Here is a 40,766-nt window from a genome sequence, read left to right on the forward strand (position 1 = left end):
ATGTTGGCGACCGGGCCGAAGACCTCCTCGCGCGAGATGCGCATGGCGTTGGTGGTCTCGGTGAACAGCGCCGGCTGGAGGTAGAAGCCGGGGGTGTCGCGCTTCAGGAGCTCGCCGCCGAAGGCGAGCTTGCCGCCCTCGTCCTGGGCGATCTGGATGTATTTCAGGTYCTGGTCGAGCTGGCTCTGRTCGACSACCGGGCCGATATGGGTGCCGGCCTTCAGSGCRTCGTCGACACTGAGCCCCTTCAGCCGCTCGATGCAGGCCTCGACGAACCTGTCATGGATGCCGGCCTGGACGATCAGGCGCGAGGACGCGGTGCAGCGCTGGCCGGTGGAGAAGAAGGCGCCGTTCACGGCGACCTCGACGGCGACCTTCAGGTCGGCGTCGTCGAGCACGACGAGCGGGTTCTTGCCGCCCATCTCGAGCTGGACCTTCTTCATCGGGTTGCCCGCGATGCAGGCGGCCGCGACCTTGCGCCCGGTCGCGACCGAGCCGGTGAAGGAGATGGCGGTGACGTCCTTGTGCTCGAGCAGCGCCTGGCCGACGACCGAGCCGCGGCCCATGACGAGGTTGAGCACGCCCTTGGGCAGGCCGGCGCGCTGGATGATGTCGACCAGCGCCCAGGCCGAGCCCGGCACCAGATCGGCCGGCTTGATGACGACGCAATTGCCCCAGGCGAGCGCCGGCGCGATCTTCCAGGCCGGGATCGCGATCGGGAAGTTCCAGGGCGTGATCATGCCGACGATGCCGAGCGGGTCGCGGGTGATCTCGACGCCGACGCCGGGGCGCACCGACGGGACCATCTCGCCGGAGAGGCGCAGGCATTCACCGGCGAAGAAGGCGAAGACCTGGCCGGCACGGCCCGCCTCGCCGATGCCCTCGGCCAGCGTCTTGCCCTCCTCCCGCGAGAGCAGCCGGCCGAGCTCGTCCTTGCGGGCGAGGATCTCGTCGGAGGCCTTCTTCAGGATGTCGTAGCGCTCCTGCGGCGTGGTGCGGCTCCAGGCCGGGAAAGCAGCCTTGGCGGCGGCGACGGCGTTGTTCAGATCCTCGACCGAGCCTTGAGCGTACTCGCCGACGACGTCGTTGGTGTTCGAGGGGTTGATGTTGCGCGAGGCGTTGACGCCGCCAGCCCATTCGCCGGCGATCAGGTTCTTGAAGGGCGCGTTCATCTGCATCTCTCCCGGGGCAATGAATCCTCGCGGGCGGTGTTAGCGCCTTTGCCCCCGGAAGGCCAATGCCCCCGCGACTGCCTGCCACCCGCCTGCCGCAAGGCGATCGAAAACGGCGCGCCTGCCTACTTCTTCTCGATCGAGAGACCGTTCTTTCCGAGATTGATCTCGACCCCTTCGGGCCGCTTCTTTTCCTGGTAGAGCGAATAGCCGGTCACCGCGAGGGCAGCGACGAGAACGACGACGAGAATGGCGAGCAGATTGCGCGATGCGGGCATATGTTTTCCTGAAACGGGCGGCGGAGGCCGCGGCGCAGGGCAAACCCATATTGCGGCGCAAAGGTTCCCTCGCGATGGAACGTCGCCCTCCTCCAGGCGTTTCCATCGGCCGCGCAGCATGAGATAGTCGCGTGGTGCAGGAGCGAGCGATGCCGGACACGGAATTGCAGGAGCGGATCTGGGCGGCGCTCGACGCGCACCCGGTCTATATGGTGTCGCTGATCGCGGAGGACGGGCTGAGGACGCGGCCGATGTCGGGCCATCTCGACCGGGAGCATCACCGCCTGCTGTTCATCACGCATCGTCATACCGGGATCATCGGCGAGGCGCTGCGCTCGCCTTCGGTCTCGATCGCGATCAGCCATGAGGATCGCAACTTCTATGCGGCCATCGCCTGCACGGCCTCCGAGCTGCCGAGCCGCGATCTGCTGCGGCAGATCTGGACGCCGATGGCGAGCGCCTGGTTCCCGAACGGCCCGGACGATCCGGACGCCACGCTGCTGGCGCTGACGCCGATCTCGGCCGAAATCTGGGAGGGGCCGTCCAGCAGCGTGCTGGTGGCCTTCAAGCTCGCCACCGCCAAGATCCTGGGCCGGACGCCCGATCTCGGCGTCAACGCCACCATCGACATGCGCTGAACGGAGCTGCCGGACGATCCCGCCGGCGATAGTCAGCCCGGATCGGAGGCCGCCGCCCAGCGGCCGACCCAGGCCGTGGCGACGCTCGACCAGACGACGCCGAGAGACCAGCCGCCGAGCACGTCGGTCGGCCAGTGGACGCCGAGATAGATGCGGCTGAGGCCGATCAGCAGGATCATCACCCAGGCGAGGACAAGGCACAGCAGGGCGATGTCATCGCGCCGCGAGGCGATGCCGACACAACCGGCGATGCTCAGCATCGTCGCGGCCGAGAGGAAGGCGTGGCCGCTGGGGAAGCTCGCCGTGAAGGTCAGCGCGGTGTGGGCGACGATGTCGGGCCTCTCCCGGCCGATCGCGATCTTCAGGCCGTTGCTGACCAGGAGTGCCGTCAACACGCTCAGGACCAGCCCGGCCGCGAGGCGGCGATAACCGCAGAGCCACAGCGCCAGCGCCGCAGCCGTCGTGATGAAGAAGAGCCCGACGAAGCTGCCGAACGCCGTCATGTCCCGCACCGCCTCCTGGAACCAGGCCGGGCCGAGCGGCTGGGCTGGATTGCCCGGCTCGCGGAACAGCAGGATCAGGCTCCGGTCGAAGGCGAAGCTGTGGCCAGACGCGATGAAGCCGGCCAGCGCGACGAAGACTAGGCCGGCGAGGACGGGAACGACCAGCCGCGGACGTAGCGGAGAAGGAATCTGGCCGGGTACGGGGCGGGACATCGGGGCGTCGATTCTCATAAATTCAGGACCGTTGCCTCGTCGCATTGCCTTCACGCGAGCCGGTTGCCCGCCTCGCTCGACAAGGCTCTCGAGGAGCGAGCGGCAATGACGCGAAAGGCCCGCGGCAGCAAGCGGTATGTCAGGGAGCCGGACCGGCGCTCGACCTCGCCATCGAAGGTGACGTGGCCACGGCGCTTGTCGCGCCGCCGCAGCACCACCTCGTCCCCGGTGAAGGAGGTGAGGTTCCGTGAGGAGCGCCAACGACCGGAGACGACCGAGAGCGCCGCCTTGCTGCGGGAATAGAGACCGCCAGCATTCAGCACATGGACCTCGAAGATGCCAGCGTCGAGCCGCTCGCGGCGCCATTCCGCGCCGTCGAAGCGGTTGACGGTGACCAGTACCGCATCCGCATCGACGACGAGATGCTCGCTGCCGATGCGGATATCGACCGAGATCGGCCGGGTGAACAGGATCGAGCGCGTCGCCGCGACGCCGAAGGCAGCGACGCGGCTGAAGGGAAAGCGCCGGCGCGCATATTCGCGCTCGCGCGCCATCAGGCTGAAGAAGCCCAGGCCGGAGATCGAATGAAACAGCCTGTCATTGACCCGCCCGACATCCATCTCGACCGGCTCGCCCTCGCACAGCGCCGCGACCTGCTGCTCCAGCGGGCCCAGCAATCCGAGATCGCGCCCCAGCACATTGACCGTCCCCATCGGCAGGATGCCGACGGGGCAGGCCGCCTGGATCAGGACCGGCAGGACGCGGTTGATCGTGCCGTCGCCCCCGGCGATGACCGGGACGGCGTCGCTGGTTTGGACCGCGAGCGCCAGGGCGTCGTCCAATTCGCGCGGCGCGACGAGCTTGACCTCGGCGGTCGAGCCATGCGCCGCGAAGGCGGCTGTCAGCCGCTCGGAAAAAGCGTGGGCTCCGACTTCGAGGACGGTGCCCGCGCGGGCGTTGACAATCACCGTATGACGCATCGCCCGGTCGAGATGGGGCGCCCGGAGCCGTTCGCAAGGCGCCTCGGACGGGAGCGATGCCTCAGGCCGCGGCAGGGCGGGCATCGAACTGCGGCGGCATCGCCGGCGCGAGCGGCATGGGCAGTTCTTCGATTTCCTCGGTGACGACCTCGAAGCGCTGCACCGTATGCGTGCCGAAGGAGCTGATCATCGCCACATCCGTCGCGTCCCGGCCGCGCGCGATCACGAGGCGGCCGATGCGCGGCTCATTGTGACGGGCGTCGAAGGTGTGCCAGCGACCGCCGAGGAAGACCTCGAACCAGGCATTGAAATCCATCGGCGCCGGATTCGCCGGCACGCCGATATCGCCGAGATAGCCGTTGCAGTAGCGCGCCGGGATGTTCATGCAGCGGCACAGGGCGACCGCCAGATGGGCGAAGTCGCGGCAAACCCCGACCCGCTCCTCGAAAGCCTCGGCAGCGGTACGGGTGCTGCGCGCGAAATCGTAGCCGAAGGTCAGGTGGTTGTGGACGAAATCGGTGATCGCCTGCACACGAGCCCAGCCTGGAGGAACCTGGCCGAACAGGCGCCAGGCCTGATCGCAGAGCCTGTCGGTCTCGCAGTAGCGGCTGCCCAGCAGGTAGACGAGCGCCTCGTCCGGCAGCCGCGCCGGCGGCGTCTCCTGCACCGAGGGGCTCTGACGGTCGGGCTCGCCGGAATCATGGATGACGCCCTCCGATTCGAGCCGGATGCCACCGGCCGGCGCAACCAGCCGCCGGCAGATGTTTCCGAAGGCGTCCCGATGCTGGCTGACAGCGATCTCGACGGACGGATCGCGCAAGGCCGTCGCCCGCATCTCATCGGGTCGCATCAGGTCATGGCGGCGGGAAGGGTGGACATCGAGCAGCGTCATCAGTGGCATGTCGTGCTCGCAGACAAGTTCTATCCGATACCCGTAACGGATCTGCATATCGCTCTCCCGATTGAAGGGCGGCCTGTTGCGGGCCATGCACCGCTGCGGCTCTGCTGACTGAACCCTCTCTGATCAGACGCGGAGCGGGGGTGCCTGGTTCCGGGCCCCGCCGGAAAAATACGGTCCCCAAAAAAAGGAAGATGCGGGCCTTTCGGCCCGCATCCCGCCGCCACGGCGGTTCGGCTGGGGGGATAGCAACCGCCGCGACCTGCGCCTGGGCTGCCTCTACATCATCCGAAACATGGGTCATGGTCATTGTTCGCTCCATCCGGTTGGGCCGCACCGCCTGCATTGAAGCGGGGCACGGCTCTCAAGCTCGTTGGGTCAACTCGTCTCCGGGATGAAGGTTCCGCCGATTCCGGGCTCTCCGCGATCGCCTTGGGCGGCCGGCTCGCGGGCACGGGGGCGTTCCTGAAACGGTCTTATTTTGCGCGCCTTTCTCGTGCCGTCTCCCGGTCGATGCCACCAGCGCCGGAACATTTTCGATGCCGGGCCGTTGGGGCTGCGAGCGACAAGCGAACTCGACAATGGGACTCGAGAGGAGGGACTCGAATGAAAAAGCTGATACTGATCGTCGCAATGGGTGCGGCCATTGGAGCGGGCGCCTGCACGCCCCGTGAGCAGAATGCCGGCACGGGCGCGCTGATCGGCGCCGGGGCCGGCGCCATCATCGGCGGCGCGGCGACAGGTCGTGCGGGCGGTGCTCTGGCGGGCGCGGCGATCGGCGGCGCGAGCGGCGCCATCATCGGCGGCGCCGCGACTCCGCAACGCTGCTATGGCCGTGACGAGTGGGGCCGGCGCGTGGTCTACGACTGCTGATTTCGGTCCATCCCGGGACGGATACCCGTCTCATGAGACAAGGCCCGCCGGTCATGGCGGGCCTTTTTTATGACCGATGGCACCGACAAAGCCGCAGCGAATTCAACGCGTCCTAAACCTGGCCATAGGGGCCGAAACGCCCGACGAAGCGGTGCCTCGGCCCGGGATAGAGCAGGCGTACCGCTGTCACCGGCCGGTCCTGGTTCCAGGTCCGGCGCTCGACGAGCAGGCAGGGCTCTCCGATCGCGATCTCGAGCAGGACGGCCTCGTCGCCCTGCGYGCCGACGGCGCTGATCGCATGCTGGGCCTGCGACCAGAGGCTGTGCTTGAGCAGCCAGTCGCCCGGCGGCGTCTGCGCGAAATCCTCCTCCGCCAGCCCCGCCACGGAAGCCGCGTGGATGACGCGCTCCTCCAGCACATGCGGCTTGCCGCCGGCGCGATGCAGCACCACGAGATGGGTGACCTTGTCCGAGCGCTTCAAGCCGAAACGCTCGGCGACTTCGGGGGCGGGCCGGCCATCGCTGCGCGAAAGGACGTCATGGGCATAGGCCTGTCCAAGCTGCTCCACCTCCTCCGGGATCGAGAGGATGTCGAGCATGGCGTGGCTGGCGGGCGGGCTCGCGACGACGGTGCCCGAGCGGCGCCGGCGGATGATCAAACCCTCGCGGGCGAGCTGCACGAGCGCGCGGTGCACCGTCATCCGCGAGGCGCCGAGCTGTTCCATCAGGGCGTGCTCCGGCGGCACGCCGGTGCCCGGCGGCCATTCGCCACTGACCACCAGATCGCGGATCGCGCGCCGGATCTGATCGTAGACCGGCCCGGTGCCGTCCAGCTTCACCGCATCGAGCCGGGTCTCCGTCATCCTGTCCCCTATGCGGCTGCGAGCAGGCGCCGCATCACGCCGGCAAAGCGCACGCGCACCGAATCGCGGGCGGTGTGCCGCCCCTCGGCGACGACACTCCTGCCACCGACGACGACATCGCGCAAAGGCAGTGCGTTGGCCGCGAAGATCGCGCTGTCGWCCGCCTCCGCGCCTGCCCGGCCGACAAGCGCCGGATGATCGGTGTCGAGCGTGATGAAATCGGCGCGGTGTCCGGGCGCGATCCGCCCGATGGCCCGGCCGCAGGCCTGAGCCCCTCCGGCGCAGGCCGCCTGCCAGAGCGCAAGGCCCGTCGAAGCCTCCTCCTCCGCGAACAGCGCACGGCGGCGATCGCGCAGGCGCTGCGAATATTCGAGCTGGCGCAATTCGGCCCCGGCATCGATCTGGATGTTGGAATCGCTGCCGACGCCATAGGCGCCGCCGGCTTGCGCATAGCGGATGCCGTCGAAGATGCCGTCGCCGAGGCTGGATTCGGTGATCGGGCACAGGCCGGCCACCGCGCCGCTCAGGGCAATGCCGTCACGCTCGGCGTCGCTCAGATGCGTCGCATGGATCAGGCACCAGCGCTGGTCGAGCGGGACCGTGTCCATCAGCAATTCGACCGGGCGCCTGCCGGTGATCTTCAGGCTGGCCTCGACCTCGGGCACCTGCTCGGCGACATGGATATGGACGGGATCGTTCGGGCGCAGCGACGAGACCCAGCCGAGATCGTCGAGCGCGACCGCGCGCAATGAATGCGGGGCGACGCCGAGCCGCGCGTCCGGCAAATCACGGATCGCGGCAGCGCTGCCTTCCAGCAGGCGCTGATAGGCGTCGCGCTCGTTGACGAAGCGGCGCTGGCCATGGACCGAAGGCGCCTGCCCGAAATTGCCGAAGCGGTAGAGCACCGGGAGAAGCGTGAGGCCGAGACCGGTTTCCTGCGCGGCCGATGCGATCGCCTGCCCCATCGTCGCGATATTCGCGTAGGCGCGGCCGTCCTTGTCGTGATGGAGATAGTGAAACTCCGCGAGCGCGGTGAAACCGCCCTCCAGCATTTCGACGAAAGCCTGTGCGGCGATGGCCTGCACGTCGTCAGGGTCGAGCCGGTCGAGGAARCGATACATCACCTCGCGCCAGGTCCAGAASGAATCCKCCGKSGCGCCGCGCCGCTCRGASAGRCCSGCCATGCCGCGCTGGAASRSRTGGCTGTGSAGGTTCGGCATGCCMGGCAGCGCGATGCCGCGGAAATTCCGGTCGCCCGGCTCCGCCGCCGCCCCGGCCTCGACAGCCGTGATCACGCCCTGCTCCAGTGTCAATTTCACATGGCTGGCAAAGCCTTCAGGCAAAAGAGCCTCGGCCAGATGCAGGGTCTCGGTCACCGCTTCGCTCCATCGATCATTTGCATATGCAATTACACACTTGCCATTTGCATATGCAATTAGATAGCATACTCGCAGCCAAAGGATAGCGGGAGGACGCGACGTGGCGAAGGCGCCGGGCGAAACGCTGGCTTGCGACAAGCTCTGGACGAATGTGCGGCTGGCGACGATGTCGCTCAAGGTCGGCACACCCTACGGCGCCATCGAGGATGGCGTGATCGCCACGCGTGACGGCCGCATCGTCTTCGTCGGGCCGCGGAGCGAGGCACCGGTTTTCGATGCCGCCGTTTCCATCGATTGCGCGGGTCGCTGGATCACGCCGGGCCTGATCGATTGCCACACCCATCTCGTCTATGGCGGCGACCGGGCGCACGAATTCGAGCTTCGCCTGCAAGGCGCGACCTATGAGGAGATCGCGCGGGCCGGCGGCGGCATCCTCTCCACCGTCAAGGCGACGCGCGAAGCGAGCGAGGATACGCTCTTCGCCTCGGCCGACCGGCGCCTCGCCGCGCTGATGGCGGAGGGCGTCACCACCGTCGAGATCAAGTCCGGCTACGGGCTGGAGCATCAGGCGGAGCTGAAGCAACTGCGCGTCGCGCGCCGGATCGGCCGCGAGCGGCCGGTTACCGTGCGCACCACCTTCCTCGGGGCGCATGCCGTGCCGCCGGAATATAAGGGCCGCTCGGGCGATTACACCGCGCTCGTCGCCGGGCCGCTGCTCGACGCCGTTGCCGCCGAGGGGCTGGCAGACGCTGTCGACGTCTTCTGCGAGGGCATCGCCTTCTCGCCGGCTGAGACGAAAGCGGTTTTCGAAGCCGCCAAGGCCAAGGGCCTGGCGATCAAGATCCACGCCGAGCAACTCTCGAACCTGCATGGCGCGAAGCTTGCCGCCGAGATGGGGGCGCTCTCCGCCGACCATCTCGAATATCTCGACGAGGACGGCGTCATCGCCATGGCCAAGGCCGGCACGGTCGCCGTCGTGCTGCCCGGCGCCTTCTATTTCCTGCGCGAGACGCAGAAGCCGCCGATCGAACTGATGCGCAAGCATGGCGCCGCGATCGCGCTGGCGACCGATGCCAATCCCGGCTCTTCGCCGCTGACCTCGCCTTTGCTCGTGCTCAACATGGCCTGCACGCTCTTCCGGATGACGCCGGAGGAGGCGCTGGCCGGCCTCACCCGAAATGCCGCGACCGCGCTCGGGCTTCAGGACGAAATCGGCACGCTCGAAACCGGCAAACGCTGCGACCTCGCGATCTGGGACATCGAACGCCCGGCCGAGCTCGCCTATCGCATCGGCTTCAACCCGCTTCACACCCGCATCTGGAACGGACAATGACCACGGTTTCGCTGAACCCGGGCGCAGCCCGCCTCACCGACTGGCGCGCCGTCCTCGACGGCGCCACGGCCGGCCTCGCCGGCGACAGCGCCAGCTCCATCGCGTCGGGGCAGAAGATCGTCGAGGAGATCGTCGCCGCCGGCACGGTGACCTATGGCGTCAACACCGGCTTCGGCAAGCTCGCCAGCGTGCGCATCGCCGATGCCGACCTCGCCAAGCTGCAGAGCAACCTGATCCTCTCCCATGCGGTCGGCACCGGCCCTGCCCTGCCCGACGGCGTGGTGCGGTTGCTGCTGGCGATGAAGGCGGCAAGCCTGGCGCGCGGCGCCTCCGGCGTGCGGCCGGTGGTGATCGCGGCGCTGACCGGCGCGCTCAAGGCCGACGCCATGCCCATCATCCCGGCCAAGGGTTCGGTCGGCGCCTCAGGCGACCTCGCCCCGCTCGCCCATATGACCGCGGCCCTGATGGGCTTCGGCGAGATCCGCCTGAAGGGCGAGACCCTGCCGGCGGCCGAGGCGCTGAAGCGCATCGACCAGGCCCCGCTCGCGCTCGGCGCCAAGGAGGGCCTCGCGCTGATCAACGGCACGCAGGTCTCGACCACGCTCGCCATGACCGGCCTTGCGGCCATCGCCCGCGTCTTCGACGCCGCGCTCGTCGCCGGCGCGCTCTCGGTCGATGCGCTGAAGGGCTCCGACACGCCCTTCGACCCGCGCATCCAGACCCTGCGCGGGCAGCCCGGCCAGATCCGCGTCGCCAGAATCCTGCTCGAGCTGATCGCCGGCAGCGCGATCCGCGAGAGCCATCGCCATGGCGACAGCAAGGTGCAGGACCCGTATTCGCTGCGCTGCCAGCCGCAGGTGATGGGCGCGGTGCACGGCCTGCTCGGCAGCGTCGCGGCGACGCTCGGCATCGAGGCCAATGCCGTCACCGACAACCCGCTGGTGCTTGGGCCGGGCGAGATCGTCTCGGGCGGCAATTTCCACGCCGAGCCCGTCGCCTTCGCCGCCGACATGCTGGCCATGGGCGTCTGCGAGATCGGCAACCTCTCCGAGCGGCGCATGGCGCTGCTGGTCGACCCCGTCATGAGCGGGCTGCCGCCCTTCCTCGCCCGCGACGCCGGGCTGAACTCCGGTTTCATGATCGCGCAGGTCACCGCCGCGGCGCTCGCCTCCGAGAACAAGCAGAAGGCCTATCCCGCTTCGGTCGACACCATCCCCACCTCCGCCAACCAGGAAGACCATGTCTCGATGGCGACGCATGGCGCCTTCCGCCTGCTCGACATGGCCCGCAACGCCGCCAGCATCATCGGCGTCGAGTTGATGGCGGCGGCGGAAGCGATCGAGCATCATCGCCCGCTCAAGACCAGCGCGCGGCTGGAGCCGGTGCTCGCCCTGCTCCGCGACAAGATCGCGCCGTTGACCGAGGACCGTTACCTCGCCCCCGATCTCGCGGCAGCGACCGAGCTCGTGCTCTCCGGCGCCATCGRCAAGGCTGCCGGCCTCGACAGCTTTGCGGAGTTCGAGGCGTGACCACCGACATCGTCACCGTCACGCGGGGTTCCTCCCCGCTCATCCTCTCGATGCCGCATCCCGGTACGGCCCTGCCCCCGGAAGTCGCGGCGCAGCTCAACGAGCGCGGCAAGCTGGTCGAGGATACCGACTGGCATATGCGCCGGCTCTACGGCTTCGCCGCGCCCTTCCAGCCCACCATCGTCGAGGCGCAGCTTTCGCGCTTCGTCATCGACCTCAACCGCGACCCGGCCGGCGTCTCGCTCTATCCGGGTCAGGCGACGACCGAACTCGTGCCGAGCACGACCTTCGACGGCGCGCCGATCTGGCAGAATGCGCCGGACGCCACCGAGATCGAGCGGCGCAAGGTGGCCTATTTCCAGCCCTATCATCAGGCGCTGGCTGCCGAGATCGCGCGGGTGAAGGCCGAGCACGGCTATTGCGTGCTCTGGGACTGCCACTCGATCAAATCGGAGATCCCGCGCCTGTTCGAAGGCACGCTGCCGACGCTGAATCTCGGCACGAATTCCGGCGAAAGCTGCGCACCTGGGGTCGAGCGGGCCGCCGTCGCCGCCATGGCCGGCCAGCCCTTCACGCAAATCCTCAACGGCCGCTTCAAGGGCGGCTGGATCACCCGCCATTACGGGCGCCCCTTCGCGGGCGTCCATGCGCTGCAGATGGAGATCGCGCTCTCGGCCTATCTCACCGAGGAAGCCGCGCCCTGGGCCTTCGACGCGACGAAGGCCGCGAGCCTGCAGATTGCCTTGTCCGCCATCATCGAAGCCGCCCTCGGCGCGGCCGCTGCCCTCGAACGGAGCCGCTCATGACCCGCCTCGACAACACCCGCACCATCCGCGCCGCGACCGGCACCGAGCTCACTGCCAAGAGCTGGCTGACCGAGGCGCCTTTGCGCATGCTGATGAACAATCTCGACCCGGACGTCGCCGAAAACCCGCATGAGCTGGTCGTCTATGGCGGCATCGGCCGGGCCGCCCGCTCCTGGGAGGATTTCGACCGCATCGTCGCCGCGCTGCGCCAGCTCGAAGCCGACGAGACCCTGCTCGTCCAGTCCGGCAAGCCGGTCGGCGTGTTCCGCACGCACAAGGATGCGCCGCGCGTCCTGATCGCCAATTCCAACCTCGTGCCGCATTGGGCGAACTGGGACCATTTCAACGAGCTCGATAAGAAGGGGCTCGCGATGTACGGCCAGATGACGGCCGGCTCCTGGATCTATATCGGCACGCAAGGCATCGTGCAGGGCACCTACGAGACCTTCGTCGAGGCCGGGCGTCAGCACTATGGCGGCAACCTCAAGGGCAAATGGGTGCTGACCGGCGGCCTCGGCGGCATGGGCGGCGCGCAGCCGCTCGCCGCGGTGATGGCCGGCGCCTCCTGCCTTGCCGTCGAGTGCAACCCGGACTCGATCGATTTCCGCCTGCGCACCCGCTATCTCGACGAGAAGGCCGAGACGCTCGACGAGGCGCTGGAGATGATCACCCGCTGGACCAGGAACGGCGAGGCGAAGTCGGTCGGCCTGCTCGGCAACTGCGCCGAGATCCTGCCCGAGATGGTCCGCCGCGGCATCCGCCCGGACATGATCACCGACCAGACCTCGGCCCACGACCCGGTCAATGGCTACCTGCCGAAGGGCTGGACCATGGGCCAGTGGAAGCAGGCGCGCGAAGCCAATCCGAAATCCGTCGAGAAAGCGGCGCGCGCCTCGATGCGCGAGCATGTCGAGGCGATGATCGCCTTCCAGGAGATGGGCTTGCCCGTCTTCGACTACGGCAACAATATCCGCCAGGTCGCCAAGGATGAGGGGCTGGAGAACGCCTTCGCCTTCCCGGGCTTCGTGCCGGCCTATATCCGCCCGCTGTTCTGCCGTGGCATCGGCCCGTTCCGCTGGGCCGCCCTCTCGGGCGATCCGGAAGATATCTACAAGACCGACGCCAAGGTGAAGGAGCTGACGCCCGGCAACACGCATCTGCACAACTGGCTCGACATGGCGCGCGAGCGCATCGCCTTCCAGGGCGTGCCGGCGCGCATCTGCTGGGTCGGCCTCGGCGACCGCCACCGGCTCGGCCTCGCCTTCAACGAGATGGTTCGGAACGGCGAGCTCAAGGCGCCGGTCGTGATCGGCCGCGACCATCTCGATTCCGGCTCGGTCGCCTCGCCGAACCGCGAGACCGAGGCGATGAAGGACGGCTCGGACGCSGTYTCCGAYTGGCCRCTGCTSAACGCSCTGCTCAACACKGCCKSCGGCGCGACCTGGGTCTCGCTKCACCATGGYGGCGGCGTCGGCATAGGCTTCTCGCAGCATGCGGGCGTCGTGATCTGCGCCGACGGCACGGACGACGCAGCCGCCCGCCTCTCGCGCGTGCTCTGGAACGACCCGGCGACCGGCGTAATGCGCCATGCCGATGCCGGCTACGACACCGCGCTGGACTGCGCCCGCGAGAAGGGGCTCAATCTGCCGGGCATTCTGGGCTGAGCCCACCCGTCATTGCGAGCGCAGCGAAGCAATCCAAGGGCGGCAGCGCTCTACGTCCCCCTGGATTGCTTCGTCGCTTCGCTCCTCGCAATGACGGCGGTTGCGACGCGCTCACCTGTCAAGGATCACATCATGCGCATCATCCGCGCCGCCGATTGCAAGGTCATGCCGTGGAAGAACGGCGGCGGGACCACGACCGAGATCGCGGTGGCGCCGGAAGGCGCCTCGCTTGGCGATTTCGACTGGCGGATATCGATGGCCCATGTGGGCGCAGACGGGCCGTTCTCGTCCTTCCCCGGCATCGATCGGACCTTGTGCGTGCTGAGCGGCAACGGCATTCGCCTCGCTTTCAGTGACGGCGAAGTGGTGATGCTCGAACGCGCCTCCGGGCCGCATTTCTTCGCGGCCGACCGCGCCGTCGACGGACAGTTGATCGATGACGCGATCGACGACCTCAACGTCATGACCCGGCGGGGGCGCTGGCGGCACCGGGTCGAGCGCTTGTCGGGTGAAGGTTCGCTCCCCGCGAGCGAAGGCCTGCTGGTGCTGGTCGCCCGCAAGGGCGACTGGCTGGTGAACGGCGTGAGCTTAGCAGCCGGCGACAGCGCGATCCTCGACGCGCCGGGGCATGTCGAACTTGAGGTGAGCGGCAGTGAGGCAGAACTCTACGCCGTGTGGCTGACCGCGTCATAGATAAGCGCGGGATCCCCTCTCCCGGATGGGAGAGGGGTAGGGGTGAGGGACCGCCGCTCACTATTGGAAGGCAACGGCACCGCTGCGGCTTTATCCGCAAGGGCAGGCCCTCATCCCTGCCCTTCTCCCACACGGGAGAAGGGTTCCCCGCGCCCTACCTAAACCTACGCCGCCTGACGCGGCTGCGGGCCGACATAGACCGATTGCGGACGGATCAGCCGGCCGCCGGCGATCTGCTCCTTGGCATGGGCGAGCCAGCCCGTCGTCCGTCCCAGCGCGAAGACGCAGGTGAAGGAATCCGGCGTGAAGCCGAGCGCCTCCAACAGGAGCGCGGTGTAGAACTCGACATTGGTCTCCAGCGTGCGGTTGGGCTTGCGCTCGCGCAGGATGGCGAGCGCCGCCTGCTCCACCGCCTCGGCCAATGCGAGGCGCCCGCTATCGGCGCCGAGCCGGCGGATCGCGCCCTTCAGCGCGTCGGCGCGCGGATCGCGGACGCGATAGATGCGGTGGCCGAAGCCCATCAATCGGTCGCCGCGATCGAGCGCCGATTCCAGCCAGGCTCGGGCATTGCCGGGCGCGCCGATCGCATCGAGCATCTCGATGACCGGACCCGGCGCGCCGCCATGGAGCGGGCCTTTCAGGGCGCCGATGCCGGCCAGCACGGCCGAGACCAGCCCGGCGCGGGTCGAGGCGACGACGCGCGACGCGAAGGTCGAGGCGTTGAGGCCGTGATCGGCGACCGTGACGAGGTAGGTGTCGAGCGCGGCCGCCTGCTGCTTGGTCGGCGTCTTGCCGGTCAGCATGCGCAGTGTGTCCGCGGCCTGCGACAGCGCCGGATCGGGTGCGACCGGCGCGAGCCCTTGCCGCAGACGCAGCGAGGCGGCCGTGAACACGGCCGGCGCCGCCAGCAGCCGCAGCACCGTGCCGACATCCTCGCCATCCGGAATCAGCGCCGTCATCGCCCGGATCATCTCGACCGGACCGAGCGTGACGGGCACGACAGCTTTCCGGACCACCGTCTCGAACAGCTCCTTTCGCGCCGCGCCGAGCGCCGCCGGCAGATCCTTCATCGCCGGCAGGTCCGGCACGAAGCCGTCAAGCATCAGCGCGGCCATTTCCTCGAAGGAGGTATGGCCGGCGAGTTCATCGAGGCTGTGGCCGCGCATCACCAGCCGGCCCGCCGCTCCATCGACTTCCGAGAGCACGGTATGGGCGGCAACGACATCTTCAAGGCCATCGGACATGGCAGTTCTCCTCAACATCTGAGGCCTTGAAGATTGATAGCTTCACCAGTAGAATCAATCTTGAACAATATAATCAATGTATTTTTCGATGACCGACTGGCTGACGGCGCAACAGGTGATGCAGCGGCTCGGGCTGAAGCCGCAGACGCTCTATGCCTATGTCAGCCGCGGGCTGATCGAGGCGCGCGGTGATGCGGGCGATTCGCGTCGGCGGCTCTACCGAGCCGAGGATGTGGCACGGCTGGAGCACCGCAAGGCGCGGGGGCGGAAACCGGCGGCCATCGCAGAGGATGCGATCGCCTTCGGCGAGCCGATCCTGGCCTCGGGCATCGCCACGATCCAGCGCGGCAAGCTCTGGTATCGCGGGCAGGATGCGGAAAAGCTGGCCGAGATGGCGAAGCTGGAGGATGTCGCGCGGCTGCTCTGGGATTGCGGCTCGCAGCGCTTTCCGCCGCTGTTCACGATCGTGCCGGAGGCGCCGGCCCGGCAGCGCATGTTCGCGGTGATCGCCGCCCGCGCCGCCAGCGACCCGGCCATGGCCGGCCGGACGAAGAAGGCGCTTTATCTCGAGGCTGCCTCCGTCATCGACTCGCTCGTCGACGCCATCGCCGGGCGGCCGGGACAGGGGCCGATCCATCACCGGCTGGCGCTGGCCTGGGGCTGCGACGAACGCGGCGCCGATCTGATCCGCCGCGCACTCGTGCTGCTGGCCGACCACGAGCTCAACGCCTCGACCTTCTCCGTCCGGGTCGCGGCCTCGACGCGCGCTTCGCTGGCCGCCTGCATCTTGGCGGGGCTCGCGACGCTGTCCGGGCCGCTGCATGGCGGGATGACGCCGCGCGTCCTCGGACTGATGCGCGAGATCGCAAGCGAAGGCGTGGAAATGGCGGTCTCGGCGCGGCTGGCGACCGGCATGCCCCTGCCCGGCTTCGGCCATCCTCTTTACCCCGATGGCGATGCGCGGGCGCGGGCGCTGCTCACGGCCTTCTCGCTACCACCGGCCTATGAGGAGACGCGCCGGGCCGTCACGGCGCTGACCGGCGAGGAGCCGAATATCGATTTCGTACTGACGGCGATTGCGAGCGAACTCGGACTCGCCCCGGATGTATCCTTCCAGATCTTCGCCGCCGCGCGCTGCGCCGGCTGGATCGCGCATGCGCTGGAACAGGGCGAGACCGGACGATTGATCCGGCCTCGCGCCCGCTATGTCGGGCCGGAGCCGGGCTAGGCCGGCTCGGCAACCTTCGCCTGCGCAGGCTTGCGCCCAAGCTCGCCCTCGCGCTCTTCGATATAGCCGCGCGTGATCGGCAGGCCGTCGAGCTTTTTCGCGAGCTGGAACTGGAACACCACCAGATCGTCGTGCCGGAAGCTCGCTTCGGAGGCGGCGAGATAGAACTCCCACATCCGGGCGAAGCGCTCGTCATACATCGCCACCGCCTCGTCGCGCCGGGCGAGGAAGTTCTCGCGCCACACCTTCAGCGTCTCGGCATAATGCAGGCGCAGCACCTCGACATCGGTGATGACGAGCCCTTCCTTCTCGACTGCGGCCGAAACCTCCGACATGGCGGGGATATAGCCGCCCGGAAAGATGTATTTGGCGATGAAGGGGTTGGTCGCGCCCGGCGGCGAGCTGCGGCCGATCGTGTGGATCAGCGCGACACCATCATCGGTCAGCAATTCGCGGACCTTGCGGAAATAGTCGCGGTAATAGCCGACGCCGACATGCTCGAACATGCCGACCGAAACGATGCGGTCGAAGCTCTCGGTCAGGTGACGATAGTCCTGCAAGCGGAACTCGACCGGCAGGCCGGATTCTGCGCCGCGATGCTTCGCAATGGCGAGCTGCTCCTCCGAGAGCGTGATGCCGGTGACGGAGGCGCCGGTTTCGCCGGCGATCGAGAGCGCCATGCCGCCCCAGCCGCAGCCGATATCGAGTACGCGCTGGCCCGGCTGCAGATCGAGCTTGCCCATGATGTGGCGCTTCTTGGCGAGCTGCGCCTCGGCGAGCGTCATCTCCGGCCGCGCGAAATAGGCGCAGGAGTACTGCATGTCCGGATCGAGGAAGAGCTTGAAGAAATCGCTCTTCAGATCGTAGTGGTGCGCGACATTCCGCTTCGCCAATGTCGGCGTATTGTGCTGGTGGAAGCGGCGCACTGCCGTCCGCAGGCCGTCGAGCGTCTTGCCCCAGCCTTGCGGCCGCGCCTTGTGCACGGCCGCGACCAGCGCATCCAGCAGGTCATAGAGCGAGCCCTGCTCGACGACGACGCGCCCGTCCATCACCGCCTCGCCCAAAGCGAGCTCGGGATTGAGCGCGAGCTTGAGTTCCGTAGGCGTGTCAACAATCCGCATCCGCAATCGCGGTGCGCAACCTCGTCCGACGGATTGCAACGTTCCATCGGGGAAAACCACATCGATCCGCGGCTCGATCGCCAGCCGCGACAGCATTCTTGCAACCAGTGAACGCATTGGCCCCACCATTGGCAGTGCCCCCTTGTTGTTCAAAAGATGGCAAGGGAAATTGTCGCCGTAACTCCATTTGCGCGCAAGGCTGCCCCTCGCCTGCGTCATGACAGCGCAGGCAAAGCACACACATCACGCAAGGAAAGCATAGCCACCTCAACCGCTGGTAGTGCTCTCGCTCAGGGATCGGCCGCGATGACCTCGGCCCGGATCTCCTCGACGAGTCGTTCCTTCAGCGCGACGAATTCCGGCGTCGTCTTGATGGTGTAAGGCCGTGGATGCGGCAGATCGACCGCGATATCGGCCTTGATCCGCCCTGGCCGCGCGCTCATCACCACGACGCGCGAGCCGACGAAGATCGCCTCCTCGATGTCGTGGGTGACGAAGAGCACCGTCTTCCGCTCGCGCTCCCAGATGCCGAGCAGCATTTCCTGCATCAGGGCGCGGGTCTGGTTGTCGAGCGCGCCGAAGGGCTCGTCGAGCAGGAGGATTTTCGGATCGTTGGCGAGCGCGCGGGCAATCGCCGTGCGCTGCTGCATGCCGCCCGAGAGCTGCTTCGGGAAGTGGTCCACGAAACTGGAAAGCCCGACGCGCACCGCCCAGTCGCGCGCGATCTTCATGCGCTCCGCGACCGGCACGCCCTTCTCGCGCAGACCGAAGGCGATGTTCTGCTGCACCGTCAGCCAGGGGAAGAGCGTGTAGCTCTGGAAGACGAAGCCGCGATCGGCGCCCGGCCCCGCGACGGGCGCGCCATCGAGCAGGATGCGGCCCTCGCTCGCCGTCTCCAGCCCGCCGATGATGCGCAGCAAGGTCGACTTGCCGCAGCCGGAGGGGCCGAGGATGGTGATGAAGTCGTTGTCGGCGACGCTGAGCGAGGTGGGCATCAGCGCCCGCGTCGGCTCGCCCCCGCGCTGCGCGGGGAAGACCTTGCCGACCTTGTCGATGACGAGCTTGCTCACAGCTTGGCCCACGGAAACAGGCGCTGGTTGACCGCCTTGAACAGGAAATCCGAGATCAGSCCGATCAGSCCGATSACGATGATSCCGAAGATGATCTGCCCGGTGTTGAGCAGYGCCTGGCTGTCGGTGATCATGTGGCCGATGCCGGASGACGAGCCGATCARYTCGGCGACGATGACATAGGTCCAGGCCCAGCCGAGAACGAGGCGGAAGATCTCGGCGATCTGCGGCGCCGCGTTCGGCAGCAGCACGCGGCGCACCACCGAGCGGTCGCTGGCGCCGAGCGTATAGGCGGCATCGACCAGATCGCGCCGGACCCCGCCGACCGCCACCGCGATCATCAGGATGAGCTGGAAGACCGAGCCGAGGAAGATGACGAGGAGCTTCTGCGTCTCTCCGATGCCGGCCCAGAGGATGAGCAGCGGAATGAAGGCCGAGGCCGGCAGATAGCGCGCGAAGGAAACGAAGGGTTCGAGGAACGCCTCGATCGGCTTGTAGGCGCCCATCAGGATGCCGAGCGGCAGCGCCACCACCGCCGCGATGACGAAGCCACCGACGACGCGCCAGATCGTCATCATGATGTCGAAGCTGAAGCCGTAGCGCGTCATCAGGCTCCAGCCCTCGCCGACCATGGTCAGCGGATCGGCCAGGAAGAGGCGCTGGACATAGCCGCCGAAGGTCGCGACCGACCAGAGCGCGACGAAGAGCGCGAAGAAGGCGAGGCCGTAGCCGACGCGCGCGCCGCCTGAGACGGGTCTGAGCGGTTTCATGGGGTTTCGGTTCCGGTCATGGCGCGCGCCAGGTCTTTCCAGGGTTCGATCGACCAGAAACCGGCGGCCGCGCCGGAGGTCGAGGGCAGGATGAAAACGCCCGCGCCGGCGAAGGTGCCGGGCTGCAGGCCATAGGCAATTGAACCGGCAGCCACTCCCAGCGCCGCCTGCGCCGCACGCTTTCCGTTGAAGGCGACATAACGCGGGCGATGGGCGGCGATCCGCGCACGCAGCCCTTCTGCATCGAAATGGGCACCGCGCAAGGCCGAATCCGGCCCCGATGTCAGCTTGGCGACATCGGTGAGGCCGATGCCGTAGCGCGGCAGCTCCCGGAAACGCTCCGGGGCGAGCCGTTCCGGAATCAGCCCGATCTCGTGGATGACGCTCCAGAACTTGTTGCCCGGCCCGGCATAGTAGGCACCGCGCGCCGCCGAGACAGCGCCGGCCTGCGTGCCGCAGAAGACGACGCGCAGATCGGGTTCGAGCACGTCGGGCAACACCGGCGGCATTCGTTGTTCAGGGCGTGATGTCTTCCGCGATAACCGCGCCGTCATTCCGGGCTTGCCCCGGAATCCATCCTAGAGCGCCGAGCCCTCCGATGGATTCCGGATCTGCGCTGCTGCGCAGCTTGTCCGGAATGACGGTCGTGGTTCCGCTTCATCCTTCACTTGCCTTCGACGAACTTCGTATCGACCAGCGTGGCCAGATCGGGCTTGGCCTTGATCAGGCCGATCTCCAACAGCAGATCTGCGGCCTTGGCGTTGAAGGCCTGCCAGTCGCCGGACCCGGCTCCATGTTGACGACATTCACGTCCTTCACGGAGAGGCCGTTCTCCTTGAGCATCCAGGCCAGGGCGAAATAGGGCGAGGTACCCGGCGCCGAGGCCGCGACCGTCTTGCCCTTCAGATCCTTGATCGAGGCCGTGGTGTTGCGCGTCACCATGCCGTCGGCGCCGTAGCTCTTGTCGAGCTGGAAGATCTGCTTCGTCTTGATGCCGGCGGCGTCCCACACCAGCCAGGTCTCGACGGTGGTCGCGGCGCACTGGATGTCGCCGGAGGCGATGGCGAGGTGGCGGTCYTTCTGCGGGATCTTCTTGATGGTCACGTCGAGACCGTTCTTGGCGAAGATGCCGGCCTCCTTGGCGAGCACCAGCGGCGCGAAGCCGGTCCAACCGGAAATGCCGATCGCGACCTTCGTCTGCGCCTGGGCTGCGCCCGCCGCCAGGAGCGCCGCGAGGCCGAAGCCGAGGCCGGCACTGACGCGCTTGAAGACTGCCATGATGGAAACCCTTCCCCTGCTTTTTGACTGACCCGTCATCCACGACGCCAGAGCTCGCGGCCGGATGCAACCTTCGTTCCAAATCAGGTTAAATGCCTATGCAAAACCGTCAAGCCGCCGATCACAGCCGCTTGGGGAAGCCATGACATTCTCTCGTTTGACACAGGCTGCGCAATTTCCTCCCCTCACCGTCCGAGGCACATCGCCTCTGTTCTCTTCCAGCCTTCGAGGTTTCCGGGATGAATGGCGCCGACCGCCTTTGCGACACGCTGCTGGTCAACGATGTCGATGTCTGTTTCGCCAATCCCGGCACCTCGGAGATGCATTTCGTGGCGGCGCTCGACCGCAAGCCGCAGATGCGCTGCGTGCTCGGCCTGTTCGAGGGCGTGGTGACCGGCGCCGCCGATGGCTATGCCCGCATGGCCGACAAGCCGGCCGCCACCTTGCTGCATTGCGGGCCGGGCATGGCGAACGCGCTCGCCAACATGCACAATGCCAGGCGCGCCCGCACGCCGATGATCAACGTCGTCGGCGACCACGCCACCTACCACCTCGTCCATGATGCGCCGCTGACCAGCGACATCGAATCGCTGGCGCATCCGATGTCGCATTTCGTGCGCCGCATCGCTTCGGCCGAGGATGTCGGCCCGGCGATCGAGGAAGCCTATGTCGCCTCGCTGACGCTGCCGGGCGTCACCACCGTGATCCTGCCGGCCGATTGCGCCTGGAACAGCGTCGAGCCCGCCGCGCTGAAGCCGGTGAAGCTGCCGGCGCTGAAGAGCGTCGATGCCGCCACGATCCGCGAGGTCGCGGCCGGCCTGCGCAAGCGTGGCGCGCGCGCCGCGATCATGCTGACGGGCCTCGCCTTGCGCGAGAAGCCGATGGAAATGGCCGCACGCATCTGCGCCGCGACGGGCGCGCAGATATTCGCCCAGATGTCGAACGGGCGCATCCAGCGCGGCGCAGGCCGCGTCGCGATCCCCAAGATTCATTATCCCATCGACAAGGCGCTCGAGCAGCTCAAGGACGTCGACTATCTCGTACTGGTCGGCGCGCAGCCTCCCGTCGGCTTCTTCGCCTATCCGGGCAAGCCGGGCCGGCTCGTCCATGACGGTTGCGAGGTCACGGCGCTCGCCAAGCCCGGCGACGACCTGCCTGCCGCGATCACCGCTCTCGCGGAGGAGATGGGCGCGACGAAGACGGCGCCGGCCTTCATCGCGCCGCCGCGCAAGGAGCAGCCCGGCCTGCCGACCGGCCCGCTCGATGCCGACAAGGTCTGCAGCATCGTTTCGACGCTGTTGCCGGAGAACTGCATCATCTGCGACGAGTCGGTCTCCTCCGGCCGGATGTTCTATTTCGACTGCCACAGCGCGCCGCAGCACGACTATATCCAGCTCACCGGCGGGGCGATCGGCGAAGGCATTCCGCTCGCCGTCGGTGCCGCGGTGGCCTGCCCCGACCGCAAGGTCATCGGCATGCAGGCGGATGGCTCCGGCATGTACACGGTACAGGGGCTATGGACGCAGGCGCGCGAGAATCTCGACATCGTCACCGTCGTCTTCGCCAACCGGACCTACCAGATCCTGCATGGCGAGATGCGCGCCGTCGGCGTCAATGATTTCGGCCGCAACGCCACGCAGATGCTCAATATCGACGAGCCCGCGCTGGACTGGGTGTCGATGGCCAAGGGCATGGGCGTGGAAGCCGCCCGCGCCACCACGGCCGAGGAGTTCACCAGCCTGTTCAAGGCCGCGCTGGCCAARAAGGGGCCGTTCCTGATCGAGGCGGCGATCTGAGCGGCCGTTCGAGAAACACKCCCTTCACCCCCAACAACAGGTCTCGGGGTGGAGGGCCATCTTTGCGCGAGCCGTGAGGAGGGGCTTCCCGTTTCGCCCGGTCACCATCAATCTGTCGCAGTGCCCCTGCCAGAGTTGCGGCTGATTTCGAGAAGGAGCGACCAGCATGAACCGGGACGAGATCCTCAAAGCGCCGTCGATGCCGGTCTTCAGCCCGAGCTACCCGCATCCGCCGAACCGCTTCATCAAGCGCGAATACCTCATCATCACCTATGAAACCGACCCGGAGGTGATCCGCGCGGCGCTGCCCGAGCCGCTCGAGCCCGCGCCCGGCAACCTCGTCTTCTACGAGTGGATGAAAATGCCGGATTCGTCCGGTTTCGGCGATTACGAGGAAAGCGGCACCGGCATCCGCGCGCTCTACAAGGACGAGCCCTGCAACTTCTCCGTCCAGATGTATCTCGACGACGAGCCGCCCATCACCGGCGGACGCGAGATCTGGGGCTTTCCCAAGAAATACGGCGTGCCGCGGCTCAAGGTCATGAAGGACACGCTGACCGGCACGCTGCACTATGATGGCGAGCGCGTGGCCATGGGCACGATGACCTACAAGCACCGCAGCCTCGAGGACCGGCTCGACAAGGTTCGCGACGGCATCGCCGGCCTGAACGTCAACCTGAAACTGCTTCCCGATGTCGACGGCTCGCCGAAAATCGCGCAGCTCGTCGGCTATAACCTCACCGACATCACCGTGCATGGCGCCTGGGAGGGCGAGGCAAGGCTACACCTCATCCCTCACGTCAATTGCCGGGTCGCCGATTTTCCGGTGCGCCGGATCGTGAGCGCCCGCCACCAGGTCGTCGACTTCACCTTGCCCTATGGCCGGGTGCTGCACGACTACCTGGCGACGTGACGCCGGCGCTTGGTCCTCAGGCATCGGCTTTTCCCGAAAACCGCATGCCACTTTTCGGGCCGATGCTCTAGCGAGCGAACTCGCCCAGGAACGCGTCGAGGCAGTCGCCGATCGCCTCGATGGCGTAGCCGCCCTCCTGCACGACCAGCGTCGGCAGGCCGAAGCCCTTCACTTGCCGACCAATCGTGCCGAAATCGCTCGCTTCCAGCTTCAGCACGCCGATCGGGTCGTCCTTATGGGCGTCGTAGCCGAGCGCCACGACCAGCACCTCAGCCCCGAAATCGCGGATCGCCTTGCCGGCGCGGTCGACCGCCGCCTGCATCTCAGCCCCGCCCGCTCCATGCGCCAGCGGCAGGTTGAGGTTGAAGCCCTCGCCCGGGCCATTGCCGCGCTCGTCGTCATAGCCGGTGTAGAAGGGATAATAGTTCGCCGGGTCGGCATGGACCGAGATCGTCAGCACATCGTCGCGGCGATAGAAGATCTGCTGCGTGCCGTCGCCGTGATGGGCATCGACATCGAGGATCGCGACCTTGCCGAATGTCGAGCGCAGGCGCTGGGCGGCAATCGCCGTGTTGTTGACGTAGCAGAAGCCCGAGGCGCGATCGGCGCGGGCATGATGGCCGGACGGACGGCACAGCGAATAAACCGCGCGCTCGCCGGCAAGGATCGCGTCGGCGCCGGACACGGCGGTCTCGGACGAGCGCAGGGTCGAATGCCAGCAATGCTCGCCGATCGGCACCGAGAGATCGCCGAGATACCAGCCGAGTTGGCCGATGAAGCCGGTCGGGCGGCAAGGCGGGCGGACATCTTCGTCCGGACGCCCGCTCCAATAAGGGAAGGTGTTCGGCCAGACCTCCGGACCGCGCTCCGACGGAAGCTCCTGCCAGCGCCGCCAGGCACTCTGCAGGAAATCGACGAAGCCCTCGTCATGGATCTTCAGGATCGGCTCGACGCCATGCTCCGCCGGCCGCTCCGGCGTGATGCCATGCTTCGCCAATGCGCCGAGCAGCTTTTCCGTCCGTTCCGGCAGGTCCTTGGGCGCGACGACCTTGCCGAAGCGCATATATTGCTGGGGATCATGGAGCGCCTGGTCGGGGTGGTAGAAGGCACGCATCGGCTGGCAAATCCTCTAGGCTGAGCCGCCTCGACAGCGGCGGTCACGCCGCCATCGTAGCAAGCTGCCCGGGCATCGCCAGTCGTTCCGCGCCGGCCGCCCCTGCGTTGGGGACGAAACGCTCAAGCGCCCGCAGGCGAGATCAGTGCCGCGAATTCGCGCGCCAGCGTCGCGATGTCGTGGCGTTCCGGCCGGTACCAATCCGTCGAGCCGTTGAGGGCGCCGAGCAGGAAATTGCGCAGGACGTCGGGAGCGCGCTCCGCCGGCAAGGCGCCGGCCTGCTGCAGTTCGGCGATCAGGCGCCGCCAGACCTCCTCATAGGATCGGCGTACGGCGCGCACGCTCTCCGGCGCAGGCACAGCGCCGAAATTGAAGACCTTGATGCTGGCGGAGGTATAATCGCCATGGCCATGCAGCGCCGCGAGATGCCCGCGGATCGCCGCCTCCAGCCGCACGCTGGGAGCCGCGCTTTCCGTCTCAGCCAATGCGGCGACGACACCCTCATGCACAAAGCGAACGCCGTCATTCACCACCGCCTCGACGATCTCCTCCTTCGAGGCGAAGTGGTAGTAGAGGCTCGCCTTGCGGATGCCGACCGCCTCGGCGATCTCGCGCAAGGTCGTCTGGTGGTAGCCGCCATTGCGCAGCAGCCGCGCGGCGTGGTCGAGGATCTGGCGGCGCGAGCCGCCCTCGGCCCGGGTCGCGTCCTTGTCCGCCGCGACACTCACAGCCGCTTCGCGACCTCTTCGAGCATCACCTCGGTGGCGCCGCCGCCGATGGACTGGACGCGGGCGTCGCGGGTCATGCGCTCGATCGCGCTTTCGCGCATATAGCCCATCCCACCGTGGAACTGCAGGCAGTCATACATGACCTCGTTGACCAGCTCGCCGCAGTAGGCCTTGACCATCGAGACTTCACGGGTGGCGTCGAAGCCCTGCGCATCCAGCCAGGCGGCGTGGTAGACGAGCTGGCGCCCGGCCTCGACCTTGCCGGCGAGCTCGGCGAGGCGCTGGCGGATCGCCTGCTTCTCCCAAAGCGGCGCGCCAAACGCTTTTCGCGTCTTCACATAGTCCAGCGTCAGGTCGATCGCAGCCTGCGACTCGCCGATCGCCATGGCGCCGATGACCGTGCGCTCGTTCTGGAAGTTGCTCATGATCGCGTAGAAGCCGCGCCCCTCCTGCCCGAGCAGGTTTTCGGCCGGCACGCGGCAATCGACGAAGGAGAGCTCGGCGGTATCCGAGGAGCGCCAGCCATGCTTGTCGAGCGCACGCGAGACCGTGAAGCCGGGCGTGCCCTTCTCGACGAGGAAGATGGAGACCGATTGCGAGGGCTTAGCCGCCGGATCGGTCTTGGCTGCAACGCAGTAGAGATCGGCATGGACGCCGTTGGTGATGAACATCTTGGCGCCGTTGAGGATGTAATGATCGCCCTCGCGCCGCGCGGTGGTGCGGATGCCCTTCACATCCGAGCCTGCATCGGGCTCGGTGACGGCGACCGCGACGATCTTTTCGCCGGCGATGATGCCGGGCAGGTACTTGTCCTTCTGCGCCTGGTTGCCGGCATTGGCGATATGGACCGAGGCCATGTCGGTATGGACCAGCGCGGTGATGGCGACGCCGGAGAAGGTCGAGCGTCCCAGCTCCTCCGCCAGCACCACCGTCGCGAGCGTGTCCATCTCCGAGCCGCCATACTCCGCCGGGTAGCGGATGCCGAAGAAGCCGAGCGCGCCCATCTTTCTGAGCACCTCGCGCGGGACGAAGCCGTCCTCTTCCCATTTCAGGGCGTGCGGCTTGATCTCGGCCTCGACGAAGCGGCGGACCTGATCGCGCAGCGCCTCGTGCTCCTCGGTGAAATAGGGCGAACGACGGGCGCCTTCGCCTGCAAGTTTCTCGACGGCCGACATGGCTTCCTCCCTGCTTGACCGCAGCGCCGCGATCTGACTACCTACCGGACGGTAGGTGAATGCCGCAGCGAGATCAAGCCGCGGCATTCACCTTGGATCGACGGCCCCGTCATTCCGGACAAGCCGCGACAGCGGCGCCGATCCGGAATCCATCGTAGCGCACAATGCCCTTCGATGGATTCCGGGCCTCCGCTTCGCTGCGCCCGGAATGACGGCGACCTTGGAGGAGTGCGTCCGTGCCTGAAACAGCATCGCAAACCGCGACGCCCCCTCCCCCGCTCTCAGCCATGCTGGAGACGTTGCGCCAGCGGCACGGCCTCGTCGCGCAAGGCGGCGGCGAAAAGTTGCGCGCGCGGCACGAATCCCGCGGCAAGATCATGGTGCGCGAGCGCATCGACCTCTTGCTCGACCCGCAGACGCCCTTCCTCGAACTCTCGCCGCTCGCGGCCTACGGGCTCTATGGCAACGAAGTGCCGGGCGCCGGCATCGTCACCGGCATCGGCATCGTGCAGGGCCGCGCCTGCATGCTGATCGCCAATGACGCGACGGTGAAGGGCGGCTCCTTCTTCGCCGAGACGGTGCGGAAGCACCTCCGAGCACAGGAGATCGCCGGGGAGCATCGCCTGCCCTGCCTCTATCTGGTCGATTGCGGCGGCGCCTTCCTGCCGGAGCAGGATCGCGTTTTCCCGGATCGCGACCATTTCGGCGGCTCCTTCTACAACCAGTGCCGGATGTCGGCGGCGGGCATCCCGCAGATCTCGATCGTCTTCGGCGGCGCGACGGCCGGCGGCGCCTATATTCCGGCGCTGTCCGACCAGGTGATCATGGTCAAGGGCACCGGCCGCATCCATCTCGGCGGCCCGCCGATCGTGAAGGCGGCGATCCACGAGATCGTCGATGGCGAGACACTGGGCGGGGCGGAGATGCATACGCTGGTCTCCGGCGTCAGCGACCATCTCGTCCAGACCGAGATGGAGGGGTTGGCGAAGCTGCGCGAGATCGTCGGGGCGTTGGGTGAGATCGGCAAGGTCACACCGCCGCCGCAGGCTCCCGTCGCACCGAAACTCGACCCGGCTGAACTCACCGACATCGTGCCGACCGATCTGCGCCGGCCCTATGACGTCCGCGAGGTGATCGCGCGCATGGTCGACGACAGCGCCTTCAGCGCCTTCAAGCCGGATTACGGCGCAACCCTCGTCACCGGCTTCGCCCATATCCACGGCTATCCAGTCGGCATCCTCGCCAATAACGGCGTGCTGTTCTCGGAAAGCGCGATCAAGGGCGCCCACTTCATCGAACTCTGCGACCAGCGCCAGATCCCGCTCCTGTTCCTGCAGAACATCACCGGCTTCATGGTCGGCACCGAGGCCGAGCGCGGCGGCATCGCCAAGCATTCGGCCAAGCTGGTCTATGCCGTCTCGAATGCGCGGGTGTCGAAATACACCGTGCTGATCGGCGGTTCCTATGGCGCCGGCAATTACGGCATGTGCGGTCGCGGCTTCAGGCCCCGCTTCCTGTTCTCCTGGCCCAATGCCCGCATCGCGACGATGAGCCCGGAGGTGGCGGCGACCGTGGTGACGGAGCTGCGCCGGCAATCGCTCAAGGGCTCGGGCGACGAAGCGGCCATCGCCGATCTCGACAGGCGCACCCGCGCCCAGTTCGAGGAGCAGAGCGATCCCTATTACGCCACGGCCCGGCTCTGGGACGACGGCATCATCGAACCCCAGCAAACCCGCGACGTGCTCGGCCTGTGCCTCGCGCTCTCGGCTGGCGAGACGCGCGATACCGGCCCGCGGCCGGTCTACCGGATGTGAGCGGCGCCATGTTCGACACAATCCTCATCGCCAATCGCGGCGAGATCGCCTGCCGCATCATCCGCACCTGCCGCAAGCTCGGCATCCGCACCGTCGCGGTCTATTCCGAGGCCGACAGGGATGCGCTGCATGTCCGGCTCGCCGACACGGCTGTGCCGATCGGCCCGGCGCCAGCGCGCGAGTCCTATCTGCGRGCCGACCGSATCATCGASGCYGCRCTCRAGACRGGCGCGCAGGCGATCCATCCSGGCTAYGGCTTYCTSTCGGARCGGCTCGACCTGATYGCMGCCTGCGAGGCCAACGGCATCGCCTTCATCGGCCCTTCCGCCAGCGCCATCGAGGCGATGGGCGACAAGATCCGCTCCAAGCAGATCGCGCGCGACGCCGGCGTGCCGGGCGTGCCCGGCTATGACGGCGCCGAGCAATCGCCCGAGACATTGAAGCGCGAGGCGCTGCGCATCGGCCTGCCCGTCATGGTCAAGGCCTCGGCCGGCGGCGGCGGCAAGGGCATCCGCAAGGTCGAAGCGGAGGTCGATCTCGACGCTGCCATCGCGACCGCGAGCCGCGAAGCGGAGTCCGCCTTCGGCGATGGGCGGCTGCTGATCGAGAAATTCGTGACACGGCCGCGCCATGTCGAGGTGCAGGTCGCCGGCGACAAGCATGGCAACATCGTCCATCTCTTCGAGCGCGACTGCTCGGTGCAGCGCTCGAACCAGAAGCTTCTGGAAGAGGCGCCGGCGCCCAATCTCAAGCCGGAAGCCCGCGCGGCGCTGCACGGTCACGCCCTGAAGCTCGCCCGCGCCATTGCCTACGATAATCTCGGCACCGTGGAGTTTCTCGTCGATGCGGTGACGCAGGAGGTGTTCTTCCTCGAGATGAACACCCGGCTTCAGGTCGAGCATCCCGTGACCGAGGCGATCACCGGGCTCGATCTGGTCGAATGGCAGATCAGGATCGCCGCCGGCGAAACACTGCCCCGCCGGCAGGACGAGATCACCTGCACCGGCCACGCCATCGAGGCGCGGCTGACGGCAGAGCGGGCTGAGGAAGGCTTCCGCCCCGACACCGGGACGATCGCGCTGTGGCGGGAGCCCGAGGGCGAGCGCATCGACAGCGGCGTCGAGAGCGGCAGCACGGTCTCGCCCTTCTACGATTCGATGCTCGCCAAAATCATCGCCCACGGCCCGGATCGCGATGCGGCGCGGCGCCGCCTTGCCGACAGCCTCGACCATATGACGGTGCTCGGCCCGGCAACGATCCGCCCCTTCCTGGTCGATGCGCTGCGCCAGCCGGTCTTCGCGCGGGGCGAGGCGACGACATTGTTCATTGGCGAGTCTTGGCCGGGCGGCTGGCAGCCGGCGGCTGAAGACAGGCAGTCGCGCGACGCGCTGGCTGCCGCGATCTGGCTCGCCGGTTTCAAACCAACAATGGCAGGCCCCTGGGGAGCGCTGGCCGATTTCCGATTGCTCGGAACGGCCGGAAAGCCCGGCGCGAGCCATCTCGCGCTAACCCATGGCGAGCACAGCAAGCGGATCAAGATCGAGAGCCTGGGCGACGTCTTCCGCGTCGTCACGCAAGATGGGGCCACGGAGGTCTCGGTCGCGGTCGGCGCCGATCCGACCCGCTGGAGGGTGACGCTCGACGGCCAGCGCCTGACGGTCGATGCGGTCCGGGACGAGGCCGGCGTTTCCTTGCGCTGGGGGGCGTTCGAGGGGCGCATCGGCATCGCGCTCGCAGTCGCGGCGGAGGCGGCAGCGCGCGAGGCTTCCGGCGGCGCCGGCGACGCAGTGCGCGCGACCATGCCGGGAACCGTCGCCGCGATTCATGTCCGCGAGGGCGACAGCGTCGCGGCGGGGCAGGTCGTCGCCGTGCTCGAATCGATGAAGCTCTTCATGGATCTCAAGAGCCCGGCGGCAGGGATCGTGGCGCGGGTCGCGGCCAAGCCGGGCATGACGGCGGCGGCGGGCGAGCTGCTGATCGCGCTTACGCCGGGCTGACGCCGCGAATGGAGGAGGGACGGATCTCCCTCCTCCCGAAGCGCGGCTCAGTTGCAGCCGCAGCCATGGCCGAGCCCACCGAGCAGGCCGCCGACGATGCCGTTCTTGCTGACGATCGCCTTGACCGGCGCGACGATGCCGACCTTGTTGCCGCTGGCGATCGGGCTGCCGCTCAGCACGCTGACATTGTTCAGCGCATTGACCTGAATGCCGGAGACGGCCGCCGTCACGGGGGCGAGGACGCCACCCAGCAAGGAGCCTCCGCCGCGGCCGCCGGCCATGGCGGGCGAGATGCCGAAAGCTGCAACCGTAGCGAGTACAAGCGCGTATTTCATATCACTCTCCCAGTTGTCGCTCCGGGGATCGAAGCGATGGAGCACGTATAAGTTGCATTTTATCGGAGCGGCAACCTTATCCATTCATTAACCATACTTGCTAGCGTTAACATTGCGCCACGCAGCGATGTCATGAATACAATAAATACTTATTTCTTTCACCAAACCCACTTCATACGCCGATCAGTACGTATAAATTCACTAATATACAATTTATTAAACATAACCATCTATCTATACGTCGAAAATTGAGGGCGATATGAAAAATATTGCGCTGCTTTCGATGATAGTCCTGCATCTATCGGGCGCAGGAGCGGTCCTTAGCGCAGAGAACACTATCCAAAGCGCGGAGAACTCGGTCGCGATCGTCGGGCTGCGCGGCGGTTTCGACAGCAATCCCTCCGGCGTCGAAGGCGAGAAGGGCAGCCCCGTCGCCACCGTCTTTGCAACCTGGGATTATCTCAACGGCACGATCCAGGACGGCTACGGCCTCAACCTGGCGTTGGTGGAGACGCAGTACGACCCACGCAACCTCGCCGCGGCGCGCAGCCACTCCCTGACCCTGAAGCACGGCATCACCCTCGGCGAAGCGACGGTGATCCAGTCCTCGCTGGCCGCCAGCGCGGAGCAGAGCTGGTCGCGCCGCAAGAGCAGCCTCGCCTGGCGCGAGCGCATCGACCACGCACTCGGCCCCTTCCGCCTCTTCGCCAGCGGCGAGGCCCGCGTCACGGCGCTGAACGAGCGCAACGTGTTCAATCTCGGCGATTTCCTGCCCTCGGACGAGAACTTCACGACGCTGTCGGGGACGACCGGCATCGCCTGGAAAACCGGTCAGACTGAGATCGGCGTCTCGCTCAGCGCAGCGCAAGTGCGCTTCGTCAACGGCATGGATTATATCGGCTTCCGCCGCGACCATAACCGGCTGCAGCCGAACCTGTTCTTCTCGACCATGATCGGCGAGGCGTCACTGGAGGGGTCGGTGTCGCCGTTCCGCGCGAGCTTCCCGGACAAGGATTTCGAGACGGTCGACAGCCTGCTTTACACCGCCAAGCTCCGGCTGCCCTGGCAGCGCTTCACGCTCGAGCTCGGCTCCAGCCGCAGTGTCGAGGACACGACGCTGCCCTTCACGGTCATCGACCTGGTGACGGCGCATGAGGCGAAGCTGACCGCGAGGATCGACGAGCGCAATGCGGTGAGCCTGGTCGCCCGCCGCAAGACCGACGACTATGTCGGCCTCGACGCCCGCTCGGACCAGAAGGGCATCGGCCTCGAATATCAACGCGCCTTGGGCRAGGGGCTGATCGCGACCGCCTCCGGCGGCTGGCGCCGGACGAAGGAGACGGGGCTGACCCCGGTCGATTCCTTCAACCTGCTGCTCGGGCTGCAGAAGCAGATCGACCTGAGCCGGAGCACACCCCTCGCCAAGCCCGACCAGCCGACGAAGGCGGGAAGCTGACAGGCAATGGCGCCGCTTTTCCGCCGCCTTCCGATCAGCCCCTGTTCACCTCGACGCTGCTAGAACCGCCCACAGGACTTCGCCCACGCGTCTCGTGCGTGAAGCAGCGGAAAGGAAGCGCCATGTCGCGTCACAAGCTCGCCCTCTCGGTTTTGCTCGGTGCCGTGTTGCTCTCCGCCATTCCGGTCCGGGCACAGTATTACGAGCCCTACCGGCCGACGCCGCCATCCTATGACGATGAKGATGAGGCGCCGGTCCGGCCCTATGGCTACGGCTATGGCCGGCGCTATTACCGCCCGGCCTATGGCAATCTCTGCGTCACCGGCCGCGGCGAATGCCCGACGCCGCCGCTGCCTTACGGGTCGAGCTGCGGCTGCTATATCCCCGGCTTCGGCAACAAGCGCGGCATCGTCCAGTAAACGGCGCCGCCGCCGTCAGGCCTTGCGGCGGCTCTCGCTGCCAAGGTAGCAGATGCCCTCGCCCGGCTTCGCCTTCGGGTTCGGGAAGATGATGAAGCCGTCGCGCGGCATGGTGACGACGGTGCCGTCGGCGCGGCGTGCGATCGGCGTGCCCTGGGCCACGCGGTCGCCTGTCTTCCAGGTGCCCTCCACGCGGTCGCCCTCGGCCTCGCAGATGACGAGATCATCCATATGGACGACGGTGCGCCTCGCGGGGGCGGGCGCCGCCTCGTCGGTCAGCCCGAGATGGGCGAGCACGTTGCGGACCGCCCTGTAGCCGACCTCGACGGACGCCGGATCCTCGTGCCGGCCGCATTCCAGCGTCACGCCGTAGCCGCCCGCGAAACGCATGAACTCCGTCGTGCCGAAGCCTTCGGTCACGGCGAGGCGCGGCAGGTTCAATCGCTCGCGCGCCGCGATCAGCCGGACATAGATGTCGAGCCAGCCATGGATCATCAGATCGACGCCGAGGCTGGCGGCGAAAGCCATTTCGGCAGCCGCATGGCGGAAGGGTTCGAGCTCGCCGCGATTATCCTCCGGCCCGAAGAAGACGAAGGGCACGCCCTCGCCGCTGAAGGAATGCACGTCGAGCAGCATGTCGTGCTGGCGCAGGATGGCGGAGAGCCGGTTGCCGATCCGATCCTCGTTGTCGCCGGGCTGCGGCCGCTCGCGCAGGTCGCGGTTGAGGTTGCGGTCTCCTTCCCGCGTGTTCTGGCGATAGGCCTTGGGATTGGCGACGGGTAGGAAGGTGACCTCGCCGCGCTGGATCGCGACACGGCCGGCGCGGCAATCCTCGATCACCCGGGCRATGGCGTTCGGCCCGCAGGTCTCGTTGCCATGGACGGCGCCGAGGACGAGGAGCTTCGGCCCCGCCTTCAGGCCATGGAAGCGGATGGTCTCGAGCGGCGGGTCGATGAGGTCTTGAGCGGTCATAGGTCTATCGTCAGGCTTTGCGAAGTTGGGAGTGCGGATCGAGGATGTCGCGCAGGCCGTCGCCTAGCAGGTTGAGGCCAARCACGGTCAGAAAAATCGCCAGGCCCGGAAAGATCGAGATCCAGGGCGCCGTCGAGATCTGGTCGCGCGCGTCTGAGAGCATCGAGCCCCAGCTCGGGAAGGGCGGGCGGATGCCCAGGCCCAGGAAGGAGAGCGAGGCTTCCGCCAGCACCGCGCCGCCCATGCCGAGCGTGCCGATGACGATGATCGGCCCCGCCACGTTTGGCAGGATCTGCGTCAGCATGATCCGGAAGGTACCGTAGCCGAGGGAGCGCGCCGCCTCGATATAACCGAGCGACTTGACCGAGAGCGTCGCGGCGCGGGTCAATCGGCAGGTGAAGGACCAGTTGGTCAGGCCGAGCGCGATCAGCAGGCTGGTGAGGCCGGGGCTCAGGATCGCCATGATCGCCAGCGCGAAGACGAGCGAGGGGATGGCGAGCATCATATTGGTCAGGCCGTTGACGAAATCATCCCACCAGCCGCCCCAGTAGCCGGCCGTCAGCCCGAAGGCGACGCCGATCATGGTGTTGATGAGCTGCGAGACGATGCCGACGGTCAGCGAGATGCGGGCGCCGTAGAGCACGCGGCTGTAGATATCCCGGCCCTGCGCATCGGTGCCGAACCAGAACTCCGACCCCGGCGGGATTTCGGCGTTCATCAGATTGGCGTCCATCACCGGGTCGGTATGGGCGAACCAGGGGGCGAGGACGCCGCCGATGACCACGGCTGCGAAGCAGGCGCCGCCGATCCAGAGATTGGCACGGAACTTCATGCGGGCCGCCTAGCTGTATTTGATGCGTGGATCGACGACCGCGCAGAGCACGTCGACAGCGATGTTCACGACGAGGAAGAACAGGACGATGGTCAGGATGCAGCCCTGCACCACCGGGATATCGCGCMRSGWGACGCTGTCGACGAGSAGCGAGCCGAGGCCSGGCCAGGCGAAGAGCTTYTCGACCACGACGGCCTGCCCCAGGACGGAGCCGAATTGCAGGCCGAGCGTGGTGAGCACGATGACGAGCGCGTTGCGCGCGACGTGCCAGCGCAGGACGCGATAGGAGCCCGCGCCCTTGGCCCGTGCGGTACGGACGAAATCGGCATGCATCACCTCCAGCACCGCGGCGCGAGCCGTGCGCGCCAGCAGGGCCAGCGGCGCGACGCCGAGCGCGATCGCCGGCAGCACGATGTAGCGCGGATTGCCGTCGCCATAGCCGAAGCTCGGAAACCAGCCGAGCGTCAGCGCGAAGGCATACATCAGCAGCAGGCCGAGCCAGAACAGCGGCAACGACAGCCCGGAGACGGCAAAGACCATCGAGAGCGTGTCGAGCCAGCTTCCGGGCTTCAGCGCCGCCAGGAAGCCGAGCGGCACGCCGATCAGGACGGCGAAGAGCATGGCCGCAAGCGCGAGCTGCAGGCTCGGCCAGAGCCGCTCGCCGATGACGCCGGTCACGGGCTGGCGGGTGCGGAAGGAATCGCCGAGATCGAAGACCGCGAGCCCCCCGACATATTTCGCGAAGCGCAGCGGCAGCGGGTCGTTGAGCCCGAACTGCTCGTTCATGCGCGCGATGGTCTCGGCATCGACATTGCTGCGCCCGTCAGCCATCTGGCTGGTGGCGAAGTTGCCGGGAATGACGCTGAACAGCACGAAGATCAGCGCCGCGACCGCAAGCAGGATGGGGATGGCCTGCAGCAGCCGGCGGAAGACATAGGGCAACATGAGGGACTCCTGACCGCCGCAGCACGAAACCGGCCGAACCACTCCAACCGAAGCCGGTCGATGATCAAACCCGGCCAGTGTGCTGCCGACCGCGAAAACCAGATCGTCATTCCGGGCTTGACCCGGAATCCATCATCGAGCGGAGCGCCTTACGACGGATTCCGGATCGGCGCCGCTTCGCGGCTCGTCCGGGATGACGGAGGTATTCCGCCACCCGGCCCATAGACCGGGTGGCGAGGCTCGCTTACTTCGCCGCCGGCGAGGAGGCGTCGACCCAGAGATCCTCATAGCGCTGGAGCGCGAGCTCCGTCGCATTGGGCTGGAGCCCGTGCAGCCAAGGCTGATAGGCCAGCACCGCCTTGTTGTAGTTGAAGAACCAGACCGGCGCCTCATCCTGCAGCATGGCGTTCGCCTTCTTCAGGATATCGAGCTGCTTGGCCGCGTCGGTTTCGGCGGAAGCCTCATCGATCAGCTTGTCATAGGCCGGGTTCTTGAAGGCGGTGTAGTTACAGGAGGAGCGCGGCGTCGCCGAATAGAAGCATTTGAGCTGGGTCAGCGCGTCCGGGCCCGAGGTGTTCGACCAGATATAGGCCTGGAAGTCGCCCTTCGCGACCACGCCGCCGAGCGCCGAGGTCTCGACCGGCTTGACCTTCACCTTGATGCCGACCTTGGCAAGCATCGGGATCGTCGCCTCGACGATCGGAATGCCCCAGCTCTCGTTGGGCGTCGCGGTCCATTCGAACTCGAAGCCGTCGGGATAGCCGGCCTCGACGAGCAGCTTCTTGGCCTTTTCGGGATCGTAGGCGTAGGGCTTGGCGTCCTTGTCGAAGGCTGGCACCGAGAGCGGCAGCCAGCTCACGGCGCGATAGGCCTTGTCGCGGACCAGCCGCTTGATGATGAGATCGCTGTCGATCGCGTAGTTGATCGCCTGGCGCACCCGCTTGTCGGAGAAGGGCTTGAACTCGGGGTTCATGCCCATGTTGCGGGTGAAGACCTCGGCGACCTCGAGCAGCCCCTTGGACAGGTTGGCATCGGCCTTGTAGGCGACGTATTGCGACGAGCCGAGGATCGAGACGTCGATCTCCTTGTTGCGGAAGGCGAYGTCRCGSGCSGCCGCCTCRCCCATCGGCRMGATCACSASCTTGTCGGCATAGGGCCGGCCGGTCTTGTAGTACTTCTCCCACTTCTCGAAGGCCATGCGCGAGCCGGGAACGTGCTCGACGAATTTGAAGGGCCCGAGCCCGATCGGCTTGTTGAAGAAGTTCGGGTCCTGCGCCTCCTTGGCGGGCAGGATCGCGGTGTTGGCGCTGTAGAACAGAAAGCCCGGATCGGTCTTGTCCGTCAGCGTCATCTCCAGGGTGAAGTCGTCGATCTTCTTCAGCCCCGAGATTTCCTTGGCCTCGCCCTTCTGGACCGCGGTCGCGCCCTTGATGCGGGCGACATAGCGGGCGCCGGGGTAGTTCTTCGAGCCGTCCATGATCCGGTTGTAGGACCAGATGATGTCGTCCGCCGTCATCTTGCGGCCGTTGTGGAAGAGCGCGTCGTCACGCAGCTTGAAGGTGTAGACCAGCCCGTCCGGCGAGACCGAGACGCTCTTGGCGAGCTCCAGCGCCGGCTTGCCCGCGCTCGCATCCCAGCGATAGAGCATGCCGTGCAGGGCATAGCCGTAGATCTCGTCCTGGATCTGGTTCGAGACATGGCTGTCATTGCTGACGAAGGAGGCTCCGTAAGGCGCCGTGAAGCGGATCGTTCCGCCATGGCGCGGCTCCTGGGCCTGCGCGCGCAGCATCCATCACCGTGCCCTTCCAGGTCTGGCGGGTGAGCATGGTGTGGAAATTCGGGAAGGGGTTGGGATCGCAGACCGGCCCGTCGCTGCCCGTCGCCGGCTTCAGGCCGAGGTCGAACCAGGTGCGGAACGGGTAGCTCGGCAGCGCCCGCTCCGGCCCGAGCACCTTGATATAGGCGTCGCCGAAATCATGGATGAAGACCTGCTGCGGACAGGGATAGATGCCGGCCTTGACCATGCGCTCATGCTGGGCCGGGGTCGAGAAGCCGCAATGCTCGATGCGGTGGCGGCGGTCCGGATCGGGATGGGCCGCAAGCGCCTTCTCATAGGCCGTGATGAGCTGCTCGATCGCGGCATCGCCGATGGCGTGGCAGGCGAGCTGATAGCCCTTCACATGGGCGTCGAGCACCATGCGCTCCAGCTCGTCATCGCTCCACATCCAGACGCCGGTGGTYTTGTCCTCGCCGAGATAGGGCKCGYTCATCCAGGCGGTRCGSCCGCCGGCCGAGCCRTCGAGGAAGAGCTTGACSGCGCCGACCATCAGCATSTCGTCGCCGGTGCCGGAGATCAGCCCGGCGTCGTAGCATTGCGGCACGATCGAGCGGCCATCGTCGCCGAGCAGGGTCAACCAGGTCCGGACCGGCAGGCGCCCGTCGCGCTTGGCCCGGTGATAGGCCGCGATCTCGCCGAAGCCGCCCTTCTGGCCGACGGCGGCGTCCATGCAGCTGGTGATGCCGAGCGAGAGCAGATATTGCCCGCCGCGCTCGATCGCCGCGACCAGCTCCTCCTCGGTCGGCGCCGGGATCGCGGCCTGCACTGGGGCGCGGGCGTTCTCGGCCAGCAAGCCGGTGAGACGGCCGTTTTGCTGCTCGATCAGCCCGCCCTGCGGCGTCGGCGAGTTTTCGTCGATGCCGCCGAGCCTCAGCGCCTCTGAATTGCAGATCGCGATATGGCCGCAGGTGCGCACCAGCATGACCGGGTTGTTCGGCGCGGCCCGGTCGAGCTCCTCGCGCCAGGGATGGCGTCCGGTGTCGAGCTTGGTCTGGTCGTAGCCGCGCGACAGGATCCAKTCRCCGGGCTTCGCCGTCGCGGCGCGGGCCGCGATCGCACCGAGCAGGGCGTCCAGCGTCGGCGCGGCCTCGGGCTTGGAATTGACCCAGCCCATGGTCATGCCGAGCGAGATCAGGTGCAGATGGGAATCGTTGAGGCCCGGGGTCGCCAGCCGCCCTTTCAGGTCGATGACCTGCGTCTTCGGTCCCACCAGCGGCGCGATCTCGTCGTTGCGGCCCGCAGCCAGCACCCTGCCCTGCCAAATCGCCAGCGCCTCGACCACGCCCTCCTCGCGACCGCACCAGATCGGCCCGTTGCGCAATACGATATCGGCCTGAACAGCCATGATGTCCTCCTGTTGTCCCCCGGCTTTGCTGCCTTCGCGGCGCGCGCCGAGCATCAGATGTCGTCGAGCGGGAAGATCGGCCGGCATGCCGTGCGGGAGGGCCGCTCCTCGACATTGCGGATCGAGCGCGCGCTGGCGTCGCCTCCCGGCACTTCGCGGGTGATGGAAGCACCGAAGGTGCTCCTCTCATGCATGCCTTCGGCAATCAGCCCGCGCCGCGTCATCGGCCTTCCGCTCCCTGCTCAATTTTTTTGACAGTTTTGGCGAGTTGCCGCGTCATCGCCACTGATTTGCGCGCATGCACGCCCTTGGGCGCAGCCGCTTGTTCCCCAGCGGTGAATATGCTGAACTCGATGGAATTATCTCGGGTGCCGATCGCAACATCTCGCGGCGCCCCCCCGAGCTCACCCGACATTTCCCTGACGACGAACCGGCCGCCGACATGCGCTGCGGCAGGAAAAGGCTTGACAGCCTCGACGCCGGAAATCCGAACGGATTTCTTATAAGTAATTGAATATAATCATAAATTTATTTTTCGACTTTTGTGGAACCCATCTCCCTGATTCGACGTTCCCGCCTCTGAACCTTCACGGCGGAGAGGGAGTATGGACGAAGACAGAATCAAGCGGATCGCCCGCGCGATGTGCCGGGCGGCCCGGATCGACCCCGACAAGCCTGCCGGCAACAAGGGTCCTTTCACCATGTCGATGCAGGCGCCGGGGCATGAGAGCCCCCAGCCGGCCTGGATGCTGTTCCGACAGGAGGCGGCGCGCTTCGCGGCACGCAACCGCGATATCGCGCAGACGCTCTGACCCAACCATAGCGGCCACTCGCAGGCATGCGGCGGTGGTCATACGAAGGCCCGGCACTCCCGACGGAGGCCGGGCCTTCTCTTTTGGACGCGGCGCAGATGCGCCACACCGTTCACGGCGCAGGCCGTGCACCAACTGCAGGGCGGTCCGACCACCCCAATGCCAGGAGCGACCGCTCCAGCGTCTCATAGACGCGGGGCTCGCGCATCTGCGCGACGTTGAAGCGCATGAAATCGCCGGCCGTCTGCGCCACGCTGAAGACGTTGCCCGGCGCCAGCACCACGCCATCCGCCAGCGCCAGGCGCGACAGCTCGGCCGAATCCACCCCTTCCGGCAGCCGGCACCAGAGATAGAATCCGCCACGCGGCATGAGCCATGGCCGGATGCCCAGCGCCTCGAGCCGGGGCGCCACCGTCCGCCTCGCCTGCGCGAGCCGGCGCCTGATCTCCTCCATATGCTTGCGGTAGCCGCCACCGGCCAGGACATCGGCAATCAGGCCGCCGGCCAGTGGGCTCGGACCGCCGAAGCTCGTGGCGRTCTGCAGATCGACGAGCCCTTCGACCCAGTCAGGGCGCGCCGCGATATAGCCGCAGCGGACCGAGGCCGAGAGCGTCTTGGAAAAGCTGCCGATCCGGATGACCCGGTCGAGACCGTCGAGGACGGCGAGGCGTGGTGACGGATCGGGCTCGAAATCGGCGAAGATCTCGTCCTCGACGATCGCCATGTCCTGCGCGGCCGCGATGCTGAGAACGCGATAGGCAGTCTGCGGCGACAGGCTCGCGCCCGTCGGATTATGGAGCGCCGCGTTGGTGATGTAGAGGCGCGGGCGTTCGGCCGCCACGATCGCCTCGAAAGCCTGGATATCGGGGCCGGTCGGCGTGAAGGGAACGCTTAGAAGGCGCAGGCGATGCGCCCGCAGGAGCGCCCTGAAGTTGAAATAGCAGGGGTCGTCCACCAGCACGGTGTCGCCCGGCTGGAGCAGGAAGCGGCAGACGAGATCGACGGCCTGCGTCCCCGAACCGGTCAGCAGGAGTTGTTCCGGCGAGAGCTGCAGCCCCTCCTCCGCGAGGCGCCCGAGCAGCAGCCGGCGCAGGGGCAGCGATCCGCGCGTGCTGCCGTATTCCGCGAGCATCTCGTCGCCGCCCCGCGCTAAACTCCGCAGGCCGCGCCGCAGCGCCTCGTTCGGCATCCAGTCCGGCGGCAGCCAGCCACAGCCCGGCTTGAGCGTATCGGGCCCGGCATCGAGCGACTGGCGCGAGACCCAGAACGGATCGACCGCCCGCGGCGTCGCCGGCTGCGCCAGACTGAGCGGCGGCAGGCCGTGGCCGGTGAGATAGAAGCCGGAGCCGGGGCGGGCGCGGATCAGCCCTTCGGCGGCGAGCCGGTCATAGGCCTCGACCACGGTCGAAGGCGAAACCTTCATCGCCGCGGCGCAGCGGCGGATCGAGGGCAGCCGGTCGCCCGGCGCGAGTTGCCGCGCAGCAGCCCGGGCCTTGATCGCGGCCATGACCTCTTCCGTGCGCGTCTGCTGGCGATTGTCCATCCCGCTCTTTCCGTATGGGTTTTGATACCAATACAGTTTTCGCAAATCGTATTGAACCGTTTCTGTCACGGAGCCGGCGGATTGTCTAAGCCTGCTGCGAAAGCGAGGCGGGATGAGTTTTGCAGGCAAGGGCTGGGGCAGCGGGCTCCTGGGTGTGCTGATCTTCAGCGGTTCGCTGCCTGCGACGCGCGTCGCCGTGGC

The 40,766-nt window shown here is 67.1% G+C and carries 38 protein-coding genes and 2 pseudogenes; 16 read left to right on the forward strand and 24 right to left on the reverse strand.

Going from position 1 to position 40,766, the window contains the following annotated elements:
* Together AB4Y99_RS03720 and AB4Y99_RS03725 are read right to left on the reverse strand one after the other, a co-directional pair.
* Nucleotides 1–1,172 (reverse strand): aldehyde dehydrogenase family protein (locus tag AB4Y99_RS03720; protein WP_441522420.1); only part of this gene is annotated, 1,172 nt, incomplete at its 3' end.
* Nucleotides 1,173–1,297: 125 nt separating this feature from the next.
* On the reverse strand, nt 1,298–1,450 hold the full coding sequence (locus AB4Y99_RS03725) for a hypothetical protein (protein WP_166652960.1): 153 nt from the start codon (nt 1,448–1,450) through the stop codon (nt 1,298–1,300).
* A 149-nt stretch (nt 1,451–1,599) separates the two neighbouring features.
* On the opposite strand from AB4Y99_RS03725, the gene AB4Y99_RS03730 reads away from it, so the two are divergent.
* The gene (locus AB4Y99_RS03730) at nt 1,600–2,088 is read left to right on the forward strand and encodes a pyridoxamine 5'-phosphate oxidase family protein (RefSeq protein ID WP_441522421.1); all 489 of its coding nucleotides are present in this window, start codon (nt 1,600–1,602) and stop codon (nt 2,086–2,088) included.
* A gap of 32 nt (nt 2,089–2,120) precedes the next feature.
* Here the strand turns inward: AB4Y99_RS03730 and AB4Y99_RS03735 are convergent, their stop codons facing one another.
* The 3 genes from AB4Y99_RS03735 to AB4Y99_RS03745 form a co-directional block, all read right to left on the reverse strand.
* On the reverse strand, nt 2,121–2,804 hold the full coding sequence (locus AB4Y99_RS03735; RefSeq protein WP_441522422.1) for a phosphatase PAP2 family protein: 684 nt from the start codon (nt 2,802–2,804) through the stop codon (nt 2,121–2,123).
* Between the two features lie 50 nt (nt 2,805–2,854).
* Entirely contained in the window at nt 2,855–3,784 is a 930-nt protein-coding gene (locus tag AB4Y99_RS03740) for a diacylglycerol/lipid kinase family protein (RefSeq protein WP_162737907.1), read from the reverse strand.
* 61 nt (nt 3,785–3,845) lie between these two features.
* Entirely contained in the window at nt 3,846–4,733 is an 888-nt protein-coding gene (locus AB4Y99_RS03745) for a transglutaminase-like domain-containing protein (RefSeq protein WP_441522423.1), read from the reverse strand.
* A gap of 555 nt (nt 4,734–5,288) precedes the next feature.
* On the opposite strand from AB4Y99_RS03745, the gene AB4Y99_RS03750 reads away from it, so the two are divergent.
* Nucleotides 5,289–5,555 carry a glycine zipper domain-containing protein gene (locus tag AB4Y99_RS03750; protein ID WP_038360784.1) on the forward strand — a complete coding sequence of 89 codons (267 nt, stop codon included), beginning with the start codon at nt 5,289–5,291 and terminating at the stop codon, nt 5,553–5,555.
* A gap of 112 nt (nt 5,556–5,667) precedes the next feature.
* Here AB4Y99_RS03750 and AB4Y99_RS03755 read toward each other — a convergent pair whose 3' ends face one another.
* Both AB4Y99_RS03755 and AB4Y99_RS03760 read right to left on the reverse strand, forming a co-directional pair.
* The gene (locus AB4Y99_RS03755; RefSeq protein WP_441522424.1) at nt 5,668–6,417 is read right to left on the reverse strand and encodes a UTRA domain-containing protein; all 750 of its coding nucleotides are present in this window, start codon (nt 6,415–6,417) and stop codon (nt 5,668–5,670) included.
* A gap of 8 nt (nt 6,418–6,425) precedes the next feature.
* On the reverse strand, nt 6,426–7,793 hold the full coding sequence (locus tag AB4Y99_RS03760; protein WP_441522425.1) for a formimidoylglutamate deiminase: 1,368 nt from the start codon (nt 7,791–7,793) through the stop codon (nt 6,426–6,428).
* 169 nt (nt 7,794–7,962) lie between these two features.
* Here AB4Y99_RS03760 and hutI point away from each other — a divergent pair, with 169 nt between their 5' ends.
* From hutI to AB4Y99_RS03785, 5 genes are all read left to right on the forward strand, one after another.
* Nucleotides 7,963–9,129 (forward strand): imidazolonepropionase, encoded by a 1,167-nt coding sequence (hutI, locus tag AB4Y99_RS03765; RefSeq protein ID WP_441522447.1) that lies wholly within the window; start codon nt 7,963–7,965, stop codon nt 9,127–9,129.
* On the forward strand, nt 9,126–10,658 hold the full coding sequence (hutH, locus tag AB4Y99_RS03770) for a histidine ammonia-lyase (RefSeq protein WP_441522426.1): 1,533 nt from the start codon (nt 9,126–9,128) through the stop codon (nt 10,656–10,658). The genes hutI and hutH overlap by 4 nt, the downstream gene beginning before the upstream one ends.
* Entirely contained in the window at nt 10,655–11,464 is an 810-nt protein-coding gene (gene hutG / locus AB4Y99_RS03775) for an N-formylglutamate deformylase (RefSeq protein WP_441522427.1), read from the forward strand. The genes hutH and hutG overlap by 4 nt, the downstream gene beginning before the upstream one ends.
* Entirely contained in the window at nt 11,461–13,128 is a 1,668-nt protein-coding gene (hutU, locus tag AB4Y99_RS03780; RefSeq protein WP_441522428.1) for a urocanate hydratase, read from the forward strand. The genes hutG and hutU overlap by 4 nt, the downstream gene beginning before the upstream one ends.
* A gap of 132 nt (nt 13,129–13,260) precedes the next feature.
* The gene (locus AB4Y99_RS03785) at nt 13,261–13,821 is read left to right on the forward strand and encodes a HutD/Ves family protein (protein ID WP_441522429.1); all 561 of its coding nucleotides are present in this window, start codon (nt 13,261–13,263) and stop codon (nt 13,819–13,821) included.
* Between the two features lie 164 nt (nt 13,822–13,985).
* Here AB4Y99_RS03785 and AB4Y99_RS03790 read toward each other — a convergent pair whose 3' ends face one another.
* On the reverse strand, nt 13,986–15,065 hold the full coding sequence (locus tag AB4Y99_RS03790) for a citrate synthase/methylcitrate synthase (protein ID WP_441522430.1): 1,080 nt from the start codon (nt 15,063–15,065) through the stop codon (nt 13,986–13,988).
* Between the two features lie 88 nt (nt 15,066–15,153).
* On the opposite strand from AB4Y99_RS03790, the gene AB4Y99_RS03795 reads away from it, so the two are divergent.
* Nucleotides 15,154–16,293 carry a citrate synthase family protein gene (locus AB4Y99_RS03795; RefSeq protein ID WP_142020035.1) on the forward strand — a complete coding sequence of 380 codons (1,140 nt, stop codon included), beginning with the start codon at nt 15,154–15,156 and terminating at the stop codon, nt 16,291–16,293.
* Here the strand turns inward: AB4Y99_RS03795 and AB4Y99_RS03800 are convergent.
* From AB4Y99_RS03800 to AB4Y99_RS03820, 5 genes and pseudogenes are all read right to left on the reverse strand, one after another.
* Entirely contained in the window at nt 16,290–17,543 is a 1,254-nt protein-coding gene (locus AB4Y99_RS03800) for a class I SAM-dependent methyltransferase (protein ID WP_441522431.1), read from the reverse strand. The genes AB4Y99_RS03795 and AB4Y99_RS03800 overlap by 4 nt on opposite strands.
* 161 nt (nt 17,544–17,704) lie before the next feature.
* The gene (locus tag AB4Y99_RS03805) at nt 17,705–18,484 is read right to left on the reverse strand and encodes an ABC transporter ATP-binding protein (RefSeq protein WP_166652961.1); all 780 of its coding nucleotides are present in this window, start codon (nt 18,482–18,484) and stop codon (nt 17,705–17,707) included.
* Nucleotides 18,481–19,254, reverse strand: a complete 774-nt coding sequence (locus AB4Y99_RS03810) for an ABC transporter permease (RefSeq protein WP_038360769.1) — start codon at nt 19,252–19,254, stop codon at nt 18,481–18,483. Before AB4Y99_RS03810 ends, AB4Y99_RS03805 begins: the two co-directional genes overlap by 4 nt.
* Complete coding sequence (locus AB4Y99_RS03815) at nt 19,251–19,763, reverse strand: mismatch-specific DNA-glycosylase (protein WP_441522432.1); 513 nt, start codon at nt 19,761–19,763, stop codon at nt 19,251–19,253. Before AB4Y99_RS03815 ends, AB4Y99_RS03810 begins: the two co-directional genes overlap by 4 nt.
* Nucleotides 19,764–20,017: 254 nt before the next feature.
* A pseudogene (locus AB4Y99_RS03820) lies at nt 20,018–20,532 on the reverse strand (ABC transporter substrate-binding protein); the annotation flags it as partial.
* A 239-nt stretch (nt 20,533–20,771) separates the two neighbouring features.
* Here AB4Y99_RS03820 and AB4Y99_RS03825 point away from each other — a divergent pair.
* Together AB4Y99_RS03825 and AB4Y99_RS03830 are read left to right on the forward strand one after the other, a co-directional pair.
* Nucleotides 20,772–22,328 (forward strand): acetolactate synthase large subunit, encoded by a 1,557-nt coding sequence (locus tag AB4Y99_RS03825; protein WP_441522433.1) that lies wholly within the window; start codon nt 20,772–20,774, stop codon nt 22,326–22,328.
* Between the two features lie 166 nt (nt 22,329–22,494).
* The gene (locus AB4Y99_RS03830; RefSeq protein ID WP_441522434.1) at nt 22,495–23,241 is read left to right on the forward strand and encodes an acetoacetate decarboxylase; all 747 of its coding nucleotides are present in this window, start codon (nt 22,495–22,497) and stop codon (nt 23,239–23,241) included.
* Between the two features lie 67 nt (nt 23,242–23,308).
* On the opposite strand, the gene AB4Y99_RS03835 is transcribed toward AB4Y99_RS03830, so the two are convergent.
* From AB4Y99_RS03835 to AB4Y99_RS03845, 3 genes are all read right to left on the reverse strand, one after another.
* On the reverse strand, nt 23,309–24,355 hold the full coding sequence (locus AB4Y99_RS03835; protein WP_191124477.1) for a histone deacetylase family protein: 1,047 nt from the start codon (nt 24,353–24,355) through the stop codon (nt 23,309–23,311).
* Between the two features lie 122 nt (nt 24,356–24,477).
* Nucleotides 24,478–25,083, reverse strand: coding sequence for a TetR/AcrR family transcriptional regulator (locus AB4Y99_RS03840; RefSeq protein WP_441522435.1), 606 nt, complete (start codon nt 25,081–25,083; stop codon nt 24,478–24,480).
* Nucleotides 25,080–26,258 carry an acyl-CoA dehydrogenase family protein gene (locus AB4Y99_RS03845; protein WP_441522436.1) on the reverse strand — a complete coding sequence of 393 codons (1,179 nt, stop codon included), beginning with the start codon at nt 26,256–26,258 and terminating at the stop codon, nt 25,080–25,082. The genes AB4Y99_RS03840 and AB4Y99_RS03845 overlap by 4 nt, the downstream gene beginning before the upstream one ends.
* A 287-nt stretch (nt 26,259–26,545) precedes the next feature.
* Between AB4Y99_RS03845 and AB4Y99_RS03850 the strand changes: the two genes are divergently transcribed.
* The gene (locus tag AB4Y99_RS03850) at nt 26,546–28,072 is read left to right on the forward strand and encodes an acyl-CoA carboxylase subunit beta (RefSeq protein WP_441522448.1); all 1,527 of its coding nucleotides are present in this window, start codon (nt 26,546–26,548) and stop codon (nt 28,070–28,072) included.
* Nucleotides 28,073–28,080: 8 nt separating this feature from the next.
* Complete coding sequence (locus AB4Y99_RS03855) at nt 28,081–30,069, forward strand: acetyl/propionyl/methylcrotonyl-CoA carboxylase subunit alpha (RefSeq protein ID WP_441522437.1); 1,989 nt, start codon at nt 28,081–28,083, stop codon at nt 30,067–30,069.
* 47 nt (nt 30,070–30,116) lie between these two features.
* Here AB4Y99_RS03855 and AB4Y99_RS03860 read toward each other — a convergent pair whose 3' ends face one another.
* Nucleotides 30,117–30,404, reverse strand: coding sequence for a hypothetical protein (locus AB4Y99_RS03860; protein WP_038360749.1), 288 nt, complete (start codon nt 30,402–30,404; stop codon nt 30,117–30,119).
* A 259-nt stretch (nt 30,405–30,663) separates the two neighbouring features.
* Between AB4Y99_RS03860 and AB4Y99_RS03865 the strand changes: the two genes are divergently transcribed.
* Both AB4Y99_RS03865 and AB4Y99_RS03870 read left to right on the forward strand, forming a co-directional pair.
* A complete protein-coding gene (locus AB4Y99_RS03865) occupies nt 30,664–31,860 on the forward strand; it encodes a porin family protein (protein WP_441522438.1) in 1,197 nt (398 codons plus the stop codon).
* 122 nt (nt 31,861–31,982) lie between these two features.
* A complete protein-coding gene (locus AB4Y99_RS03870) occupies nt 31,983–32,279 on the forward strand; it encodes a hypothetical protein (protein WP_441522439.1) in 297 nt (98 codons plus the stop codon).
* 15 nt (nt 32,280–32,294) lie between these two features.
* Here the strand turns inward: AB4Y99_RS03870 and AB4Y99_RS03875 are convergent, their stop codons facing one another.
* From AB4Y99_RS03875 to AB4Y99_RS03900, 6 genes are all read right to left on the reverse strand, one after another.
* Nucleotides 32,295–33,251 carry a succinylglutamate desuccinylase/aspartoacylase family protein gene (locus AB4Y99_RS03875; protein WP_441522440.1) on the reverse strand — a complete coding sequence of 319 codons (957 nt, stop codon included), beginning with the start codon at nt 33,249–33,251 and terminating at the stop codon, nt 32,295–32,297.
* 10 nt (nt 33,252–33,261) lie between these two features.
* The gene (locus AB4Y99_RS03880) at nt 33,262–34,083 is read right to left on the reverse strand and encodes an ABC transporter permease (protein WP_441522441.1); all 822 of its coding nucleotides are present in this window, start codon (nt 34,081–34,083) and stop codon (nt 33,262–33,264) included.
* A 9-nt stretch (nt 34,084–34,092) separates the two neighbouring features.
* Nucleotides 34,093–35,028, reverse strand: coding sequence for an ABC transporter permease (locus AB4Y99_RS03885; protein WP_441522442.1), 936 nt, complete (start codon nt 35,026–35,028; stop codon nt 34,093–34,095).
* 244 nt (nt 35,029–35,272) lie between these two features.
* Nucleotides 35,273–36,817, reverse strand: coding sequence for an ABC transporter substrate-binding protein (locus AB4Y99_RS03890; RefSeq protein ID WP_441522443.1), 1,545 nt, complete (start codon nt 36,815–36,817; stop codon nt 35,273–35,275).
* Nucleotides 36,732–38,210, reverse strand: coding sequence for an amidohydrolase (locus AB4Y99_RS03895; RefSeq protein ID WP_441522444.1), 1,479 nt, complete (start codon nt 38,208–38,210; stop codon nt 36,732–36,734). Before AB4Y99_RS03895 ends, AB4Y99_RS03890 begins: the two co-directional genes overlap by 86 nt.
* A 53-nt stretch (nt 38,211–38,263) precedes the next feature.
* Entirely contained in the window at nt 38,264–38,434 is a 171-nt protein-coding gene (locus tag AB4Y99_RS03900) for a hypothetical protein (protein WP_441522445.1), read from the reverse strand.
* Nucleotides 38,435–38,815: 381 nt separating this feature from the next.
* Between AB4Y99_RS03900 and AB4Y99_RS03905 the strand changes: the two genes are divergently transcribed.
* Nucleotides 38,816–39,022 carry a hypothetical protein gene (locus AB4Y99_RS03905; protein WP_038360733.1) on the forward strand — a complete coding sequence of 69 codons (207 nt, stop codon included), beginning with the start codon at nt 38,816–38,818 and terminating at the stop codon, nt 39,020–39,022.
* Between the two features lie 112 nt (nt 39,023–39,134).
* Here the strand turns inward: AB4Y99_RS03905 and AB4Y99_RS03910 are convergent, their stop codons facing one another.
* Nucleotides 39,135–40,565: an aminotransferase-like domain-containing protein gene (locus AB4Y99_RS03910; protein ID WP_441522446.1), complete on the reverse strand. Its 1,431-nt coding sequence runs from the start codon at nt 40,563–40,565 to the stop codon at nt 39,135–39,137.
* Between the two features lie 112 nt (nt 40,566–40,677).
* Between AB4Y99_RS03910 and AB4Y99_RS03915 the strand changes: the two are divergent.
* Nucleotides 40,678–40,766: pseudogene (locus AB4Y99_RS03915) on the forward strand (EamA/RhaT family transporter); the annotation flags it as partial.

Origin of the sequence: Allobosea sp. TAB14 (assembly GCF_052113865.1) — a bacterium.
Taxonomy (GTDB): domain Bacteria; phylum Pseudomonadota; class Alphaproteobacteria; order Rhizobiales; family Beijerinckiaceae; genus Allobosea; species Allobosea spartocytisi.

Excerpts from the sequence above, each read along its gene's own strand:
- AB4Y99_RS03905 (WP_038360733.1), top strand. The coding sequence starts at position 38,816 with ATGGACGAAGACAGAATCAAGCGGATCGCCCGCGCGATGTGCCGGGCG.
- hutI (WP_441522447.1), top strand. The coding sequence starts at position 7,963 with ATGTCGCTCAAGGTCGGCACACCCTACGGCGCCATCGAGGATGGCGTG.
- AB4Y99_RS03790 (WP_441522430.1), bottom strand. The coding sequence starts at position 15,065 with ATGTCCGATGGCCTTGAAGATGTCGTTGCCGCCCATACCGTGCTCTCG.
- AB4Y99_RS03800 (WP_441522431.1), bottom strand. The coding sequence starts at position 17,543 with ATGGTGGGGCCAATGCGTTCACTGGTTGCAAGAATGCTGTCGCGGCTG.
- AB4Y99_RS03750 (WP_038360784.1), top strand. The coding sequence starts at position 5,289 with ATGAAAAAGCTGATACTGATCGTCGCAATGGGTGCGGCCATTGGAGCG.
- AB4Y99_RS03830 (WP_441522434.1), top strand. The coding sequence starts at position 22,495 with ATGAACCGGGACGAGATCCTCAAAGCGCCGTCGATGCCGGTCTTCAGC.
- AB4Y99_RS03845 (WP_441522436.1), bottom strand. The coding sequence starts at position 26,258 with ATGTCGGCCGTCGAGAAACTTGCAGGCGAAGGCGCCCGTCGTTCGCCC.
- AB4Y99_RS03725 (WP_166652960.1), bottom strand. The coding sequence starts at position 1,450 with ATGCCCGCATCGCGCAATCTGCTCGCCATTCTCGTCGTCGTTCTCGTC.
- AB4Y99_RS03860 (WP_038360749.1), bottom strand. The coding sequence starts at position 30,404 with ATGAAATACGCGCTTGTACTCGCTACGGTTGCAGCTTTCGGCATCTCG.
- AB4Y99_RS03835 (WP_191124477.1), bottom strand. The coding sequence starts at position 24,355 with ATGCGTGCCTTCTACCACCCCGACCAGGCGCTCCATGATCCCCAGCAA.
- AB4Y99_RS03730 (WP_441522421.1), top strand. The coding sequence starts at position 1,600 with ATGCCGGACACGGAATTGCAGGAGCGGATCTGGGCGGCGCTCGACGCG.
- AB4Y99_RS03900 (WP_441522445.1), bottom strand. The coding sequence starts at position 38,434 with ATGACGCGGCGCGGGCTGATTGCCGAAGGCATGCATGAGAGGAGCACC.
- AB4Y99_RS03740 (WP_162737907.1), bottom strand. The coding sequence starts at position 3,784 with ATGCGTCATACGGTGATTGTCAACGCCCGCGCGGGCACCGTCCTCGAA.
- AB4Y99_RS03815 (WP_441522432.1), bottom strand. The coding sequence starts at position 19,763 with ATGCCGCCGGTGTTGCCCGACGTGCTCGAACCCGATCTGCGCGTCGTC.
- AB4Y99_RS03795 (WP_142020035.1), top strand. The coding sequence starts at position 15,154 with ATGACCGACTGGCTGACGGCGCAACAGGTGATGCAGCGGCTCGGGCTG.
- AB4Y99_RS03850 (WP_441522448.1), top strand. The coding sequence starts at position 26,546 with ATGCTGGAGACGTTGCGCCAGCGGCACGGCCTCGTCGCGCAAGGCGGC.
- AB4Y99_RS03745 (WP_441522423.1), bottom strand. The coding sequence starts at position 4,733 with ATGCAGATCCGTTACGGGTATCGGATAGAACTTGTCTGCGAGCACGAC.
- AB4Y99_RS03735 (WP_441522422.1), bottom strand. The coding sequence starts at position 2,804 with ATGTCCCGCCCCGTACCCGGCCAGATTCCTTCTCCGCTACGTCCGCGG.
- AB4Y99_RS03785 (WP_441522429.1), top strand. The coding sequence starts at position 13,261 with ATGCGCATCATCCGCGCCGCCGATTGCAAGGTCATGCCGTGGAAGAAC.